This is a genomic window from Pedobacter sp. KBW01 (assembly GCF_003852395.1).
Taxonomy (GTDB): domain Bacteria; phylum Bacteroidota; class Bacteroidia; order Sphingobacteriales; family Sphingobacteriaceae; genus Pedobacter.
Genome location: NZ_QAJQ01000034.1, coordinates 57,672 through 115,342, shown reverse-complemented (window position 1 = coordinate 115,342; position 57,671 = coordinate 57,672). Strand labels below are relative to the sequence as shown.

Genomic DNA, 57,671 nt, shown 5'->3' with positions numbered 1-57,671 from the left:
TGATTTAAATGATGATCCTAACAGCAACATTTATTTTTTATGAGAGATACAAATGAAAGCATTGAAAATAGGGCAATAACCATTAGCCTGAGAATGGCATGGACAGTGGTAGTCAGCTTGGCAATTGGTAGTGTGTCAGTAGCTGGGGTTTACTTCGGAGTGATCATAAAATTCAAAGATGTCACAACTGAGATCAATACCAACAAAACCTTTCAGGACGGAAAGAACCAGCTTTACGATCTGCAACTGGAAAACATAAAATTAAACGCTCAGAAGCAGGAAATTGACCTGAAGGAATACAAAAGACAATTGGATTTAAAAAAAGATAAACAATGAAAGCGACCACTATTAAATTTTTCAAGGAATATGCAGCATTGTTTGCAGCATTGATGTTGTTCCTGGCATCTCCTTACATCATCAGGATCTTTTACCCAACAGCTGGGGCGTATGATCCGGGGGTGCTACAGCTACAAGCTATTACAATTTTTACTTATGCAGTTTATCAGGCTATAACCTGGAGCATCACTAAAGGTATATGGCCTGCAATAGGCCGATATATGAAATCAGGATTTAATAATGACTTCTTAAACTTAGAACCATGGCAAAAAATAAAAGTTTCCTTATTTGTATTCTTCTCCATTTTGGCTTTGCTTGTTTTGCTCAGCAAGGGATTAATGCCCCCTCAATAAGAGAGAAGATTCGTGCAACATATTATAGTCAGATAGGTGTTAGAGAACTGACAGGCCGGAATGACGGGATTCAGGTTGAGGCTTATTTAAAGTATGTCTGGCTTAAAAAAGGTGATCCGTGGTGTGCCGCAAATGTTTCCTGGTGTTTTGGTCAAAACGGATTTAGTAAACCCAGATCAGGTGGATGTGTTCAACTCATGGAGCAGGGCGAAACTATTTATCTGAAGGGGAAAGTAAAGGAAATCCCACAAATGGCAGATGTATTCTATATCTGGTTTGAAAATAAGGGAAGGGTTGCTCATACGGGATTTATTGATAACTGGTCTAACACCTGGGTAACCACTGTGGAAGGGAATACCAATGCTGCAGGAAGCCGAGAAGGTGATGGTGTTTACAAAAAGTATCGAATGAAAGGGCAAATCTATGCCGTAGTAAAATACATAAAATGAAAAAACGTATTAACATCTGGACTGCGTTCCTGATTGGATTGCTGTTCTTTTCCTTCATTTCTGGTTGTAATCTCATCCATAAATTAACAACAAAAAGCAAGGTCACGAATGACAGTGCTATTATTCAGGATATTAAAAGCACTACAAAATCGGCCGATAGCATTGCTGTTTTAAAGATTGACACTTCAAAATCTACCATAAAAACAAAGGAAAAATCATCATCGAAAAAGGTGACTGAAGTAACCATTGAACTGGATAGCAATATTAATCAGGATGTCGATACCACCGGCAATAGTCCTATGGATAAATTGATCAATGCCGCTTTAAAGCGGGCCAAAAGCATAAGGATGAGGGTTGAAGAGGAACAGCACAAAGAAAGTCAAAAGGAGGAATCTATAAATAACCATAAGTCGGAATCCACTTACAGTGGTAAAAAGGAAGAATCCAATTTAAACAGTTCGACCAATAACCGGCAAAAATCTACCTCTAAGGATGTTCAGCGTGATGTAAAGAAAGATAGTACGATAAAAGCGAACCTTAATGGCTGGTGGTTTCTGATAATTATTCCTGTACTGATTATTGGTTTTTTGATATATAAAAGATTTAAATGAATACTATAAGCATCGCTGGACAATCCTTTAAAGCGCCTTCATCATGGGAGGAATTGACTTACAAACAACTGTTGATGTGGGTTAAGATCATATCTAAGGATATAACCCTGGATGAAGCGTTTTCAGTGGCAGTGGTAGTATTTTATGGGATTCCGAAAAAACTGTTTTTCAGCCTGAACCCTGTACAAAAGTTTGAGCTAAAAGAAACCCTTACTTTTCTATACGGAGAAAATAAACTGGTAACCTGGTTAGTGCCATTCTTTCAGATCAGGTTTAGAAAATATACGGGGCCGGAAAACAGGCTATCAAATTCTACCATTAAAGAATTCAGGCATACAGAAATGTATTACAATGCCTACAATAGAAACAAAAACCCCAAATTTCTGGATTTACTGATTGCTACACTTTACCGACCTAAAGCCAAAGTTTTGCAGGGCAATGATCTCAGGGAACCATTTAGTGAGATACGTATCAGATCCAAAGCTTCAAGCATGCGAAATTTGAGTAATCCCCTGCGCAGTGCAATCCTTTTTAATTATGAGGGGTGCAGGAACTTCATTTTTAAAAAGTACCCCATGATATTCAAGCCAGGGGCTAAAAAATCGGATGCAATTCCAGACATGGAAGATTTAATTAAAACTGTTGCCGGGGCAAAATTTGGGAACTTCAATGAAACCGAAACAACTGGCATCTATCTCTTTTTGGATGATCTTAAAGATAAAATTGAAGAATATGAAAGGAACCAGAAATAATGTTTGATGAGGAACTTTATGTAAGCTATTTTGAAAACCTTGCTATTGACAGTAAGGATATCAACCATACTGAATCGGGTAAATCTTTCTTTTACATCGATGAGCCTGACGATACTGAAGAATTTGATAACGCTTTAAGAGATTCCGCTACTTCACCGGTTTTCCTGCTTACTGCTGATCAGGGTGAATTTGCAGATGCCCAGAGTAACAATCACACACAGGAGATCAGCGGCCAATTTTATGTACTGGCCAGAACCGGTGATTTATTGAGCCGTAAGCAAGCCCGGAAGTTGTGCCTTCCGATCATCATACAGTTTCTTGCTAAAATGAAAAAGGATGCCGGTAGAAAAGCAATTCTACCGGGTAAAAATGTAACGTTTACAATTGATAAAGTTCCATACCAAAAAGTAGGGCCAATGAATACACAATGGTACGGATATACGGTTTGGTACACGTTTACGTGTCCTTTAGCTTTTACCGTTTCTTCCTCATCTTGGCGTACAATTACCTAATGATATATGTCTGTAGTCTTAACAACTCCACCACCGGTTTTAGCCCTTAGCGCAGATAAGATTACTGCAAAATTCACCTGTACCGGCATTTATGATCAGGTAGGTGTAAAAGCAATTAATTCTGTAGCTGTACCTGATGTTGCCCCTGGCGTGCAGATCGTATTACAATACGGATCTCAAACGGTTACCATGACTGCTGCAATAACTCCTGATGATAGCGGTTACCAGTTTCATGGCTCAACCGGAGGGCTAATTATCCCAATATGGGCACAAATAGAATGCTTCAAAGCGAATTATATATTAAGCAGAGATTTCGATATAAGCTTATCACCTGGTGGTTTGTCTCCAATTCTTTTGACCGCAAAAAAAACAGGCCTAGGTTTTAATATTACCGGATATAATACCACGCCTGGTGTAACTGAAATTATTAAATCGAACTATGGAATACTGTTTAATCTTTACCTGGAAAATGCAGATAACACGGGTTTCGATTTAGTTTATGAAGCAACTTTAACAGCTGTTATAGGTACTTCAATAATCGCTGAAGCTATAATTGATGATAAGCTACACGATAATATTACAGCTGAAATCTTTAATAATTTACCGGATGTTCCAGAAGATAGCCCCTTGCTTTGTAAAAAAAGCTGTAGACGTTATTATTTTGAATATGCTGAATGTTATGGTGAACCATTGCAGATCAGAAAACGCAATACCTCCGGCATATTTACGGTAATTCATGGTGGTATGTCCTATATTGGTCAGGGCACGAAAACAATATCCAATGTATTATTTCCGCCATCTGCCAGACATCGGTTTATAAAACAAGGAGAAAACATTTCTTTTACACGGTCTAATCAGCCTCAATACCTATATTATTACAATCCGGGGATAACATTTGCTGCTAAATTAAAATGTCGTTTGAGGTTTACTGATGGCAGTAAGGCTCAGGTAGATCTTCATTCTTTCTCACTGTTGGAAAAACGTAAGTATGCATTCAATGTTACCTACGCTGAAGTTTATACGCCGTTGGATCACGGAAATAAAATACTGTTAGGTTATGAGATATGGCTGTCAACCGATCAAGGTGAACGTATCACAGAAACCCAAACATACCTGATGGATTACCGGCCATTGCAATATATCAGATACTTTTTAAATTGGAGCAGCTGGGGTTCTTTTGATAGCCGGATGTTCTATGGTAAAGGCAGTACAGAATTTGATGTTGTGCAATCTGAAGCTACTAAACCTGAAACAGCACCTTCCGATCTGCGAAAAGGAACTTCTTTGGTTTTTGATGTTAAAATCAGCAGCAAGCTTTCTGTAACAACTGGTTTCATAAAGAACAGATCTATTCTGATATTTATGAGGGATTTCTTTTTGTCTCCATTAAAGTATCGAATTGCCGGAAACCAACTACTTCCGCTTAAAGTCACCACGAAAACGATTACTGAAATAGAAGATGGTAACAACCTTTTAGCTCAAAAATTCGAATATCAATACCTGTATGATGATCATGCATTTACCGAGGGTGATGTACAGGAACCCGGCATTATTTACATCGATGAAAACACCGGCTTTGCCAATATTTATCTAACTGACAAGGAATATAAATTCCTGGCTACATCCATTAACCACGATTTAATAACCATTTAAAATGAGTGACGAATTATTACCTACCCCGCCCCCAGGAGAATTATCCCCAATTGATGAAATCCCAAATGCTAGTTCATTGATGAATGCCAAAATTTTAGGGATTAATAATGATGGTACCACCAAACTTTTCAAGATCTCCGATATTAAGGGAGACTATAAGGGTCAGGCAGTAATTGAAACCAATCCCGGCAGTCCGGTATTGGCTCAGTTTTATTCAGCCAAACCAGGTGTATATACCCATTTTAAAGATGCAGACAATTTATCTTTAGTAATTCCTGCAAAAGTTGGTGATGATTTTGTGTTAACCGCTGTTTTAACTTTTGACGGAGAACATTGGAGCGCAATGTATTCTCCAATTGAGATTTCATTAGAAGGCTATGCTGACAGAAAAGCGATTGATGATAATTTTAACGGAACTCAGGAAATCGTTTCAAAAGGAAAATCATTTAATACAACCCTTTTCCCCCCATCATTTTATTTCAATGGAGACGTTTTTTCGGGGGCTGGATCTCCATTAGGTAATCCAGCGATAAAATTCAATATTGTAAAGTTCACGATTAAAGCACAGAGTACAATTATCACCAAAGTCCATGTTCGAATTACCAAAAATAATAGATTCGGTGATGTATTAGGATTTAAGCAACTTAATGGATTAAGTCTGGCAGCAAATACTGAACACCTGATTACGGTGGTTTTTGATACAGTAATAGATAATACAGCTGGATATCAGTTATACTTCGAATATGCAGCTGATCAGAGAACCGATACCTTCGGGGTTGGCCAAAGTGATCATAACCCATTTCCTCAATCTGACTTTGCCATTTCTTCTTATAATATGAATGGTTCTATGGTGTTCCCGTTAGAACAAGATACATCTACCGGCCCTGATCTTGGAACCGGTGTTTTGGTTGAGTTCTTTAACGATGAGATGGTATACACACCCAATACGAAATTATTAACAGAAGTAAATAATGAAATTGTAACAGCACATCCAGCATTACCTTCACTGCAAGAAACTACTGATTTACTTAATAAAACGTCAGAGCTCATAGACGTTTTTGAATCTGCGGAAGAACCATTATTAAAAGCTGTTTCAAGTTACCAGGATACCAGCTCAACATTCTCTGGCTGGTTAGCTCCAATTGGCAGCCCTCAAAACTTTAGCGGAATTAACTTTAATGTTAGAGCAAGGGGAACGGAAGTTACCGCCATCTATTGGCAAATATGCAAAGCCAGTGATTTTTCAATATTGGCTTCGGGAACAAAAGTTGTGAGTGTTCCTCCCGCCACTTCAAAAGATATTCCGATTGGGTTCACACAAATTGTTAATGCAGGTAATGATGAGTTGCTTTTTGGCTATAAAGCAAATCAGTTTATTGATGCATTTGGAGTAGATACAAATGAGGAATCGATATTTCCTAATCCCCCATTTACAATCGCCCATTATGTTGTTAATGGTAATTTAGAGGCCAGCTTCAATCCAATATCGTCCGGACAGAGAAACTTATGGGTTCAAATTGGGGCGTTTGTAACCAAGGCTAAGCCTACGGAAGGCTTTATGGAACGAATACAGAGTGAAATCGATTTTCCCCCACCAAGTGGGATGTTTGTCCCTTACGTTAATATTATCCTTAATTCTAAAATTTACGCACTAGTTGGAAAGCAAACCAATATATATTTTAAAAACATTCTGGATACCAATATTGCATTTGACCTTTTAGATATTGATGTTGTGTGCCTCGTTGGTACTCAATATGAGAAATTTTTGAGATTTGATCCTGTAGCCTCTGGAAACTTTGACGTATCAATTAAAGTGAGGTACCAAAATGTTTTATTGGCAGCTTACAATGGGAAAATTAATATCTCAGATACAGCAAATGGTACGGGTGAAGCACTCCATATAAATCTTTTTGGAGATAGCACAAATGCAGCTGGTCAGCCTCAGCAAATTATAATAGATGAGCAGGTCACTGATCCGTTAGATATTATCTTCCAGGGATCACTAGGCACTGCACCTAACTTATTTGAAGGTCGTGGGGGTTGGACTATAGGCGATTATGCCGGAGCAGGAAGAACATTCTATAAAATACCAGTTACGGGTCTAACAACAACGCCTGCGCCTGGTGCTATCTATACAAACAACAGCTCTACATTTGGGGTAAGAGAGATAAATGTTTCCTCTGGAACCGGCTATATTTCTATTGAAAAGATTTCGGGGCCAAATGATCCACTAACAGACGGAACCCTGATTAAAGATTCCGGTACTGGCGATGCTAATATTCCTTATACCGGTATGTCTGTTGTTTCCGGCAATCCCCTCTGGAATCCAGGGACATCTGCTATTGACTACAGCTACTATTTAACAAATAGGGGCCTGACAATGATATCAGGCGATATTTTCGGTATTCATTTAGGCATCAATGATCTTTATGGCTCTCTTGATGATGAATCAATGCAGTATAACATTGATGCAATGATCACACTTTTGAAATCTATTTTAACCAAGGTTCACACTGCAGTACCTGGTATTAATTGTGCGATTATGTCACCTATAATGCCATCAATTAGCCAGGATGCCTTTGGTGAAAATGGAGGAACTTATCAAAACAGGGCCAGGTACGTTAGAAATATACAATCCTACCAGAAAAGGTTGATTTTAGAATTTGACAATATCGATGCTGAGACTGATAAAAATTTCTTAATACCCTGGAATGCAATAATTGATACTGAAAATAATTTCCCTAAGCAGCTAGTAGATGCGAATTCAAGAAACACGGATCAAATAGTACGGTACATCAATGCGGTACATCCTGTTACCCCTGGATATAATCAAATGGGAGATCAATTAAAGGCGTTCGCTAAAAGTATAGTATAAAGGTTATGCTTAAAATCCTAAACGATTCCGGTAAAGCCCTTGAATTAAATTACGATACTACTATTCCGGTAGAACGAAACAATTCATTATTTAACGATCCTGACAAATTTGTACAGGATATTACTTATTCCGGAAAGGCTAAACTTACCCCAAACAACAAGATATTCATACAATACGGTCACCTGGTAGAAGCAGACCGAAAAGTTTATGAATTACCGGTACGGGTTCTTTATTCGGGTGTGACCTTCTTTGTAGGGATTTTCTCTTATAAAATAGTAAGTAATGAAATAGAATTCATTTTAAAGGTAAATTATGGAGCTGTTGCTAAAAAGTTAAAACATGCTGGAGTAAGAGAAATTTATACGTTTGATCCAGATTATAGCCATCCAACTCAGGCAAACTTTCAGGCCCACATGAAGAATACCTGTGTTAACCCACTAAATTATAATTGCGTGTTTTTTCCTGTATTCAATGACAAATGGGATGACAGTGGGCTTGATATAGCATATAAGATGATTAATTATTGGGATCATGAAGCCCAACAGTTTAAAGTTGATAAAGGCAGGCCCAACACCATTGAAGCACCTTTTTTTAGACTTTCTTATTTAATCAAAAAGATGCTGGAATACTTAAATTTTAAAGTTGAAGGCGGATATTTCACTGATCCTGATGAGCTGAACATATATGTATTTACAAGGCGGGCAATGCTAGGATATGGGATTCTTCCAAGTTTAGGATATTTGCCTGACATTAAAATGAGCGAATGTTTAAAACAGGCGGCTCAAAGAAGGAGAATAAGTATTGATTTTGATGCGCCCACAAATACAATTTCAGTCGAGACCCCTAAATCGGTTTTAATCAATAAGGAATACATTGATATTTCACAGTATATAGAAAGTATTCAGTCTATTGCGGCTCCTGAACAAAAAGGTTACAGCGTAAAGCTAAAATTGGACGAAAGCGATCCGGCATGGAACACAGGCATTGGAGATGCGCCAGTTTATAAGGCTCCATACATTTTAAAGGTCGGTCAGGGTGAAAATGAAATTGAAATGGAAATCGGGACTCTTCGACTAAAGGAAGATGAAACAGCTAATTATCCCCAAAATCAGCAAACCTTCAGTATTTATCAGACTGAAGACATAAATACGTGGCCAATCTCACTATTGCATTACAGTGGAATGAAAAATGTTGCTGGGGGAAAAGTTTTCCCACAGGCTAAGCCTTTGGATTTAAATGTTGATGATGCATTGTGGTGGCGTTTTTTGAATGCAAGTAAGCCATTAATCATAACAGCCAATATTCCCCCTTCCATCGTGGAAAGAATGAAACCAAGAATTAAACTAGGATGTAAATCTGAACAGGGACATTTCTTCCTGGTACTCCCTAAGAAAATATCTTATGCCTTTCAAAACAAAAAAACGGATCTGATGAGGGTTAAAATAGAGGCTCATACAATGGATGTTGGAAATGATACAACTGTTTTCATTGACACAATTGATCCAGAAGAAATTGTGTCCCGTTCGATATCCAGGTATAAAGCATATTGGGACCCGAAGGTTCATGGCTTTAATGAACTGAGAATTGAACGTATCCCATTATCCGGATCAACAGCAACATATGGATTTACACCGATTACCCTGCCTACTGATGATGGCGGTGCTGGTGGCGATGTTGGTACTGCATATCGTATACAAGGCCCGAGGGATTCTCCTAATGAAACCAGGTTATATTGCAATACGCCACCTAAATATTATGTGGCTGTAGGTGTAAAAGGATCCTTTGTGGCACACTCAGGTTATTATACGTTTGCACCTTTACCAATTGGTGCTGGTGTCCCAGATAATACGAAACCAATATGGATTGTATTTTAAGATGAAGGACATACATGAATTATTAGACATCCGTGGGAAACTCGATCAATGGGCACAAATTACCATCGCTAAGTTTCAAAAGGAACTCCGAAGACAAAAAATCGGGGTAACGGATGAGTTGTACAATTCCTTTGTTTCACAGGTTCAACAGGAGCATGACGAACTTTTAGGAGTAGTATTAAAATTTAAGTTTTATGGCCGTCTGAGAGATATGGGCGTGGGTCGTGGATTAATTGCTCATGCACGTAGTTTGAACCGGGCAGACCGTGCCGGGGCCGCTGTAGGGGCAAATGTTTCCTATACAAACAGAAGGCCGAAAAAATGGTATAACAAAACCAAAATGAGCCAGGTATACAGGCTTCAGGAAATTTTAGGTTCAGACATGGGCCGGGATGCCTCGGCATTTGTAACCGATGCATTTAATCAAATGGGTATTCAAAACATCAAATTATAATGGCAAACAGGAGAACAGATACCGAGGCGGTAATTAATTTGGTCATCAATGGCAAACAGGCCATGACTTCATTAGGTCAGTTAATGGTAGCACAGCGCTCATTAACTTCAGAGTTCAGGCACATGAATGAACTTGATCCGCAATATCCAAAACGCTTACGGGAACTTCAGGCCATAAACCAGGCGGTAAGGCAGCAGCGTGCTTTAATGCAGGGTGTAAATGATGAATCGGAAACGCTTAAGGAACATTGGCTTGAGATTACCGCAGGCGTTGCCGCTGGTAATTTGCTGTCTGGATTTTTGGAAAGTTCAATGAGTGCAATCCAGACTTTTATAGCCGGATCTCAGGCCGCATTTTCTGAATCTGAACAGGGACAGGCACAACTGCAGGCTGTTATAAAATCCACTGGTGGCGTTGCTGGTCAAACCAAAACCCATTTGGATGAAATGGCACAATCGATCATGAATTTAACCGGTGTAGATGATGATGTGATTACTAAATCTGAAAGCCTGCTGTTAACCTTCACCAATATCAGAGGGGAAATCTTTGATCAGACTTTACCGGCCATTGTTGATATGACTGCTGCCCTGAACAATGGTAATGTTTCAATGGAAACAATACAGGCCACGACTATGCAGGTCGGAAAGGCTCTAAATGACCCGATTAAGGGTATGACTGCTTTAAGGAAAGTAGGTGTATCATTTACAGAAGATCAGGTTAAAACGGTAAAAAGCATGGTTGCGACAAATGATGCAGCTGGTGCCCAAAAGATCATTTTAGCGGAGTTAGCAAAAGAATTTGGCGGTGTTGGAAAATCTCTGGCTGAAACCGATACCGGATCAATGCAAAAGCTGCAAACCAGGTTAGGGAATATTCAGGAATCTCTGGGTGGCTTAATTGTACAATCAAAAGCCAGCATGTCCCAGGTTTTTGCCCCACTAGTTGGATGGCTGGAACGTGCCACAGAAACCCGGCTTTCTGAAACGCTGGATAAAGACAGGATTTCCCTGGCCGCAAACATGATCCAGCTTCAGGCTAGTAACACATCACATGAAACACGTGTTGGCATCATCAAAAGTCTGAAAGAACAATATCCCGCCTATCTGGGGCAGATTAATGCGGAAAAAGTGTCTAACAGCAATTTGCTACCGATATTAAATGAGATAAATAATGCATTGGTTATGAGAATAGCTTTTCAGAAGAAAAGTGAAGATTTAAATCATGCGATACAGGATGAAGCTGACGCATTTTTGAGGTTAGATAAAGCCAGTACACAGCTATCACAGACAATGGCCACCATAATGGATCGGGCCAAAGACAAAGGTTTAAATATCATCCTTCCAAAAAACCTTTCTGATTTAGCACAGGCCGACTTCCTAGTAAGAAAATTGAATGAAGCAAAACGGGACGGTACTGGTATTAACATCAAGATGGATGTTAATGATATCAAAGTTGCACAACAAAACTTAATGCAGTTACAACGGGGTTATAGTGATGCTGGAGAGGAAAGGGCCAAGCTCTTAAATGCACAAACCGGCTTTGCCAATAAATACAAATTAAATGGCAACGGGGAAACAACGAAAATGGCCCAAAATAATGCACCAACTGTATCAGTTCCTATAATTAGCAGTTCTGGGGCTAATAGCAAGGAACTTGAAGCTGAAGCAAAGAAAAACCTTGCTATCTATAAAAAGCTTGATGAAGATTACAAGAATTTAGGAATACAGCGGCTCGAAGATCAACTAAGTAAAAATCAAAAAGAAGTAGATCAGGAAAGCCGTAAGTATGATGATCTGATCGAACGGCAACGGAACTTCTTAAATCTTAAGAAGATAACGGCTGATCAGAGAAATACAATTGAGGCTCAAATTTCCCAATTAACTGCGGAAAAGGACACTGCTTTGTCAAACCTTAGGGTAAGGCAGGAAACCGAAACAAACGGAAAAATTATCGAATTAAGAACTAAATTAACTAATGCACATGAAAATGAGCTGCAAAAGGAAAAGGATCTTATAAATAAGTTTTATGATGGATTAGAAAAAGACAACATTGGAAATCAGTCTGCCTTAGATAACCTCAAACTAGAGCGTACAAAGGAATTAAGCAGTGCCGAATTGCGTGAAAAAAAACGTCTGGAAGAGGAAAAGCGCAAGATTGAAACTGAATTTGGAATACAAGATGGTACTGCCAGAGAGCAAAAACTGGCAAAGATTAAAAAGCAATATGATGATGAAATCATTGCTCTGAAAGAAAAATTCGGGAAGGAAATTCAAGAAACACAAGCTTTTAAGGACACAATAGACGCTATTGAAAAAAAACGATCAGAAGCGAACGCATCTGTTGATACTGATACCGATGATGATGAGGATAAAAAGAAAAAGGATGCTTTAATTCAGGGCGCTCAAAGTGTTTCAGATGCATATTTCTCCATTGCTGCAAATAATCGCCAACGTGAAACTGACATGGCATTGCGGGAACTGGATCGGCAAAGACAGGGTGAGCTGGCGAATAAAAACCTTACTGAGAAGCAAAAAGAAGTCATAAATGCAAAATATGATGCAAAAGTTAGAGCAGAAAAACTTAAAGCGTGGCAGGCTGACCGAAACGCAGCCTTAAGCCAGGCAATTATAAATGGTGCTTTGGCAGTTGTTAAAGCACTTCCAAACGTTTTTGCATCTGTCGCAGCTGGGATTGCTGCTGCCGCTCAAATTGCAGTAATTGCAGCCCAAAAACCGCCAGAATTTGGAGTTGGAGTAAGTAATTTTGAAGGTGGTAAAGCTATCGTTGGTGAAAAAGGGCCAGAATTAATTAACGAGAATGGCAAATTGTGGCTGGCAGATAAGGCCACTTTAGCCGATCTCCCAGCTGGAACAGATGTTTATACAGCTGAACAGACTGCAAGCATGATGAAAGGCCAATCACTAGGTGAAAAAATGTACCAGCAAGTAAACTATAGCATCGATACAGCTTCTGCTAACAAAGCTGAGAGAAATTACCGCTCAAATGGGTTACAAAGCTATACATCTACCAGTACAGGAACATCTGGGTATGCTACCAGCTCAACGGGTAAAAGCGATACAGCTGCATTATTAGAAAAAATGGATTCATTAATTGAGGCTCAAAAAGCTGCCCAAGATAAAAAAGTGAATTTTGTTTATGCCGACTTTGAAAAGTATCAGGAGGACGTGATTGCTACTAGAAACGTGCAAAGTGGGTAATTTTTTATACTTTTAAAAAAACTACAAAGACATGAAAAATATCTATTACGCTATCGCTTTTACAATGTGCCTATCCAGCTGTTCCCTATTAAGAAGGCCAGCCACGTTAACTTCAAACACACTTGATTATAGTATTTACCACAACAAAGGTTTTTTTCTTACGGAATCAAACAGTGTCAGTTTTGCCTACGATCCAATAGCATCCGTATCAGCAGTAAACATGGCTGGGTATAAAGTGTCTGATAAACCTGGGAAATCCTTTACTGATGATATTTATGGAACTTCGGTACAACAATCTCCTGGAACTACAAATGAATACATCCAGGCAAAAAGGGAAATTGTCTTAGAGGAACTTTACAAGAAAGCTATAGCATCAGGTGCGAATGGAATTATTAACCTTCAAATAAAATTTATATCAATTACACGTGATAAAGGTGTAACTGATTGGGGATATGAAGCTACTGGAATGGCTATCAAGAAATAGCGCACAACATTATCGGACTAATCTTAAAAAACCTGTGTTTTTTAAGAACGAATCATTCATTAAATCCATTCCTGTTTTTTTGTCATTCTCATTTACATGGACGTAGATCATTGTAGTGGTTATTTTTGAATGGCCCATTATTTTCTGTAGTGTCACTACATCTTTAGTCTGGCGGTAATAGTGGGTACCAAACGTATGCCTGGCAACGTGAAAAGTAAGATTTTTATTTATTTTCACACTGTCATCGTTGGCAATGTCTTTTAAACACCTGTTCATTTCCTGATCAGTGGGTAAAACAAAGAATTTACCCACTTTTCGGGCAATAAATTTCTTTGCAATTGTTGACAAGGGAATTATTACCTCCCTTTTAAACCTTCGGTTTTTGTATGGAATAAATTGTAATTCATTATTCAAAGTAACCCAGCCCCATTCGGCCAACTGGATATCCGAGATCCTTAGGGATGAAAAACACGAAAATAGAAATGCCCTGAGTACATTTTGTCTAACATCGTCAAGCCGATTTGAATTGTAAAGGGATAGCAGTTTATTAATTTCATTTTCTTCTAAATACGTTATCGATGGTAAAGGGGGTGTATTCACAAAATTTTCAAAATCAGGGTTAACTGTAAGACCATCTTCAATGGCTAAGTGAAGATATGTTTTTACATCTTTTATTCTGCCCCAGATTGTGCCGGCATCGTTATCATAATCCTTTATCAATTTTGCTTTAAACCGTTGCAATAATTGTCTATCTGTTGAATACAAAGGAATAACTGATTTTAATTTTTTCAATCGCCTTAGCGTACCAGTATGTGCCGTTTTCGTTTTAAAGGATATTTCCTTGTATTTATACCGTTCACTAATTTTATGTTCCATGTAAGGTATAAAGTCACGCCTTCGGTCAATATTCTGAAGATCATCTTTGAATAACTCCATTGTAAGGTTTCGATCTTGAATCCTATAGATTTTAAAAATCTCATTTACCTTACTAAGCTCTGTATCTATTATTAATTGGTAGTCGCTGTAATCCGGATCTCTTTTGGTCCTGGGATATAACATTCCCTCTTTATTATTAACCAGGTCAGCCGGCCATTTTAGATTTAACGGTACATAGTATGTTTCTCTGTTGATAGTAACACGAAGGTACAACGATGCCTGACCATCCTTCTGGATGCGCAGTTTATTACAAATAAGTTTTACAGAATAACTGACCATAATATTGGTATAAAAGCGTTTTTTTAATGTTTAAACAATGTTGAAACAAAAACCAATAAATACCAATATTTTAATGAGTGAAAAACGGCCTTAGCGCATTGCTAAGGCCGTTTTTAATTTTTACCCTCTTAGTGTGTTAAGAGGGGCGTACCCAGCGCCGGAGTCGAACCGGCACGGTTTCCCACAGGTGTTTGAGACCAGCGCGTCTACCAATTCCGCCAGCTGGGCATTCGTCTTGGACGGGGTTGCAAATGTAGATAATGAAACTTAAAATGCAAAAAATATTTTAAAATAACCTGCAACTGGCTTACAGTATGCGGTTTGCATTTTCAGGTCGTTCATCTTTCAGCTTCTTATCCACAATAAAGGGGGCAAAAGGCAATAGAGAAGCGACAAAAATAAGGGTTGCTTTACCAAATTTCCACTTTTGTTCTTGCCAGGCCAGCACAAGTGTAGCTGCATAAAGCACAAATAACAAACCATGTGCCCATCCGGTATATTTTACATATAACGGCATATTTGCGAAATATTTTAATGGCATCGCCGCGAACAATAAAAGCAGGTACGAAATCCCTTCGGCAACGGCTACCTTACGAAAAATAGAAAGTGAACTGTTCATATATCTGATTGTTTGCTCCGAAAGTAAAACAAAGCATTTGCCTATCAAAAACTAAAAAATGATTTTACAATCTGGTGTTTTAAAGGGGAAGGCAGAGGGCTTAGGGTACAGGCGACCGTCATTCTGAACTTGATTCAGAATCTTTCCAATAGCGATCAACTAATTTTAGCCACAGAGGTTACTAAATCTTCGAACTTCCAACCTCCGACTTTTGAACCTCACTCCATCATCCATTTTCCATCCTACATCACCAGTCGTTCCCTAATCCTGTCAATATATTTCTGGCGGTAAAAATTATCCTTTATGGAAGCAAATAAAACTTCCGATGCGGTAGCTGGATTGCTGTCGAAGTGGTTCATCAGATCCTGCAGCTCCGTTTTAAGTTCTTTTTCAACAGAGGTAATATTACTGTTCACCTCAGCCAGCTTTTCGGCATCTGGTTCAAACTGCAAATCCATTAAGGCCTCGTTGATATCCATCATTTCCATTAAAAAAGATTGAGGCAACTGATAGCCCTCATCCGTTTCTACTACCCCCTTCAGCTCCAAAACATATTTCAAACGTTTTTTTGCATTGCTTAAAGTTTGGTAAGCTTTATTATTGAGTGTAGATAGGGCTAAAACTTCCTCCTGCTTTTCTTCGCTCTCATTGGCATAAAAATCGGGGTGATACTGCTTGCTGAAAGCATAAAATTTTGCTTTCACTTCTTGCTGATCGGGATTAAACTGTATAGGTAGCCCATAAAATTCAAAATAATCGGGCTGTTGCTGTTGTTCGCTCATGCTGGGTATTCAATTAAAAAGCCACAGATATGCTTCCGTAAGGAGCTGCACATCTGTGGCAATATTATAAATTTGGTTTTACTTACCGAATGATTTTAGAATATCATTACCAAAAGCAAACACCATTAAACAAATCAGGATTACAAAGCCTACAATCTGGGCCCGTTCAAGCACTTTTTCGCTCACAGGCTTACGTTGTACCATTTCAATCAATAAGAACACTACATGGCCTCCATCTAAGCCCGGAATAGGCAATAAATTCATAAAAGCCAGTGCCATTGAAATCAATCCGGTTAAAGTCCAGAATTTAACCCAGTCAAACGTACTGCCATAAACTTTGGCAATACCAATAGGGCTGCTGATGTTACGCGCGCTTAGCTTACCGGTAATCATTTTGCCAATACCTTTTGCATTATCTACAAAAGTACTCCAGGCCATATTGGCACCTACAGGCAACGATTCAATAAAACCAAAATCGACATGCGCGGTTTCAGGCATTTTAAAATTAGGTCCAACCCCAATTGTTCCGTCTTTAGCTACTTTCAAATTAAATTCAATTGCTTTTCCATTACGCAAAGCCTGAATTGAAATCTGTTTGTTTTTATTGCCGGAAACTTCTTCTTTAAACTGATCGAAGAAAGTAACCGCTTTGCCGTTCACTGATAAGATGCTATCACCAGGTTTTATTCCTGCTGCATAGGCCGGATATACCGGTTTTTCGAATTTCCTTTTGAAAAGCTTATCAAAAAAAGAAGGCTGATCTGCTTTTTCATCGGGTGCCAAAACCGTAGCCACACTGCCCATGCGGTAACGTGGGGTAATAAAATTCTCTTTATCGTTTTTAGAAAGTTTGTTCAAAATCGTATCTGGAACAGATACATATAAAGTTTGATTTCCCCTTAACACGGTTAACTGCGCACCATCAAACAACACTTTGCTCGAAATGGCATCTTCAAAACGGATTAACTTATTTCCGTTGATGGCCAAAATGCGGTCGCCATTTTTAAGGCCAATTTCTTTGCCTAGCGTACCAACCGAAATACCATCATTCAGCTTACCATTAACAGTATAGCTTTGTCCGTATTTAAAGGTAAGCATCCAGAAAATGATTACCCCAACAATTACATTTACAATAATACCACCCAGCATTACAATTAAACGTTGCCAGGCTGGTTTAGAACGAAATTCCCAGGGTTGTGCCGGTTGGGCCATTTGCTCGGTATCCATGCTTTCATCAATCATGCCGGCAATTTTCACATAACCGCCCAATGGCAACCATCCCACTCCATATTCAACATCTCCTTTTTTGAAGCTGAAAAGCTTAAAACCCCAGGCATCAAAAAACAAATAAAATTTCTCTACCTTAATACCAAATGCCCTGGCTGCCAGAAAATGTCCTAATTCGTGTAAAATAACCAATAAAGACAATCCGAGCAACAACTGCCCCGCCATAATCAATCCATTCATATTTTCTTTTAAAATTTTTAGGTTAGATGTTAAACTATACTTTTTGTTACTAATTCTCCGGCTAAGATACGGCTATGTTTATCAGTTTCTAAATAATCACTCAATTGCGGTTTTTCAATGAAACCAATCTCCTCCATGCACTGCTCAATTACATCACTCATCTCCAGAAAACCAATTTTATCTTCCAAAAATGCCGCTACCACAATTTCGTTAGCTGCATTTAAAATACATGGCATGTTACCGCCCTTTCTTAACGATTGATAGGCCAAACCTAAATTCCTGAAGGTTTCTATATCTGGCTGCTGAAAGCTAAAGTTTGGATAATCCAGAAAATTAAAACGTTTAAAATTGTTTTTTAGCCTGTCGGGATAATTTATAGCGTACTGAATGGGCAATTTCATATCGGGCAGTCCCATTTGGGCTTTCATCGATCCATCGGTAAATTGCACCAGTGAGTGGATAATAGATTGCGGGTGTACAATTACATCAACCTGATCAGCCTCGAGGTTAAATAACCATTTGGCTTCGATTACTTCAAGGCCCTTGTTCATTAGCGAAGCAGAATCGATCGTAATTTTAGCCCCCATAACCCAGTTGGGGTGTTTAAGTGCCTGTTCTTTTTTTACTGTCGATAAGAAATCTCTTATTTTGCCTAAAAACGGACCTCCAGATGCGGTAAGGTAAATTTTTTCGATTTCATTATGCTCCTCACCTACCAGACATTGAAATATGGCAGAGTGCTCAGAATCTACAGGTAAAATTTTAATCTGATGCTCAGTAGCCAGTTGGGTAATTAATTCGCCCGCTACCACTAAAGTTTCTTTATTGGCAAGTGCAATGTTTTTCCCAGCTTTTATAGCAGCAATGGTAGGTTTCAAGCCGACCGATCCCATTAACGCAGTAAGTACAATATCGCTATCGCCGTAAGCAGCAACTTCGGCCAGAGCTGCTTCACCTGCCAAAACTTTTATATGTGTAGCAGATAAGGCATTTTTAACTTCGTTGTACTTGCTTTCATCGCAAATTACCACAACAGCAGGCTTAAATTCAAGCGCTTGCTGAATAAGTAATGTAGCATTCTTTAGTGCCGATAACACAGTAACTTTAAAAGCTGCAGGATGATCTCTTACAACTTCTAATGCTTGTGTACCTATGCTTCCTGTAGAACCTAGTATGGTTATTCTTTTCAAATCTTTTAATCTCGTAGCGCCTAAATTTAATTAAGCTTTTATCAATTTTTTATAGCTGTTCTTCCAAACGGCATTCAGAAGAACGATCGTCATCTCTACTGAAGCGCAGCAAATGGAGAGATCTGTATAGATCTCTCGACTACGCTTGAAATGACGGATCTATCTATTAAACTATATACTTCTCCAACCCCTCCGCCAGTCTCCTGTCGTTACTCAACCTTGGTACTTTATTCTGCCCACCCAGTTTCCCTTCGCTTTTCATATAACTTACAAAAGCATCTTTCTGCAAAGATCGGATAATTAAAGGTTGCAAAATATTGCCTTCAATCAGGTCAAAGTAATAAATATTTTTCTTTTGCAAAGCCTCATCTACCTTTTTACTAAAAGCAGCCATATCTTTTGGTGCTGTCGAAAACTCTACAAACCACTCATGGTAAGGCAGTTCTCCAGCTTTTGGGTTAACCTGTGGTGCAACCGTAAATTCGGTTATTTCTACCTTTTCTTCGTTGGCAACACTTAACAAGGCGTACTCTACTTCTTCTCCAATTACATGCTCGCCAAAAGCCGAAATAAAATGTTTAATACGACCAGTAACTACAATTTTATAAGGATTTTTAGACACAAACTTAATGGTATCACCAATGCTATAGCCCCATAAACCCGCGTTGGTATTTAAAATCAGTGCATAATTGGTATCCAGTTCAACTTCTGCAAGCGATAAGCGTGTAGGCTGATCGTTATGGTATTCATCAGCCGGGATAAACTCGTAAAAAATCCCTGCATCAGCCAATAATAACAAGCCTTTATCTTTTTGCGAATCCTGGTAGGCAATAAATCCTTCTGAAGCCGGATAAGTTTCAATGGCATCTATTTTTTTGCCGATACTCTGCTCAATTTTAGCCCTGTAAGGTTCGAAATTTACGCCACCATAAATAAAAAGGCTAAAGTTTTTGAAAATCTCTGCAATTTTTTTGCCACCCGTTTTCTCCGAAAGTTTATCGAAATACATCTGTACCCACGGCGGAATACCCGAAATCAAGGTCATGTCTTGGTTGATGGTTTCCTCCACAATAGCATCAACCTTTTGTTCCCAATCTTCAATAATATTGGTTTGGTAGGATGGCAACCTGTTTTTTTGCAAATAAGCCGGCACATGATGCGCCACAATACCCGATAAACGCCCCACATTTATACCATGTTTCACGCTCAACACCGGACTCCCCTGTAAAAAGATCATTTTACCGTTTACAAAGTCAGTCTTTCCTGTTTCGTTAATATAAGTTAAAATGGCATTACGGGCAGCTTTAATGTGCTCTGGCATCGACTCTTTTGAAAGTGGAATGTACTTTACCCCCGAAGTGGTACCCGATGTTTTAGCAAAATAAAGTGGTTTACCTTTCCAAAGCACATCAGTTTCGCCGGCCACAACACGGTCAACATAAGGCTTTAGTCCTTCATAATCCTGAACAGGAACATGCCTTTTAAAATCTGCGTAGCTTTTGATCTCCGCAAAGTGATGGTCCTTACCAAATGCGGTATATTTAGCCTCTTCAACAAGCTTTTTAAGGATGTTATTTTGGGTATTTACGGCATTATACTTCCATTTGTTAATTTGCCAAACTGCAAACGCTGCAAAGGGTTTACTTAATGCTGCTTTTAATCCCATTTTTAATGATTGAATTACGGAATGATTAAATGATTGAAGGGCGAATATTTACCTAAACGATATTATGCAAAATATCCGGGTGTTCATCGCCTTTATATTCGCTAGAAATTTTGCGGTAGGCAACCGTTAAGGCCACACTCGATAGCGGAACAATAATAAACGAACTTAATATATTTACAATAAACGCCACTAAAGGCCATTGCAGATAGTTTAACAACAGATAAATTAAATAGCCACCGCCCAAAACCACGAGTAACAATAAAATTTTAGTAAAATTCCCTTTGGTAGTTGCCAGACTCAGTTTAATAGAATCGAACGGAGTTGCTCCTTTATCGATAATGAAAAACGGGAAGAAAGAAATCCTCAACCAGGTGATAAAAATGGCAATAATACCTACAGAAATAGCCACATTTTTAACAATAGTTACATTAATACCGGTATAAATAAAAGGAAAGGCAACCAGGATAACCACCAGGTAAACGCCAAAAATACAGCCTACAAAATAAAGGGTAGCCACCAAAAATCGAATAATCTGCTGACGAGTTGGTAATGTATCTACAATTTTAACATCGCTTTCTTCATCATCCATTAAATGGAAAATATATTTGAACAGCGAAAGGTTGATGGTAAAGTACAGCAGCACAAAAATGATAACCATGATGATGCTCAGCGCCTTACTTACATCCTTTATAAAAAAGGCCATTAAGCTCGATGCACTGGCAGTAATGAACATCAAAAAGCACAGCGTTGCAATCGAGAAATAATGTTTCTTGGTTATGCTCCAGGCTTTTTGGATTACATCATTAACGGCAAATGTGCTTTCTTTTAAATAGTTTATCATTGTTGTTTAAGTACCACACGTTTAAATAAATCCTGTATAAATCCTAAACCATAAGCAGTTAATTGGATAAAGGAAGATATAATGCTCAAAAATGCAACTTTTAACGATTTATTTACAGACCATGAATGAAAAAATATCAACATAAAGTAAATCAATAACAAGAAGTTACAAACATATGCTAATGGAGGATATATAAAGTTACACAAAATAGTGAAACCAAAACCCAATGTAAATAACGCCGGAAAAAAGTGTACCAGTTTTAATTCATTAGGAAAATGTTTATAGATATTTATCCGGGCCCTGCCGAAAAAATGCAGTTGTTTATAAAACTGGCTAAAACTGGTGCGGCGTTTATGGTAAACTTTGGCATCAGGAATCAACCCAATTTTAAAGCCATTTTCGTGAATACGGATGCTGTATTCAATATCTTCGCCCAAACGGGTTAAAATAAATCCACCAACCTTTTCCCAGGCCTGGCGCGAAACACCCATATTAAAACTGCGTGGGTGAAACTGCCCCACGTGCTTTTTGTTACCGCGAATACCACCAGTAGTAAAAGGCGAGGTCATGGCGTAACTAATGGCTTTCTGCACTGGAGTAAAGCTATCATGGGCTGCATCCGGACCACCATAAGCATCTAAATGGTGCTCGTATAGGTAGTTTTTAACAATCTCGAGGTAATTAGCCGGAACCAAGATATCGGAATCAAAAATAACAAAGTAATCGCCTTTAGCCCTTTCGAAACCAAAATTGCGTGCAAAGCCCTGTCCGGCATTTTCTTTGAAATAATATTTGATATCGAGCTTATCTGCATAAGAATCGACAATGGCCTTTGCGTCGTTTTTCGAACCATCTTCGATTACCAAAACCTCAAACTGTAAATAAGTTTGTTGGGTAAGGGTATTCAACAGTTCGTCTATCTCTTGCGGACGATTGTAAAGTGGGATGATGATGGAGAAAAACATTTTGTGAAGGTTGAAGGTGAAAGGTTTAAAGGTTGAGGGTGTTAGGCGGACAAACCTTCCGCCTTCACGCTTTCTACCTTAATTCCTTTTCTATCAAATACTGGTTTCTTTCTGGTGCGTTACGCGATAAAAGTTCGGCAATGAAGCCTGCCAAAAACATTTGAGAACCTACAACAATGGCAACCAACGATAAATAAAACAAAGGTTGGTCGGTTACATCGCGGTAAGCCAATCCCTGCCAGATTAAATATTTCTTTTCAAACAGGATATACAGGGCCATGACAATACCGATAAAAAAGCTCAATACGCCCAGCGAACCAAAAAAGTGCATGGGGCGTTTGCCAAATTTACCCACAAAAAATATGGACAGTAAATCTAAAAAGCCGTTTATAAACCTGCTGAAACCGAATTTCGTAGTGCCATATTTACGTGCACGGTGCTCTACAACCTGCTCCGAAATTTTATTAAAACCTGCCCATTTCGCAATAACCGGAATGTAACGGTGCATTTCGCCGTATACTTCGATGGTTTTAATTACATCGTTGCGATAAGCTTTTAAACCACAGTTAAAATCGTTTAGCTCGATGCCGCTCATTTTACGGGTAGCAGCATTGAATAGTTTTGTTGGGATGGTTTTCGTAATCGGATCGTAACGTTTCTTTTTCCAGCCAGAAATGAGATCGAGTTTCTCTTCTTTAATGCGGCGGTACAACTCCGGAATTTCGTCGGGGCTATCCTGTAAATCGGCATCCATGGTAATTACCACATCGCCCTGAGTAGCTTCGAAGCCTACATTTAAAGCTGCCGATTTGCCATAGTTACGCCTAAATTTAATACCTTTTATGGCCTGGTTTTGCAATCTTAAATCTTCAATTACCGACCAGGATTTATCGGTACTACCATCATCAACGAGTACAATTTCATAGCTGAAATTATTTTCGATCATCACTTTATCAATCCATGCCGTTAATTCGGGCAGCGATTCGTCTTCATTAAATAAGGGTACTACAACTGATATATCCATTTTTTAAGCGTAAACCTTGCAGGTTTTAAAAATCAGCAAGGTTTGTTTAAATTAAAACGTGCAAATTTCATCAAATTAAATGATAAAACCTGCACGTTCAAAATTTTATAAAAGAAATTAGCCCTCGTTAGGAAACGAATTAAAGATAACCGGCTCTTTTTTCTTTAATATAGCCGATAAAATTAATGACAATACACCATACAAGGCTAACGAAACACCAAAACTGGTAAAGATATTTTTAAAAGTTGGCTCAAGTTTTTCCTGCATATTACCTGCTTTAGCCATAGCTTCATCAATTTGTTCGCTGGCCATTCCAAATTTCTCCATCATAGCTCTCTGTGCAGTTTCAATTGCAGCAGCAGCTTTGGCAGGAAGATCTGGATCGATAATTTTCATCAGCACCGCATTATATAGTGTTGCGGTTAATGCCAGAATTAGTGAAACAATTAAAAAAGCTTTAAAAGCTTCTCCAAATGTCCAAAAACCACCAATTTCTTTACGGATGTTAATACCTACTACGACCAATAAAGCAATGAATAAAACAAATATGCCTATCTGAGCTGCAAAACTGGTGTAAATTAATACGGGATCAATAAAATGCAGGGTTAACGATAAAATTACCGAAACCGCAGCCAGCATTAATCCATTTTTTAAAGCTAATTTGGAAATAAGAGCACTCTTGTCCATTTTTTTAAATTTTAGTTAGTTATTGATTGTTGTGATCAATGTATAAGATGCTGCATCGAAAGCTTTGTTACTGCTAAACTGAATTAATTCTTTTTCAGTTTCTTTACTGCCTTCTACATCAAGGAAGAAAACCATAAACGGCACAAACAGTTCCTGCATCTCTTCGCTGATGTTTAACTTACCTGCTGCTTTGCAAATATCTTCCACACTGCTTTCTGCCAACTGCTGATTGCTAATCAGTTCTTCATAAATTTCAAACTCATCCTGAAACTCATCATCTTCAACCAATAAAAATTCTTTCAGGAAATCGCCTAATTCTGGATCTAAGTCTTCGTCTTTACATTCTTTGATATACAGTAAGAGATTTAGCAACTCTGTCCCACGCTCAATGGTTTCTTCTTCGATATTAGCCCACTCATCGCTCTCCAAATAATCATCTTCGAGTTTTTGAACATCGTTGCTAAAGAAATTCACCATCAATAAATCGAAAAATACTTCGCGTAATTCTTCAAATTTCGGATGTGAATCAAAAACAGCATCAAAAGCAGTTACCTTATCCAGGAAATTTACATCCAGCCCGAAAGCTGCCAATAATTCTATTTCAAAACCCGCTACATTGGTTGCCGAAACTTCAGCGTATTTATTAATTGAAGCGCTTAGCGCCTTTTTCACTCTATTGTCCATACTTAGTTCTTTTATGTCATTTTCAGGATTTTTCAGATATAATATTCTATTGCTCTTCCTCTATCCTTATTACATTTAACGCTTTTGGTACTTCAGCTAAATTTTAACTTTCCCAGTATTGATTGTTATTATAAACCAGTTTTACTTTTCCTGTAAGTTCGGTGCCCAATAACGGACTGTTTGCCGACCTTGAATAATTGCTTTCAGAATTGTACAGCCATTTTTCGCCAGTATTAAGCACTGTAAAGTTTGCTTCCGCCCCTTCTTCAATTACCGGAACAGATAAATTTAACAATTTACGTGGATTAATGGCTAACTTCTCTGTAATAAGACCAATATCCAACCCCGCCTTTAGCAATAACGGCACAACTGTTTGCAGGGCTATAATGCCATAGTGCGCAATTTCGAACTCTACATTTTTAAATTCGATTTCTTCGGGGCGGTGCTGCGAAGTAATGGCATCAATTGTTCCGTCTTTTAAGCCAGCAATTAGCGCTTTAACATCAGCTTTGCTGCGTAATGGAGGTTTAACTTTATAATTGCTATCAAAATCGCCCAGTAATTCTTCGGTAAAAACCAGGTGGTGTGCCGTTACATCGCAAGAAACACGAATACCATCTTTTTTTGCTTTGCGAATCAATGCTACCGAACCAGCGGTAGAAATATTGCTGATGTGGATTTTAGTTTCGTTATAACCTGCTAAAAAAAGATCGCGGGCAATGTGCATTTCTTCAGCTAGTGCAGGCAAGCCTTTCATACCCAACAGCACTGAGTTTTTACTTTCGTTGATCTGTGATTTTCCGGCAATAGATTTGTTTTCGGGATATACCATCAACAAAGCATCGAACCCCTTGGCATATTGCAGGGCACGGCTCATGAAACCATCATCCTGTAAAGCTTTATCTCCATCTGAGAAAGCCACAGCCCCTGCCTGTTGCATATCAAACAGCTCAGCCAGTTCTTTGGCTTCGCGGTTCTGACTAATGGCACCTACAGGCAATACATCTACCAGGTTGTTTTTAGCTTTATTTACAATGTATTCTACCTGCGATTTCGACTGTACTACCGGACTGGTTTGCGGTAATAACGCCAATCCCGTAAAACCACCTGCCTGTGCAGCAGCGATAAGCGTTTGTATATCTTCTTTGGTTTCGAAACCCGGATCACCTGCAGCGCAGTTTAAGTCGAAAAAGCCAGGGCTTAAAAAAGCTCCATGTGCTTCGAAAACCGTTTCGGTTTTTTCAGTCGTTAATTTACCTATGTTCTTAATTTTGCCATCTTCTACCCTGATATCGCATTGCTGGTTATTAAATTTACTCTGCGGATCGGCAATGGTTACATTTTTAACTAGGAGATTCATATTGTTTTTTTTGTGTTATTAAAAAATCGGATGAGCAGGATTTCAGCTGCAATAAAAACCAGCGACAAAATTAGACAAAGTTTCCATAAAGTCTGTCCGATTTTATTGGCCCCGGCAATTAATTTAATCGCATCTTTATCGGTATCGAATACTTTTACATTGTTTTTTCCTGTGAGTTCATTAAGCGCAGCTTTATCCAGGTAATGCATATCAGATTCTGACCGACCATTGTTGAAACTATAAACGGCTAAAACCGAATCAGCCAGTTTAAGGTTATAAAAACCTGCACGTTTTATCTGATCGGCAACGTAAATCCATGTTTTGCCATTGGCCTGCCTCAGTTCGGGCGTTACCTCAAAATTATTTGTGGTAATGCTCAGGGTCTGGTTTTTGCCCAAAGTTATTTTTTTGCTGGCCAATGCATTATCGTTACCCAAATTGTAATATAAAGGCACCTCATTGCCACCGCTTAAAGCCAGGCGGTACATCAGTGGCACAAAAACCGGGTGACGCGCCAGGTCTCCGTCGGTTGGATTTAAGCCACTGGCCGATAAATACACCGAACCACTACTAACGCCATATTTAGCAAAAAACATTTTGCCGCCGGGAAGCAATAAAATATTTTCCTTATTGGCCGAGGCAGTTTCAGCAAAAGAAAAATAGCGGTTCACTGTAGGAAGGTCCAGGTTTTTGGGTATTTCTTCGAAAACTGTTTTAAAAACAGGATGTTGTAATTCGATTTTATCGATTTTCGTTTCGCCGGTATTTAAAGTCTGAATAGCCGGCAGTGATAAAGCATTTAGGAAAGTATTATAAGTGTTAATATCGACATCCAGATCGGGAAAGAGTACGATGGTTCCACCAGCGTTTAAATAATTTTTCAGCTGCTGAGCCAAGCCACTCGATGGATTTTTTAAACCGTTTAAGACAATAAGTCCGTAATTGGTAAAACCGCTATAATTCACATTGTTTTCCGAATTTTCGCTCAGTTTGTAATAGGTATCGGCCGCGAAAAGCGCTTTGATATAATTTCCGGCAGTAGGGCCGTTAATGCTCAATACCGGAAAACTTTCTTCTACTTTAAAGCTAAACGAAAGGGTATCATCGAAAGTTACCGGAAAATCTTTAATGCTGATTACGCCTTTTTGCCAACCAGCTTTTAAACCCGAAAAATTTAAGGTATCGCGGATAATCTTTTCAGCCGGAATGGTTACCGAACCAAGTCCTTTCTGCTGATTGTTGATGCTTAGCTTTAAAGGAATGTTTTTTGCTTCTTCTGCTGAATAGTTTTTTAACTGCACTACCAAACGTTCATTAGCTCCGGGCTGGTGGTTGGGAGAAAGTACCCAAACGCTATCAACCGCTATATTGGGCAGCGGAGTGGCATTTAATTTTAAAAACGAATATTGAATATCGGGTTTAGTTTCAGCTTTTTTACCAACCGAAATATTTTGCTGAAAATCGGAAATCAGAAAGCTATACTTATTTTCAGGTCCGGTTAATATATTGCCCTGCCTGTTTAAAATTTGCTGCAGGTTGCGGTTAACCGCCGAAATTTTCACTTCATCCAGCGCTTTTAAAAATTCTTCGGCATTAAGTAAACGTTGGTGCTTACCTTCAAAATCGTTGGTGAGCAACTGAAAACGATCGTTAATACCAAAACCTTTAATCAGTTCTTTCGCCCTGCGTTTGGCTTCATCCAACAGGTTACCATCTTTGTTAATGGCCTCCATGCTGTACGAGTTATCGATATAAATGCTGGCAATATTTCCAACCGCCGTGGTTTTGGTTTTATCAGCCGGAATGTAGGGCTGTGCAAAAGCAAGTACTAAAAAAATTAAAGCTAAAATCCGCGAGAAAAGGATTAACAGGTTTTTAAGTTTCTCTTTTGAAGAATTTTGCTGTTCTACTTCCTTTAAAAGCTGAACATTAGAGAAATAAACTTTTTTAAACTTACGGAAATTGAATAAATGAATAATAACCGGAATAGCAACCGATATTAGTGCGAAAAGAAAGCCCGGATACAGGAAATTCATTAAAAACCAAAGATAGAAAAAATATGGAAAGTGGCGAATCGGGATTGTAATAAACTTAAAGGATTAGCTCCGTCGTCTACTCTTATGCAATCAGGACCTGATCAATTGCTTCACCCGTCAATTTTTGCCGGATGAAACAATTGATTGAGATGCCGGCCAGGCAACCAGGCAGTTTAGCAAAACAAAAGAAACTATATCTGACTTTCTCTTATGCGGTCCCTGATTTCGGCCAGCGATTGATCGATCAACAATTTTCCATCCCTGAATACTTCTTTTAGTTCGCCTTTCCTTTCTTCCTCCCAGGTGCATTGATCTTTTAGCTGATATTCGTCGTTTGCATCTTTAAAAATCTGTAACAAACCTTTGGCCGATTTTTTGGTGCCATCATCGGTAACAGGGTCTTTAAAAATCTCGCGACCTTCGCCTTTTACTTCTCCATAAGTTGCTTTCATGGCAAAACCAAAGGTATCACGGGTGTTGTACTGATAAGTAAAGGAACCAATACCCAATACCACATTGGTAGAAGAAAAACCTTTTGCTTTTAACCTTTGGCAAATCTGGCTGGCTCTTTCTAAATTAATGCTATCGCCATAGATGGCACCAATCTGTGGAACAAGTTCTTTAAAACCTTTTGCATTTACTGTTCCTCCAAAAACGTCCCAAAGCAGCTCAATTACGCCTTTCCGCTCGTTTTCATCCTTACCGTTTGCGTTACCGCAGATAATGTCAACAGGATCACCAGAATCGGGGCGAATTACCACTTTTCCTTCCCGATTAACTATTTCATTTTTTAGCTGAGGAAGGTATTCAGTTAAAACCTTCCATAAATCCCAGGTATCGGAAACAATAGAAACAATCCCATTGGGATAAACTTCCTGGATCAACCTTTTGAAGGTTTCGAGTTCGCCGGTATTTGTTCCCATGCACATTACCGAATGTTCTGTTGCGGCAACTGAACCGCCGATCAGTTCCTCATCCGAATTGGCATTGTAATATTCTTCCAGAAAATCAATTGCCGGGATAGTGTCAGTTCCGGTAAAACTCAATAAATGGCCAGCTGCCGAAGTAACCGCAGCTTCTATGCCACCCATACCGCGCATAGAGAAATCGTGTCCCTGCCAGTTTACAAATTCGGGCACTGACGAAGTTTCTGCAGCAGCCCTTTCCAAAATGCCGCGGTATTGAAGCGCCAACGTTGCAGAATTACAAGGCAACCAAATCACTGCCGACAGCAATGTTTCGAAATAATTAGTCAGCCAAAAAAACTCAGGTAACGTATTGTACATGGTAAACATCGGAATACGCAAGGGCACTTTCGATCCTTCTGGTAAAGATTTAAATACCATCGGAATGTAACCCAGATCGTGTAAGGCACCAATATGGGCAGTACCTACCTGGTTTTCGCCCAGGTAATTGTTAATGCGGCGGGCATATTTTTTTAAAACTTCCTCTTTAGGCTGACTGAAAAAGTTTTTATCAAACTCTTCGATAATATATTTTTTGATAAAGTATTGTAAGCCAAATAAAACCACATGATTGATTTCTTCGTATCGGGTTTTTCTTGGTGTCCAGTTAGAGTAGACTAATGTGGTCTGTTCAGGATATTGTCGTCTGTGGTCAACTTTGTAACCATCTGTTAATAATAATGGGTTCATGGTTCTATCTTTTAAAAATCGTAAACTGTTGTATTAATATCTTTCTTCGAAATTGTTTCTTTAATAATTGGCTCAATTATTCCCCATTCTCCTCCTGCTAAACCACATCCTATTCTTGGCATGTGGACCGAGGCATTAAGGTCACCTGCAAAATCTGCAACCTTTCTTAAGCCTTCTTCTACGGCATCATATCTTATGGGAGCATTGCCATTCTCATCTTTAATTATTTTATGCTGACCAATTAAATTGGCTATCCATAAATCTTGTTCCACCTGTACAAACTGAACTTCACCAAGATTGAAATTATCTTTCGATAGATACCAGGCTCTGTAACTATTTTCTGGAGCCTTCCATCTTTTTGAAATCGCTAATACGAATCCCTTTCCCCACCCGCCAATGTTGTTACATATATGAACGATTATCTTATTTCCGTTATCTGAGGGATTTGTTGCGTCACCTTTCTTATATTCAATATTTTTCATCTTTAATTTCTTCCTTTTTCGTTTGGATACAGGCTTTGTAAAGTATCACTCTGCCAAAATTGTTTCGTTTCGATATCCAAACAGGTTAATTTTCCTGTAAATGCCGCTCCTGTATCCATGTTCCAAACATTACAACCGTTCATTGGAACTTCTACATTATAATAGAGCGTTGGGGTATGGCCTATATAAATTTCGTTAAAAAGTAAAAGCCGCTTAGGATATAACGCAGAGTCTTTTTCAATCCGATTATCCATCGTGAGCGCCACTTCCCACAAGGTCCTGTCCCACGAATAATTGGAAACATAACGCTCTTTAGCCGGCCCATGCATAGACGAAAACCCGGCATGGATGAATAGGTTATTTTGCTCGTCTACGTGATAATCTTCCATCTGCTCAAAAAAAGTCAGGTGTTTTTTCTGCTCATCAATATCAATACCGGCATAACTTTCTATAGTTTCTTTACCACCATGCTGATACCAGATTTCATCTACAACAGCACTCCTTAACCAATCTTCACACCACACATCATGATTTCCTCTGATAAAAACACACTCATGACCATCTTTCAGTTGCAAAAGATAATGGATTACCTGTGCTGATTCGCTCCAGCCATCTACATAATCGCCTAAAAAAATGAGTCTGTCCTGTTTAGTTACCGAAGCCCTTTCCAACAACTGGATCAGGGCTTTTAAACCTCCGTGGATATCGCCTATTACCAGTGTTCTTTTCATATTTTAAAATGTTATGTATTCAGCAGGTACAAAATCTGTCAGCCACACGTTGTTCTCTGATAAATAAAATTTGTATCCTGCCCGGTACATTGCCCCACTATCAATGGTTAGTACAACAGGTTTTCCTCTCCTACCACCTACTTTGGTTGCAGTTTCCTTATCAGCGCTTAAATGTACATGCTGCCTGCTCATTTTCTGGAGGCCCAACGCTTTAATGTCTGACAGGAATTCTTCAACCGTACCATGATACAGGTATTCCAAGGGTTCGGTTTCATTTAAATTTAACTCAACCGGAATTGAATGCCCTTGATTTGCCCTGATTTTCGTTTTATCTGCGTTAAACGCAAATCTTTGTTTATCGTTATTTTCTACAATGTATTCTAGTTGTTCAATATCTATTCTTCTATCATAAAGGTCGAATTTAGCAATAAGCTCATTCACATCTGCCCAGCCATTTTCATCGAGCTTTAAGCCTATTGTTTCAGGCGAATGCCTCAAAATATAACTTAGTAGTTTGCTTATGCCTTTTGTTATTTTATTGTCCATAATACTACCCTTTAATTTTCTCTTCATAAAGCAGGTAATTCTCATCGTCGAAACACACGAAAATTACTTTTTCTATCTTTTCCTTTTCAGCGAAATTATTTACCGATGCAATGGCAATATCTACTGCTTTATCTTTTGGGAAATGATAAATCCCTGTGCTAATGTTTGGGAAAGCAATAACTTTAATGCCATTTTCTACTGCAAGGGTTAAACTATTTTGATAGCAATTGGCGAGCAAAATATTCTTTTTTTCACTTTCTCCGTTCCAAACCGGCCCAACGGTATGGATCACATATTTTGCTGGTAAATTGCCTGCCGTTGTGATCACAGCCTCTCCGGTTTTACATCCACCCTTGTTATTTCTGATGACCATACAAGCTTCTAAGATTGCTTTGCCGCCTTTTCTGTGGATTGCACCATCCACTCCGCCTCCACCTAGCAGCGAACTATTTGCGGCATTAACAATTGCGTCGGCTTTAATTGTTGTTATATCGGCTTTGATGACTTCTAAAATCATTTTTTGAATTTTTACTGGTAAACTTTTTTTCAGGAGATCTTATCCCTTACTTCCATCAAGGCAAAACCCAATAAATTTAAACCTTTCCAGTTTTTGGGGATTAAAGCATTGGCATTATCCTCCGCTAATCCAATTCCCCAAATTGTATCAACCGGGCTGGCTTCAACCAGAATTTCACTTTTGATCTGTAAGAGGAACAATTTCAGTGCCTCATTTTGAGAAAACTTAAGCAGGTTGCCCTGTTTTACGATATCAAATTTATGCGCATCCCAGACTTCTGCATTAAAATTTTGGATCTGCCTGCCCAGATCTTTTACATCTTTCGGGGACTCTTTTGTTAATATTTTTTCAAAAACCTGTTGATCGTTAAACAACAAAGCTTTTTTTGCCATCATATAATGCTCTGCTGTTTGATAAGTGATATGATTTTCAATAAATGGAGATGCCCACCATTGGCTCATACAAGTTTTAATAACCGATCCATCTTTGCTTCTTTGGTGTCCCCAGAACATTAAAAAGTCAGGATTGCTTCCACTCATAATATCGAGTAACCAATTTATATCGTATTTCATATCAATTTGTTTTAAATTTAATAAATCACCCTACGTACACTTTGCAAGCTTTTTAAGCTTAGCAATTACAGCAGCACTAAGTTCATCGTGCGTATTATACTGATCAATACCTTTTCTTTTACAAACGATATCAACATTGCCTTTTCTCCAAAACCCATCTTCACAACAAACCATTAACTTACCGGAATCGGCAAATAAACCTAGCTCCATCATCGAAATAGGTGATTTGGAATTGCCTTCCAGAAATAACAAAATCACATCTGCATTTTCCATCGCATCCAGTTCCCAGTTAACCTGTTCGCTAAATTGGGCATTTTCAATCGACTGCGTCCAGCTGTGATCCCAAGATGCCCTGCGCGGATTGAAAACGATTACATGATCCAATGTTTCCTCCGCACTTGCATGATCAATAAATTTCTGCTGCCAATTATCAGCATTACCCATATCAATGGTACCGGCAAGGAATACCGAAACATCGGATGCAGAAATAACCTGAGGAGGATTAACTGTTTTCATATTTCTTTTATAAAATATCTGTTAATTTTAGTTGTGTTACAACAACATGGTCAATTTCTTTGATCGAATCGGTGGTAAAAACCTGATCAAAATATTTACCTAATTCATTAAAACCCTTACTAAAAATCCCGTGACTAATGGCCAGATACAAATGCCCTGCATTTTTATTTTTGAGTTCTTCAGCGAGACCTATAAAGGTTCCCCCACCATCACATATATCATCCACGATTAAACAATCTGCCCCTTTTAAATCGTCAGCATAAACTTTAAAACCCGATAATTTGCCGGTTTTAACATCCCTGCTCTTCGAGCACTCTACTACCTCTGCACCGCCGAGAAATTCAGAAACTTTATAAATTTTCTTCAAGGCACCGCCATCAGGAGAAATCAGTTTTACCTCTCCGCCAATTTGCGCAACAACTTTCTGAATAAAAACGTGGTTTGGAGTTACTGTGCAGTTATTTAACAAAGCAGGGGTAACTTCCGAATGCGGATCGAAAACAGTTACGTTATCAAGACCAAGTGCATTAATGATATCGGCATAAACTTTAACCGTTAAAGGTTCGCCCGGTATCATTACCCGGTCTTGTCTTGCAGCCGGAAAATAAGGAACAAACAACTTAATCGCCTTAACCCCCATCCGCTTCAATGCATCAACAGTAGTACAGATTAAACCCAGATCGTTGAAAGAATTGATGCGGTGTGTAATCTGCACAACCGATGCGGGATCGAAACTACCACTTATTTTAATGTGCGGTTCGCCACCGGCAAATACGAAAGACTGAAACTGAACAGCATTTTCTATGCCTAGCGGGCTGAAATTTTCATCTAAGTTGATCATATATTTGCGTATTAATTACACAAATATAAAAACACTTTTCAATAGTCAAAATATTATTTGCGTTATTTTTACGCAAACTTAATTTCAAACTGAAAATCTTCTTGTAACAACTGGTCGTATTTGGCTTTATCAAACTTAAATAACTTGCCTGGCCGGCCACTGGAGCTCGTTTTAACAACTTTATCAGTTTCTTTTATGATACCAAAACTTAGAATTTTTTTTCTGAAATTTCTTCTGTCAATATCGCGTTCAAGAATGGAACAATACAAATTTTCAAGATCGGAGAAAAGGAATTCGTCATCTAACAAATCGAAACCGATCGGCTGATAAGTTAGTTTAGCTTTTAATCTTTGGTGTGCCAGCCTTACCATTTCATTATGATCGTAGCCCAGCACCGGAATCACATTAACCGGAAACCACCGCGCATCTTTTGCGTCGGTATCGGCTTTAAGCATAAAATTTTGTGGATTAACCAGGGCAAAATAAGCGACAGATATTACACGTCCGCGGGAATCGCGATTTACCTCATCGCCAAATGTGCTTAGTTGCTCTAAATAATTTACACCGATACCTGCCTCTTCCTGCAATTCCCGTTTAACTGCATCAATTAGTGATTCATCATCTTTGATAAAACCGCCGGGCAAAACCCACCTATCTTTAAACACCCCGTATTTTTGTTGAACGGCCAAAACGTAAAGCACGTTTTTCTCGTAGCCAAAAACAATAGCGTCGACAGCGATTTTAATATTCTGATTGATCATAAAGATTTGTGTAAAAGAAACACAAATCTAAAAAAGATATCTGTTAAGCAGAAACGATGGATTATTTAATACGCAAAACCCGGAAACTCGATATTTACAATCTTCCAGCTTCCATTTTGAAGTGCAAAATACAACTTAAAAGGACCACTGATAATTTTCGATTCGTTTTTTAATACCGCTCTGAAACCGGCAACGCCCTCTACAAATCCAATCCCTTTTTCTTCACCCATCAACTCGAAATTTACATCGATGATATCATATCGTCCACCAACGTATTCATCTGACTGGCCAAAAATCCCTTTCAACCGGGCAACAATAACCTCTTTACCGATTACTTTACTTCCTGGAAGGATAAAAAAATCGCTCAGCTCTGCAGTGATCGTTTTAGATTGCTTAAACCACGAGTTGATAAAACGGATGGCACTGTTTACCAAATCGGCCTGGTGGTTAAAGGTTGGATTTTCTAGCATTTTGCAAAATAAAGCTTTCTTATCGATACTTTTTCATGGCAGCCCAAAGTTTTTCATCCATGCCGTAAACGTCTGGCCGGTATTCTATTTTATCGTTCTGTGCCCAGGCCGTAATGTAGGTAATAATTAAAGGTACAGATTTTTTAGGCGCAAACCAGGCCGGTTTCAGCTGAAAGGCCTTAAGTGTATCTGCTTTTTGAGCCATGCGTTTTTTATACCATTTCACATGTGTACTATCAATTGGAGGCAAATCTACTTCTGCTCTTAGCTTATCGTAAGTGTATGAATCCTGAACCAACAATTCTGCAAACTCCAAAGGTTTTTCGATACGCACACAACCATGGCTAATGGCTCGGTTACTTAGGTTAAAACCATTTTTATTATTGGTATCATGCAGGTAAATGCTCGAGCTGTTATCGAAAATGAATTTGAACTTGCCAAGGGCATTACCACCTCCCGATCCCTGCTTAAATTTAAATGGCAATTTATCTCTCGAATAGCGGTTCCAGTTAATGGTATCGGGCTCCCCTATCAGCTTATCTTTATAGTAAACTCTAATGTTGCTGTTCGATAAATAAAAAGGATCTTTCCGGGCCATCCAATAGATTTCGCTTTGGGCAATACTTACCGGAATATTCCAAATCGGATTAGCCTGTATCGAATTAATTTTACTAAACAATAATGGCGTTTCGTGGTTCTTCGGTTTATCGTCTAAATTGCCTGATATTGCAAAGGCTTTTAGCTTGTCTTCGTAACCATTTTCGCGTTTCCCGCCAACACAAACTTTCATAGAAATTACGGTATCCAGATTATCCAACCAGGTCAACCTAAAGTCAGGAATATTTACCTGCACATAGTTATCTCCTGTGGCCGGAATTTGCCATCTGAAGCGCTCCATATTTAGCAATAAAATTCGCTTTTCTGCATCAGAATTTGCATTAAGATATGCAGATTGCAAAGCCTTATATTGTGATGATTTTGGTTGTGCAGATTTCAGATTATCAACCAAATTTTTTCCGTCTAAAAGTTGCAACATTCCTGCACTATCCGGGCGCCCAACTTTGATGTAATAACGAGAGAAAATATTACGCGGATTTACCACTCCAAACTTCAAATAATTGGTATAATTTAAGTAGGCATTGGCCGATAAAAGTTCGAGCTTTGCAATTACCGGATAGCTCTCTTCTACTTTCTTAAATTTATTAGCTGTTAACACCTCCAATAAGTCTGTTATCTCATCGCCTTTAAATATTTTGGGATTGAAACCATGCGCCTCACTTTCATTTAAATAAGCTAAAAGCGAATCGAGCTCACCATTAATGTAAAAACGGGTTACCAGCTTAGGTTCGTTATAGTTATTGTTATAAAATGCTTTAATGGTTTTTGGATTAACGAATTTGCCCGAAAGACTATCCATTGTTTTAACAAAAATGCTGTCGTAAGCTACAGTGTCAAAATCTTTGTACATTTTGTTCTTAAAATGTTCAGATAGTACTTTCCCAATCTCGGGTGGGCTTTTAAACCATCCACAAGCAGAAATGAACAGTACAAAGGGTAAAATCAGAAAGCGAAACTTTTTCAATTTGTTAAAAATTTAATACAAAATAAGGGTTATTGGCAATAAAAACAGCATAATGGCAAATTAAGTGCCATTATTTTTTGTTTTACCATTTCAAACACTATATTTGCCATCGCTAATCAGCTAAAGCATTGATATTGGCAGAAATAAATTTATGAACTTAACTTTGAACCATCACTTACATCTACACCATCGCCGATAGGCGATGATATATGTTTGTTTTGTACTTCAAAACGTTTTTTCCGTAAAATAATTTCTTGTTCACTCTATATTCAATACTTTGAAAACACTTAAAATTGCTATCCAGAAATCGGGTAGGTTAAACGAAAAATCTGTAGAAATCCTTAAAAACTGTGGTTTAGCATTCGAAAACTACAAAAGTTCACTCATTTCAACAGTTACCAATTTCCCTTTAGAAATTCTTTTCCTCCGCGATGACGATATTCCAGAATACGTACAGGATGGTATTGCCGATCTGGGCATTGTTGGCGAAAACGTAATCGTAGAAACCAAAGCCGAGGTTGACTATCTTCAGAAACTGGGTTTTGGAAAATGCACCTTAAAAATTGCTGTTCAGGCCACCAGCACCATTCAAAATTTAGAAGAGTTAAATGGTAAAGCTGTAGCAACTTCTTACCCGGTAATTCTCGAAAAATTCTTAACAGAAAAAGGCATTAAATCTGATATCAGAACCATCTCCGGCTCTGTAGAAATTGGTCCGGGTTTAGGTCTAAGTGATGCGATTTTTGATATCGTTTCTACCGGCGGAACATTAAAGAGCAACGGACTAAAACCATTCGCAGATGTAATGCAATCGGAAGCGGTTTTAATCGGAAACAAATCGATAGCCGACAATCCTGAAGTGGCAGAATTACTGCAAAGGATCCGCTCGGTACTCAGTGCAAAATCGAACAAATATGTAGTACTGAATGTATCAAAAGATAACCTTCAAAAAGTAGTCGATTTACTTCCAGGTGTTAAAAGCCCAACGGTAGTTCCGCTCTTCGAACCGAACTGGGTAGCCGTACATTCGGTAATTGCTGAAGCCGATTTCTGGGATAAAATAAACAACTTAAAAGCAGCCGGCGCAGAAGGTATTTTAGTAATGCCAATTGAGAAAATAATCAAATAAAATCGTTTAAATTCATATTAACTATTAGTTAATATTAAAATATAAAACATTGAAAATCTACAATTATAAGGATTTATCTAAATCAAAAATTGAAGGACTTTGTTCCAGACAGATTGAAGACGATAAACTGGTTGAAAACCGTGTTACCGACATCATAAAATCGGTAAAAGAGGATGGAGACAAAGCCCTTTTTAATTTTGCAAAAACCTTTGATAAGGTTGAACTGGAAAAGCTTTTTCTGGATGCCGCAGAATTAAAAACCATCGCAGCTGGCATCCCGGCCGAAGCAAAAAAAGCTATCGACGTGGCCTACCAGAACATCAAAAACTTTCACCTTTCGCAATTAAAAACAGAGGAGAAAGTAGAGACTATGCCTGGTGTAGTTTGCTGGCGCGAAGCAAGGGCAATTGAAAAGGTTGGACTTTATATTCCGGGTGGGACCGCAGTTTTACCGAGCACCTTTTTAATGCTGGCTACACCAGCACTTCTTGCGGGCTGTAAAGAAATAATTGTATGCTCGCCACCACAGCAGGATGGCAAAACAAATTGCTACCTGGCTTATTGCGCTGTGCTGCTTGGTATCGAAAAAATATTCATGATTGGTGGTGCACAAGCCGTAGCTGCAATGGCTTTCGGAACCGAAACAGTGCCACAGGTATATAAGATATTTGGCCCCGGCAACCGCTATGTAACCACTGCGAAAACCATGGTACAAAACAAAGTGGCTATCGACATGCCCGCTGGCCCATCGGAAGTACTGGTAGTAGCCGATGAGACTGCCATTCCGTCATTTGTTGCTGCAGATCTGCTTGCGCAAGCCGAACATGGAACTGATAGTCAGGCCATACTGGTTTCTACTTCAAATCAAATCATAGCCAAAACGCTTAAAGAAGTTGAAAAACAGCTTGCTATTCTACCCAGAAAGGAAATAGCTACCAAAGCAATTGATAATTCTTACGCTGTTTTAACTGATAATATTGAACTTGCCATACAGTTTTCAAACGAATATGCGCCCGAACACCTGATATTGGCAACTGAGCAGTACCAAAAGCTTATTCCGTTGATTACCAATGCAGGATCGGTATTTTTAGGTAACCTAACACCCGAAAGTGCAGGCGATTATGCCTCTGGCACGAACCATACTTTACCTACCAGCGGCTTCGCAAAAGCATATTCGGGCGTTTCTGTCGATGCTTTTATTAAGAAAATTACTTTTCAGCACCTGTCAACCGAAGGTTTAAACAACATTGGTACAACTGTTGAAACACTTGCTGCTGCAGAAGGATTGGAGGCACATAAGAATGCAGTGAGTATCAGATTGGGTTTTGAGTCGGGAACCTGAAGTCCGGAGTCAGAAAATATTAAGTAAAAAACAAAACTATCGGTGTAATCAAGCAATCTGTGTAATCAAACCGAAGGAAAATAAACCACCAAAATGGACATCAACGATTTAGTAAGAGAAAATATAAAAAACCTTCGCCCCTACTCTACTGCAAGGGACGAATTTAAAGGCCAGGCATCGATTTTTTTAGATGCCAACGAGAACAGTTATGGCTCGCCTTTACCCGCCAATTACAACCGTTATCCGGATCCGTTACAACTGGATCTGAAAGATGCAATAAGCAAAATAAAAGGCGTTCCCATAGAGAATACTTTTTTAGGAAACGGCAGCGACGAAGCCATCGATTTATTGTTTCGTGCTTTCTGTAATCCGGGCAAAGACAACGTAATTATTTTGCCGCCAACTTACGGCATGTACGAAGTTTCGGCGAATATAAATGATGTAGAAATCCGCAAAGTTAGTCTGCTTCCGAACTTCCAGTTAGACATGGAAAAGATTGCAGAAACAATTGATAAAAACACGAAATTAATTTTCATTTGTTCGCCAAATAATCCTACCGGAAATTCGATAAACCGTGAAGATATTGAAACCATTTTAGCCAACTTTAATGGCATCGTAGTGGTAGATGAAGCTTACATCAATTACGCCCGCCAAAAAACATTTATACAAGAGTTAACTGAATATGGTAACCTGGTAATTTTGCAAACTTTTTCGAAAGCCTGGGGACTTGCCGCTTTACGTTTAGGCATGGCCTTTTCATCAACAAAAGTGATCGATGTTTTAAACAAAATTAAGCCACCTTATAACATCAATCAGGCCACTCAGGATTTAGCTTTTGAGGCGCTAAAAAACATTGCTCAAGTTAACGAATGGATTAAAGAATCTGTTGCCGAAAGACAGCGTTTATCTATCGCTTTAAATGAGCTCAAAATCGTAACCAAAGTTTATCCATCTGATGCGAATTTTGTGCTGGCAGAAGTAACCGATGCAGTTAAAATTTATGATGATCTGGTAGAAGAAGGAATCATTGTGCGCGACCGTTCAAAAGTGACACTTTGCGAAGGTTGTTTACGCATAACCGTAGGCACAAAAGAGGAGAATGATAAACTCTTAACCGTATTAAAAAACCTATAACTGAAAAAACAGATTATACAAATGAAAAAAGTATTATTTATCGATCGCGATGGTACGTTAAACATCGAACCAGATGACGAACAGGTAGACAGTTTTGCCAAACTAAAGTTTTATCCACGCTCGTTATATTACCTATCGAAAATTGCCAGCGAAATGGATTACGAACTGGTAATGGTAACCAATCAGGATGGACTGGGAACTCCCTCAAACCCGGAAGAAAATTTCTGGCCGATCCACAATTTCATGTTAGATACTTTCGCTGGAGAAGGTGTTAATTTCAGCGAAATTGTAATCGATCGCACTTTTGCAAAAGACAATGCCCCTACCCGTAAACCTGGCACTGCCTTGCTTACTAAATATTTAAACGGCGATTACGATTTAAAAAACTCATACGTAATTGGCGACCGCTTAAATGACGTGGTTTTGGCGAAAAATTTAGGTGCCAAAGCAATTTTCCTCCGTCAGAATGATGCACTTGGTTCTACCGAAGCATTGGATAAACACGAAACTTTGGTGGATGTGATTATTCTGGAAACCAAGAAATGGGAAGATATCTATAACCTTTTGAAAGCAGGAAGCCGAAAAATTAGCCAGATCCGCAAAACCAACGAAACCGACATCACCATTAACCTGGATTTAGACGGTACCGGAAAAGCAAAAATTGAAACAGGACTGAACTTTTTCGACCACATGCTTGATCAGATTGCCAGGCACGGAAGCGTAGATTTGGAGGTAATTACCAAAGGCGATTTGCATATTGACGAGCACCACACCATCGAGGACACCGGAATTGCACTGGGCGAGGCTTTTGCTAAAGGTTTAGGCAATAAATTAGGAATTGAACGTTATGGTTTTTGCTTACCAATGGATGATTGCCTGGCACAGGTTGCTATCGATTTTGGTGGAAGAAACTGGATTGTTTGGGATGCAGAGTTTAAGCGCGAAAAAGTGGGCGATATGCCAACTGAAATGTTTTATCATTTCTTTAAGTCGTTTAGCGATGCCGCAAAATGTAACCTGAACATTAAAGCCGAAGGTGATAATGAACACCACAAGATTGAGGCGATTTTTAAAGCATTTGCCAAAGCCATTAAAATGGCGGTAAAGCGCGATGCCGAAAAAATGGTGTTACCAAGCACAAAGGGCCTTTTATAGGTAAAAACTGAAGGTCGGAAGCTCGAAGGTGGAGGGCTTTGACACACTGACTTTGTTAAATAAACCCGATAGAGCGGAATAGCGCATAGCGCAGCGAGGACTATAAGCGATAGCGGGACTTACAGCATCCTTGAAAAACTGGCTTTCATTTTCAAATTTTATAAAGATTAAAGATATAAAAGGCAATTTAACAGTTCAGATTTGATAGACATTTTGTCTTGATACCTGACACCAAACATTTGACACTAAACACTTGATACTAAACATGATCGGAATAGTAAATTACGGGGCTGGTAATATTTTCTCGCTAACTGCAGCTTTAGATCGCTTAAACCTGCAATATGGCATGGTTGATACAGAAGCTGACCTGGAAAAATATAGCCACATCATCATCCCGGGTGTAGGCCATGCAGGTGCTGCCATGGAAAAACTAAAAGGCACTGGGCTGGTTGAAGCGATTAAAAAGCTTAGCAAACCGGTGTTGGGCATTTGTGTGGGCATGCAGCTGATTACCGAACATTCGGAAGAAGGCGATGCAGCACTCTTAGATATTGTACCGGTAAAGACCAAAAAATTTGATAAAGCGCTGAATATCAAAATCCCACATATGGGATGGAATGCGGTGAGCCCTAAAAACAATTCGCTATTTGAAGGTGTTGAAGATAATACACAATTTTACTTTGTGCATTCGTACTTTATTGAATATAACCCTACTTTTGACATTGCATCTGCTGATTATGGTTTAAAGTTTTCGGCAGCAGTACAAAAAGATAATTTTTACGGCGTTCAGTTCCACCCGGAGAAATCGGGAAAAGCCGGTGAATTAATATTAAAGAATTTTTCAAACTTAAGCTTATAAAATGTATATAATACCTGCTATTGATATTTTGGACGGAAAGGTTGTTCGTTTGCGTGAAGGTGATTACAACCAAAAAACGGAATATGATGTTTCCATTGCCGAGATGATTGAAAAATACCGTTCGAACGGTACAGATTTCATTCATATCATCGACTTGAATGGTGCAAAAGGTGATTTCAGCAACCAGAAGTCACTTTTCGAGATCATTAAGAAAACAGAAATGAGGGTGCAGTATGGCGGCGGAATCCGTACCATTGAGCAGGTTACCAATTTGCTTGATGCAGGTATTCACCGGGTAATTGTGGGTACTCAGGCCATTACCAATCCTGATTTCCTTCCTTCATTAAGCGAAGCTTTCGCCAAAAAAGATGATTACGCAAACCGTATTGTTATTGCAATCGATGTGCTTGACGAAGTGATCAAATACTCGGGCTGGATGGAAAGCTCGCCTATTAAACTAATGGATTATGTAGATAAATGCCTATCGCTGGGCTTCTTCCGTTTCCTGTGTACCGATATCAGCAAAGATGGAAAATTAGGTGGTGCAGCTATCGATTTATATGAAAAACTACTGGAACACTCGCCAATGATTAAATTAATTGCTTCTGGTGGTGTAAGTTCAATGGATGATATTTACGAATTGGCTAAATACCCAATCAGGAGTGTCGTGGTTGGAAAAGCGATTTACGAAAACCGCATCACCATCGAAGAGATTAAAGAATGGAATTTGAAGGCGTTGAGTTCAATCTAAGCGGGCAATGAAATCAAAAAACATGCTAATTGCTAGTTTATTATTACTATTAGCCAGTTTTTGCATGTTTATTTGGGGAATACATATGTTTACTTACAAAGGTGACTATACAAAATTCATGAGCATAACTGGATTTTATAGTTTTATCTTATGCATTCCAACCTTCATTTTAGCTATAATATTAATAGTCATTGCAGATCGCAAAGTAGATAAAACTTAATTCTTTATCTATAACATGTACAATGACGAAACCAAACAAACACATGCTTTCAAAAAGAATAATCCCTTGTTTAGACGTTAAAGATGGCCGCACGGTAAAGGGTGTAAACTTTGTTGATTTACGCGATGCAGGCGACCCTGTGGAGCTGGCGGCACAATATGCACAACAAGGTGCCGACGAACTGGTTTTCCTGGATATTACCGCTACACACGAGCGTCGCAAAACGATGATCGAAATGGTTAAATCGGTTGCCAGGCAATTAAACATCCCTTTTACCATTGGTGGTGGAATAACCGAAATTGCCGACGCAGAAGCTCTTTTAAACGCCGGTGCCGATAAAATCAGTATCAATTCGGCTGCTGTTCGCAACCCTAAACTGATTAAAGAACTGGCCAAAGCATTTGGCGTTCAATTTGTAGTTTTAGCCGTTGACACCAAACATGTAGATGGGAAGAACATGGTGCACCTGAATGGTGGAAGGCTAATTACTGAACTGGAAACCGAAAACTGGATTAAACAAGCCGAAGATTTAGGTGCAGGAGAAATCCTGTTAACCTCTATGGATCATGATGGTACTAAGGCAGGTTTTGATTGCGGATTGCTGAGTAAGGTAAACCAAATGATTAATATTCCGATTATCGCCTCGGGCGGTGCTGGTAACATGGATCATTTTACCGAAGTTTTCCAAAAAGCAAACGTAGATGCTGCTTTGGCCGCCTCGGTATTTCACTACGGCGAAATTTTGATACCCGATTTAAAACACGAGTTAAGCAGAAACCAGATTCCGGTAAGAATATAAATTAGTCCGGAGTTAGCAGTCCATAGTCATGAGTCTGTTTTTCCGAAATAAAGAAATAAAATGAACATCGATACATCATCTCTTGATTGGGATAAAACTGCAGGTTTATTGCCTGTAATCATTCAGGATTATAAAACCTTAGAGGTTTTAATGCTGGGCTACATGAACGCTGAGGCCTTGGAAAAAACCCAGGCCGAAGGCAAAGTAACCTTCTTTTCACGCTCAAAAAACCGCCTCTGGACGAAAGGAGAAACCAGCAATAACTTTTTGTATGTAAAGGAGCTTTTTGTTGATTGCGACAATGATACCATTCTGATTAAAGCTGATGCCGTTGGCCCTACCTGCCATACTGGTAGCCGCAGCTGCTTTAAAACAGATTTCAATCAGAATTTCATTTTTGAATTGGAAAATATCATCAACGACAGATATGAAAATCCTGTAGAAGGTTCGTACATCAACAAAATGCGCAGTAAAGGTTTGAACAAAATTGCGCAGAAAGTTGGCGAAGAAGGCGTTGAAACCGTAATTGCTGCACTTGCCGAAAGTGAAGAAGAATTTATTGGCGAAGCATCAGACCTGCTTTTCCACCTGATGTTCTTGCTAAAAGAAAAAGGCTTATCAATTCAGGATATTGCTAAGAATTTAGAGAAAAGACATAAATAAGGTAGAAGGTAGGGAGCTTGAAGGTAACTATCCCTCAAGCTTCCCGCCCTCTAGCCTTCCAGCCAAATCCGCATGCTCAAACACATACAAACCCTTCCAGGCCACCAAAACCCGGTATATGCACTCGCACATTCCGATCAGGATGATATATTTTTTAGTGCCGGTAACGATAAAGGCATTGTAGAATGGTCTTTAGCTCAGCTGGCTTTTGTTAGGGTTAAAATGCCTGTGCAAAGCTCTGTTTATTACCTGCACTATTACAACAACCAGTTATTTGTTGGCGAAAGAAGTGGTGCTTTTAGTATTTACGATTTAACCAAACAGGAAGTTGTTGTGCGTGTGAATGCACATCTGAAACCGATTTTCAACATTAAAACTGTTCAATCCAAAAATGAACTCATTACCACAGGCGAAGATGGAACAGTTGCGGTTTGGTCCTTAACCGATTTTAAAGAGATTTACCGCTTCCAGGCGGCTTATGATACCGTAAGAACCATTGCACTCTCTCCGGATGAAACGGAGATTGCCTTTGGCTGTAAAGACCATCTGATTAAAATCTATAACCTGAGCGATTACAGCCTGAAACAAAACCTCGAAGGACATAAACTTCCGGTAACAGCTTTGGCTTATCATCCCGAAAACAGGTATCTAATTTCGGGAAGCCGCGATGCACAGCTTAAAATATGGAGTTTGCCCAATTACGAATTGCTGCAAACCATCCCGGCGCACATGTTCACGGTTTACGATATTGCCTTTCACCCTACACTGCCTTATTTTGCAACTAGCAGCCAGGATAAGAGTATTAAACTATGGGATGCCGAAAATTTCAAATTGTATAAAATTTTAAGTCTCGAAAAAGCAGGAATTGGCCATACCCACTCCATCAATAAAATTGTTTGGAGCAATGATGGCAAATACCTCATCTCAACCGGTGATGATAAACAGGTGATGATTTGGGAGATGGAATAATTTACATTTATTCAGAGTCCTTGTCACCCTGAATTCATTTCAGGGCCTCTGATTAGAGATGCTGAAACAAATTCAGCATGACGATTTTTCAGCGCGATTAAGGCAAAAAATGATCTTTTCTATAAGATACATTTCATGCCACTATTCCACAAACCGTTTAATAATTCTGAGTTTATGTGAATATTTGCCTAGCTCTTTATTAAAAATCCCTTGGTCATCAATCGGATCTATTTTGACTTTCGCCGAGGCATGGATAATTTCGTTCGGGCTTAACATAATCCCCACGTGCGTAATTTTGCCTTCATCGTTATCAAAAAAAGCAACATCGCCTGGTTTACATTCGGCCAAAAATCCCACCAGTTCACCCTGTTCGGCCTGTTGCGAAGCATCGCGGTTTAATTTGATGCCCAGCAGTTTAAACACCAATTGCGTAAAACCCGAACAGTCTAAACCAAATAAATTTCGTCCACCCCACAGATACGGGATATTCTGGAAAAATTTGGCTGTAGCTGTAACATCAGCCTTAAAATCTGTTTTATGATTATCGTGCACATCAAAGCCGATTTTATATCGCTCAGAGCCAACGTAGCAAAATTCGTTCTTTAAAAACGGAAGGTTACTACCCGGGCACAAGTGGTATAAACTACCATCCTCGGCGGTAAGGGTATTGTTAAAGCTTAAAGGCGCCAGCAAATGGCAATCGTGCATTTCTGCAAATTCGTTCTGGCTAACGGGTGCTAGTTGCCTGAAATCCATCCAACCTTCATAACCATCGTATCCATTTTGAACCAGCCACCAACGTTCTTCCTTTTGAAGAATTTCGACGTGGTCGCCAAATAAAAGTTGTGATACAATTTCCGATCGATCTGATGCATCTGCCCGCAAAGGTGCTACTGCAACCCTGCAAATACCGTATTGGTTTTCCATTTAATGTACCTGTAAATTAGTAGAGTAAAACTAATAAAATACATCCATTGCCTAACATTTTGCCTGCAAATTTGTTATTTTTATGATGATAACCTTTTAAATACACACGCTATGAATTTTAAAAAAATATTAATTGCCGTTGATAATAGCACCTGCTCAGAAAAAGCGGCAAAAGCCGGTTACGACATGGCAGAAAAATTTGGAGCAGAAGTAGCATTGGTTAATATTATCGAACCTATCCCAGCCAACGTAAATCCTGATTTAACATTGGCACCTGTGTTTTTAGAAACCTACGACAATAGCGAAGAGAACAGTCATGTTTTGCTCAAGGAAATGGAAGCAAAATATAGCAAGGAAATTAAAACAACTTATTTAAGCATTGTAGATACCGCAGCACACGGCATTATCCAGCAGTCAGACGAGTGGGGGTCTGACCTGATTGTAATTGGAACCTATGGCCGAACCGGATTGTACCATTTTTTGATGGGCAGTGTAGCCGAACACGTGGCCAGGAAATCAGCTTGTCCGGTTTTGATTATCCCTAATAAATGTGAGGTGGATTAAATAACCAATATTCAAATCACAATAATCAAACACTATGCTCGTCTAAACCTGGTGTTTTATACAGTTTGAAAATTGATTTATTGGTAATTGGTTATTTTAAGAACCGGCACAAAAAAAGTCTCGATTAATAACCGAGACTTTTTAAATTAATATCTTTTAATTATTAACCTTCCTGGTGTAACCAGGCTTTCTTAGCCAATAATTCTTCTTCTGTTTCGCGGATATCTTCGTCGTCTACGCAACAATCAACCGGACATACTGCCGCACATTGAGGCTCATCATGAAAACCTTTACATTCAGTACATTTATCAGATACGATATAATATACTTCGTCTGAAACTGCTTCTTGAGTTGCATCAGCTTCGATTTGTTGATTACCAAAATCAATGATACCGTTTAAATTGGTACCATCAGAAAAACGCCATGCAGTTCCGGCATCGTAAATTGCGTTATTTGGACATTCTGGTTCACATGCCCCACAATTTATACACTCATCTGTTATTTTAATTGCCATGTTTTCGTCTAATTCTTTTGCTTAGTTTACCTTTGCGCTGCAAATATAAGATATAATCAATTAATAATAATTCTAAATATGTCAGCATTAACTCAAGAAAAAGCAATAATCGCGTTTGGTGAACTAGGCAAAAAGCTTACAAACCCTACTGACATACTAGGAAATGCACTTTATAGTGCCGAAAGTGCCAATGCATGGTTCACTCAAGAAAATATAAAAAAATCTGTTTTATCTTTTGCAGCTATGCTGAATGAGGCCGATTTAGCTCTTTGGTTCGAATCGGCAAGGTTTAGTACATCGCCTAAAAAGGTGGGCTTAATCCTTGCCGGCAATATCCCTTTGGTGGGTTTACATGATGTTTTAAGCGTTTTAGCTACCGGAAACATTGCACTCATTAAACTTTCTTCATCTGACGATAAACTGATTAAAACCGTACTGGCAGAGTTGGTTAAGATTGAGCCTGCGTTTGCTGACAATATTGAATATGTAGAGCGTTTAAAATATTTTGATGCAGTTATTGCCACAGGAAGTAATAATTCATCACGATATTTTGATTACTATTTTAGCAAAGTACCCAACATTATCCGCAAAAACAGAAACAGCGTTGCTGTTTTGGATGGAACCGAAAGCAGGGAAGATATCCAAAACTTAGGAGCCGATATTTTCGACTATTTTGGATTAGGGTGCAGGAATGTTTCGAAAGTATATTTCCCTAAAGGTTATGATATTGCCCATTTATACGAAGGTATTGAAAGCAATAACCAAATTATTAACCACTTTAAATACCAAAACAATTACGATTACAATAAATCTATTTATCTGGTAAATGCTGCAAAACATTTCGATAATGGCTTTTTATTGTTAAAAGAAGATGAAAGCCTGGCTTCGCCTTTAGCAGTGCTTTATTACGAAGAATACGAAAACCTGCAAGATGTAGAAGATAAACTGAAAGATAAAGCAGCAGATATTCAATGCGTGGTTACCAAATCTCCAATAAATGTAGCCAGTTTTGATTTCGGCCAAAGCCAACACCCAAAACTTTGGGATTATGCAGATAATGTAAATACAATTGAGTTTTTGAATAGATTTTAAACTTATTTGCATTAATTTTAATTTATGAAAAATTTACTGCTCATCGCCTTTTTTATTTTTACGTTTTCAATTGTAAAAGCTCAAGGCCCTCCAGCCATGGCAGAGCCTACAAATTCTAACAAGCTTCTAATAGATGAACTAATGGAAGTTAGTAGTTATAAAGTGCTGTTCGAAAGTTCCTGTATTTCTCAAATTGATAATATTTCTAAAAAAAATAAATGGACTAACGATAAACTTGAGAAAACAAAGGCAAAATTAAATTTTCAGGATTTTAAAAATTTCACCGTCTATAATGCATTTTCATCCTTAACTACAGAAGAGCTAAAACATTTTATAGCGGCTTACAAATCACTAAAAAAGCGAAAGGTAGAGACAAAATTCTTCCTGTTTAATCCTATTATATCAAATAACATCTCAAACTATCTAACCAATTTTATTATAGACAAATAGCTGATAAACTGGTCAAAAAGCTAGTTAATATTTAAATTGAATTATAGTTTTTTATTTAGATATTCGCTAATTGACCTGAGCCAGTAGATGTATTGTTTCATAAAAGCGCTATCCTTTCTTTGCATTTTCCTATTTGCAAATTTTGCTAAGGCACAGGTATGTACAGGTACTTTTGGTCAACCTTTAATTAACCAGACCTTTGGACAGGGTAATAATACCGATAACTGGTATGGTCCTTTAGCCCAATATGCACCTGGTGCAACTACATTTACCACTTTCATGGGACCTCCGGGGCCAAATTCAAGAGCTTTAGCGCCAAATCAATCAGGCTTGGTTAAAACACCAGCTACTCCGGGCAACCCCTACCCTATTTACTGGCAACCTCACGCAGACCATACCGGCGATAGCAATGGTTTAATGCTTTTAATTGATGGTGTAGCTACCAAAACGGTATTTTTTGAGCAAAAAATGGATGATCTCTGCCCTAATACACTTTTAAGGTTATCAATCTGGGTACTCAATGCCAACTCGGCCGCAGCAAATGCGCAACCACCCAATATGATTTTAAAGGTAATTGACCCCAATAGCAATCTTTTGGACAGTACATCAACCGGGAATGTAATAGCTGATGGAAGATGGCACCAATATTCACTTGATTTTAGCAACGGCAACAATTCTACTGTAACGCTGCAACTGATAAACGACACGCAGACTAATAGCGGTAATGATTTTGCACTCGACGATATTACCGTACAGGCTTGCGGCCCCGGTATCACTCCTTTTTTTAATCTCAATAATGCATCATTAAGTATGTGTGAGGGGACTACCAGTAGCTTTACCGTAAATGCCAATATCTCGCCAGAATATACCAATCCGGTTTATCAGTGGCAGGAAAACAAGGGCACTGGCTGGGTTGATATTCCTGCTTCAACTACAAAACAAGCGACAATTAACTTTTTAAATCAGCCAGCAGGCACTTATCAATACCGCTTAATTACGGCAATAAACGGCAATATAGATAAAGTGAACTGTCGGGCGGTATCAGCTCCAATAACCGTAACCGTAAATCCACTGCCCATTGCCAAAGCCGAAAAATTTGGCCCTTTCTGTCTTGGAAACACCATTCAACTAAATGCATCAGGCGGTACTAGCTACAGCTGGACCGGGCCAAACGGTTTTACATCAACAGCACAAAGCCCCTTACTCATTAATGCAACTAAAGCCATGGAAGGCGAATATACGGTAACTGTTTCTGCAAATGGTTGTTCAGCAAACGCATCAACCAATGTGCTGATTTACGATCCTGTACAGATTATCACCAACATACAAGCAGCTACTATTTGCGAGGGTAAATCAATCCAGTTAGCAGCATCTGGTGGCACCGAATATCTTTGGCAGCCGGCAAACGGTCTTTCAGATCCCAAAAGCGCTAGCCCTGTTGCCTCACCAACCGAAACCACAACCTATACTGTAAAAGTTACCAATGGCGCATGCTCTGAAACGGCGCAAATAACCATTAATGTAAATAAAAATGCTATGGCAGATGCCGGAGTGGATCAAAAAATCGTTAACGGGCAAAAAATAACACTAAATGGGAAGGTTTCTGGGGATGTTACCTATTTATGGACACCGGCCGATTATCTTGATGATCCAACTAAACTGACCCCCGTTGCTACACCACCGCGCGATATCACCTACACTTTACACGCTACTTCAAATTCAGGCTGCAGCAGCAGTAGCGACCAAGTTAACATAACTGTTTATCCCAAAGTAGTTATTCCCAATACTTTTTCTCCGAATGGCGATAATGTAAATGACACCTGGAATATACCCGCAGCAGCGTCATTCCCTAATCCGGTTATCAGAATTATCAATCGTTTTGGGAACCTGGTTTACCAAAGTACAGGGCCATTTAAGCCCTGGGATGGTAAAATGAACGGAAAAGAACTTCCACCTGCAGTGTATTATTATTCAGTTTATTTAAACGAAGATTTTCAAACCTATACGGGTTGGCTCATGTTGGTCAGATAAAAAGGGCTTCATACTTTCGCTTATCATTTGGAAATGCTATTTTTGAGCACAATGTATATCGTTAAAGTTAAAGGCATAGCCAAAATTCCGGATTACGTACAGCTAAGAGATGACAAGTTTACGCTTTTAGCTTATTTTAGGGTCGACAGACCCGATAAATCGCTGGAAAAACTGGGCTTGGGCGACAAACAAGAATACATTATGGAAATGGTTAAAGACCTGCCTTTTGGGCAGATTGCAAAATTAGAAATATAACATGACAGGTAACGCAGTAATTCATTTAAGCAATGTTGATGTTTTTCAACAGAAACATCTGGTACTCTCAAACGTAAATTTACACATCGAAAAAGACGAATTTATATTCTTAATCGGTCAAACCGGTTCGGGCAAGAGTAGTTTGCTTAAAATATTATATGGCGATTTACATATTGGCAGTGGTGAGGGCAACATTGCAGGTTTCGATCTTAAAAACCTGAAAGAAAGCCAAGTGCCTTTCTTACGTCGTAAACTGGGTGTAGTTTTTCAGGATTTTCAGCTACTTACCGACAGGACGATTGAAAAAAACCTCGAATTTGTACTCAAAGCCACTGGTTGGAAAGACGAAAAGCTAATTAACGAGCGTATAAAAGATGTTTTAGACAAAGTAGGTTTACGCTCGAAGATCAAAAAGATGCCACACGAAATTTCGGGTGGTGAACAGCAACGTATTGTAATTGCAAGGGCATTGTTAAACGATCCGGAAATTATACTGGCCGATGAACCGACAGGTAACTTAGATCCCGAAACTTCGGAAGAAATTGTAACCTTATTAAAGCAAATCAGTCAGGCCGGAACAGCTGTTTTAATGGCCACACACGATTACCACATCATCCGTACTTTCCCATCGCGTATTATCAAATGCGAAAATGGCATTGTTCACGAAGATGCACAAATAGCATAAAAAATTCTGACATCCGTCAGCTAATCAGCCAAACTGTTCAGATAAATACAAATAAATCTGACAGCTTGGCTGATTTCCGTTTGTGGCAAAATAGTTGAGATTAACACAAAAAAATTCAGCCTGGTATTATGTTTAATAAGAAGAAAAATAACGATAAAGAAGAAAATATAATGAATACTGAAAATACATCAGAAAATACTACCGAAAATGTAGAAAATACTGATGCCGCTGCAAATGTAACTGAGCAGGCTCCGGAACTAACTGCTGAAGAAAAATTACAAGCAGAAGTTCAACAACTTAACGATAAATATCTACGTTTATATGCTGAGTTTGACAATTACAAACGCCGTACACAAAAAGAACGCGTAGAGTTATTACAAACCGCTGGTAAAGATGTAATAGTTTCGCTTTTACCAGTTTTAGATGATTTTGACCGTGCATTAAAAGCCATGGAAAGCGCTAGTGAGGTTGCTCCGGTTAAAGAAGGCGTTTTATTGGTTAGCACCAAATTGAAAAACACTTTGGCACAAAAAGGTTTAAAAGATGTGGAAAGCATCAGCCAGCCTTTTAATACAGATTTCCACGAAGCCATTACCAATATCCCTGCCCCTACCGAAGAATTAAAGGGTAAAGTTATTGACGAGGTTGAAAAAGGTTATACTTTAAATGATAATGTGATCCGCTTTGCTAAAGTAGTAGTTGGAGCTTAGAAGAATTGAAAAATTGGAAGGTTAAAGGTTGGAATGTTGTAAACAGCAATTTCAGCAACTGGTTCCAAGCTATGAAATAATGAAGAGAATGTTTGTTTGGTACGTTAAACGTTTCAACCTTCAAACATTTTAACGTTTATAAAGAAAATGAGTAAAAGAGATTATTACGACGTATTAGGCGTAACCAAAAGCGCAGCTGCTGACGAGATAAAGAAAGCTTACCGTAAGATGGCGATCAAATATCACCCAGATAAAAATCCGGGAGATAAAGCCGCTGAGGATAAATTTAAAGAAGCTGCAGAAGCATACGAAGTTTTAAGCAGCCCGGAGAAAAAACAGCGTTACGATCAGTTTGGCCATGCCGGTGTAGGCAGTAGTGCCTCTGGTGGTTACGGTGGTGGCAATATGAACATGGATGATATCTTCAGTAATTTCGGAGATATTTTTGGTGGTCATAATCCATTCGAAAGCTTTTTTGGTGGCGGCGGTGGTGGTCAGCAACGTGGCGGCCGACGTGTAGCCAAAGGCTCAAACCTGCGCATTAAGGTTAAATTAACACTTGAAGAGATTGCGCACGGTGCTGAAAAGAAAATTAAGGTTAATAAACTGATTGTATGTAAAACCTGCGATGGTTCTGGTGCAAAAGATAAATCATCGGTAAGTACCTGTGGTACATGCGGTGGTAGCGGCCAGGTACGCAGGGTAACCAATACTATTTTAGGCCAGATGCAAACTGCATCGACCTGCCCTACCTGTAATGGAAGCGGTCAGCAAATTACTGCTAAATGTAATGTTTGCCATGGCGACGGTGTGGTACGTGGCGAAGAAACCATTACCATTAACATTCCTGCTGGTGTAAGCGAAGGCATGCAACTGAGCATGAGTGGCAAAGGAAATGCAGCGCCAAACGGCGGTATTCCGGGCGATCTGATTATCTTAATTGAAGAAACTCCACACGAGACCTTAAAACGTGAAGGCAACAATATTGTTTACGATTTACATTTAAGTTTTGTAGATGCTGCTTTAGGAATGAGCATAGAAGTACCTACAATTGATGGTAAAGCCAAAATTAAAATTGATCCGGGTACCCAAAGCGGAAAGCTATTGCGTTTAAAAGGCAAAGGTTTACCAGAAGTGAACTCTTACCACAGAGGTGATGAGATTATCCACATCAACATCTGGACACCTAAAGCGCTAAGTAGCGATGAACGCAGTGCTTTAGAGAAATTACGCGAATCTCCAAACTTTAAGCCACAGCCTGGCAAAAACGATAAGAGCTTCTTCGAAAGAATGAAAGAATATTTTGAGTAATTAATTCCACATAAATTTAAAAACCGGTGTCACAAGCATCGGTTTTTTTGTTTGTTTTCAAGACGTAATTTCGATTCGAAAGGACGAGTAATAATTATTCACTTTATGTAATCTGCCACTATTTTCGTTTCTAATAAACCTTTCTGCCACATAACCTGTTCTCTGTAAATGAAGTGGAGAATTGGTTGTTCTGGTTTTTATTACCGCGAGTGGAAAGAAGTTTTCTATCCGAAAGGTTTGGCGCAAAAAGATTGGTTTAAGTATTATTGTGAGCATTTTAATACAATAGAAATCAATTCTACCTTTTATAAAATGCCAACTCAAAAATCATTCGACAAATGGTACCATGAAAGTCCTGATGACTTTGTATTTACCATTAAGACTCCACGTTTAATTACACATTACAAACAGCTTAATGATTGTAAAACGCTCATTAACGATTTTTATGCAGCTGTTCAATCAGGCCTAAAAGAAAAAATAGGCTGTATATTATTCCAGTTCCCACCCAAATTTGAATACACTTCCGGTCGGTTGGCCAATCTGACCGAAAATCTAAATTCCGATTTTCAGAATGTGGTAGAGTTTCGTCACCTGAGCTGGTTTAACGAGGAAATTTATCAGGAACTTTCTCAAAGTCATATCATTTTTAGCGGTCAAAGTTATCCCGCTGTCCTACCCGATACGGTAATCCAAAACATGGATAAGGTGTATTATCGCTTTCATGGTAAACCCGTACTTTACAAATCGGAATATGATAAAGCATTGATTGATACTTTCCCTAGGCAAATTAAAGCAAACTTTAAGGAGGTTTTTGTTTATTTTAACAATACCTGGGGCACAGCTGCACTGCATAATGCCAAACAATTGCAGCTGGCTGTAAAATAAACATTCAGTCTATGTTATATAATTAAGCGCAAAACTGAAATAAAATAAACCTGTTGATCATGATATTTTGTTATACGAACCTTAATTTAGCACCAACAATAACAAAATTTAACGGATGGCAGGCCTTGCAGCACTGAAGGTCTTTTGCTTTTGTTTTCACAAACCTAATATTATGCGCATTGCTGTAATCGATCTGGGCACCAACACCTTCCACCTGCTTATTGCAGAAGTAAATGCAACTGCATTTGAAATTCTGTACAAAACCAATGTACCTGTTAAGCTGGGCGAAGGGAGGATTAATGATAACGTTATTATCCCAGCTGCATTTGAAAGAGGCATAAACTGCCTTAAAACCTTTCAAAATACTATTGCTGATTATAATGTCGATCGAGTAAGGGCAACTGCAACTTCGGCAGTTAGAAGCGCTGAAAATGGAAACGATTTTGTGGAAGCCGTTAAAATGACAACAAGTATCAGCATCGAAACAATTAGCGGCGATGAAGAGGCAGAATTAATTTACCAGGGCGTAAAATTGAGTGGAGCCATACAAGAGTTATCGTTAATTATGGATATTGGTGGTGGCAGCGTAGAGTTTATTCTCTGCAACGAGGAACAATTGATCTGGAAAAAAAGCTATAACATTGGGGCAGCACGCCTGATGCAACAGTTCTTTAAATCTGATCCCCTTTCTGACGAAGATAAACAAGCCATACTTTTTCACATTCAGGAACAATTGACAGATCTTTTCGAAATCTGTGAAAAATATAAACCACAAATTTTAATTGGTTCGGCTGGTGCATTCGAAACTTTTGCGGAACTGGTTACCCGAAAACATAACCAGGCTATAGATATTGCTCAAATCAAGACCTTTCTGTTTAACTATGACGATTACATAGAAACATCTATAAAACTAATCAATTCTACTCACCAGCAAAGAGCAGAAATGCCGGGAATTATTCCGCTACGGGTAGATATGATTGTAATTGCCACCTTAATTACGAATTATGTTTTAGGGCGTTGTAAAATAAACCGGCTTACGCTTTCTACCTATGATCTAAAAATGGGCGTTTTGGCTAGCCAGATATAAAAAAATGATCCGTACAAAGTGTACAGATCATTGAGAGAATGAAAGCGTAATTTATATTTAGTATTTTTTAATAAGTGGGCTATTTATAGGAAACATTAATCTTCCCCATAATTGCGTATTCTGCTTTATATGGATAATAATCTTGCTGCTTAACAGTTTTATTATCTAATTTAAATGCGACCAGATATTCGCTACCTTCAGCTATTAACTCATTATATTTCCAGTATAAACTGTCGTCTATTTTAAATTCATAACGTCCGTTTTTATCGGTAACTGCGGTATGGTTGGTGCCTTTTAGCCTGAGTTTTAAACCAACCATTGGAACATTGTTGTTGTTATTGTTCAAAAACATATAACCATAAAATGTTCTCAAAATTACAGGCTCATCAGGTTTATTTAATTGATGATCGTTTTTTGGCTTAACAAGCTCAACAGATTCCTTTCTTGGTGTTGCATGTGAACTTTGTGTTAAAATACTTGCTCCAATGGCCAATACGCCCAGGTATTTCATCCAGTTTCTATTCGTCGTTGGAACGATTTTTAAATAGTAGTTGAGTTGATTTAACTGGGTTTTACTTAAGCGGCCGCATACAGATGAACTGGCATTGGCTAATGTTTGAATGATTTGGGCATTGGTATACCCTGAGAAATCGATTACGTTTTTACTACAGGCAGTACAGAAATTAAAGCCTGCGCCTTTTTCCATTTCATCCCAATTTTGGGTACAAGGTTCCGCTATGGTTATTTCTGAATTCATCATTTTTCTAAATTTAAAGAATGATGAACCATTATTCCGATTTCCATAAGACTATGGAAATTTATTTCCTCAGGTGCGAATATTTATAAATTTCTTCATCAGTAGTTAACACCTTTACTATACTTGGATTTTTGGATGAATATAAGATGGGAAGCTCCTGATCTAAGTAAAATTGTTTGAATTCATATTTGCTCATGAATACATCCTCGGTTGTATTATTACCGTTATCCAATTTAAACATCACCCTTATTTTGGTCATATCAATACTCCTTGTAGAAAACGAATCACCACCTACTACCTTGGCTACCACAAATACACCATTTCGTTCAAGTTCTTCATTTACAAGGCTCACATCCCGAGAAAGAAATGTAATAACTCCTCCCACCAGGCAGCTTAAAAAAACGCCAATAATTAAAATACTACCAATAATATCTCTTTTATTACTCGTTTTCCCATTATTTACTGCAGTAACTAAGCCTAAAGTAAAGATAGCTGCAGAAATCGCAATACTTATTCCACCTGTAAATGCAATAAAAGAAGTAAAAGACTGATATAGGGTAATGGGAATTAAATAATAGAACAGGACACATAAAAAGGCCGTT

General features: G+C 38.7%; 59 protein-coding genes and 1 tRNA gene (2 of these 60 cut by a window edge). 31 read left to right on the top strand and 29 right to left on the bottom strand.

Features of this window, described 5'->3' with window-relative positions; all coding sequences use genetic code 11:
- The 12 genes from DBR40_RS24325 to DBR40_RS24270 all read left to right on the top strand — a co-directional run.
- A protein-coding gene (locus DBR40_RS24325; RefSeq protein WP_124562326.1) for a DUF6712 family protein crosses the window boundary here: on the top strand, positions 1-43 show its 3' end. Its footprint begins 929 nt before the window's first position; only the last 43 of its 972 coding nucleotides appear in the window; the start codon falls outside the window, past its left edge; the stop codon is at positions 41-43.
- Positions 40-336 carry a hypothetical protein gene (locus DBR40_RS24320; protein WP_124562325.1) on the top strand — a complete coding sequence of 99 codons (297 nt, stop codon included), beginning with the start codon at positions 40-42 and terminating at the stop codon, positions 334-336. The genes DBR40_RS24325 and DBR40_RS24320 overlap by 4 nt, the downstream gene beginning before the upstream one ends.
- Positions 337-598: 262 nt before the next feature.
- Positions 599-1,138 (top strand): peptidoglycan-binding protein, encoded by a 540-nt coding sequence (locus DBR40_RS24315; RefSeq protein WP_233603978.1) that lies wholly within the window; start codon positions 599-601, stop codon positions 1,136-1,138.
- Positions 1,135-1,749 (top strand): hypothetical protein, encoded by a 615-nt coding sequence (locus tag DBR40_RS24310; RefSeq protein ID WP_124562324.1) that lies wholly within the window; start codon positions 1,135-1,137, stop codon positions 1,747-1,749. Before DBR40_RS24315 ends, DBR40_RS24310 begins: the two co-directional genes overlap by 4 nt.
- Positions 1,746-2,501, top strand: a complete 756-nt coding sequence (locus tag DBR40_RS24305) for a hypothetical protein (protein WP_124562323.1) — start codon at positions 1,746-1,748, stop codon at positions 2,499-2,501. Before DBR40_RS24310 ends, DBR40_RS24305 begins: the two co-directional genes overlap by 4 nt.
- Positions 2,501-3,013 (top strand): hypothetical protein, encoded by a 513-nt coding sequence (locus tag DBR40_RS24300; protein WP_124562322.1) that lies wholly within the window; start codon positions 2,501-2,503, stop codon positions 3,011-3,013. The genes DBR40_RS24305 and DBR40_RS24300 overlap by 1 nt, the downstream gene beginning before the upstream one ends.
- Before the next feature lie 6 nt (positions 3,014-3,019).
- On the top strand, positions 3,020-4,666 hold the full coding sequence (locus DBR40_RS24295; protein ID WP_124562321.1) for a hypothetical protein: 1,647 nt from the start codon (positions 3,020-3,022) through the stop codon (positions 4,664-4,666).
- 1 nt (position 4,667) lies between these two features.
- On the top strand, positions 4,668-7,541 hold the full coding sequence (locus DBR40_RS24290) for a hypothetical protein (protein WP_124562320.1): 2,874 nt from the start codon (positions 4,668-4,670) through the stop codon (positions 7,539-7,541).
- A 5-nt stretch (positions 7,542-7,546) separates the two neighbouring features.
- The gene (locus DBR40_RS24285; RefSeq protein ID WP_124562319.1) at positions 7,547-9,415 is read left to right on the top strand and encodes a hypothetical protein; all 1,869 of its coding nucleotides are present in this window, start codon (positions 7,547-7,549) and stop codon (positions 9,413-9,415) included.
- Between the two features lies 1 nt (position 9,416).
- Positions 9,417-9,869, top strand: a complete 453-nt coding sequence (locus DBR40_RS24280) for a hypothetical protein (RefSeq protein ID WP_124562318.1) — start codon at positions 9,417-9,419, stop codon at positions 9,867-9,869.
- Entirely contained in the window at positions 9,869-13,087 is a 3,219-nt protein-coding gene (locus DBR40_RS24275) for a hypothetical protein (RefSeq protein ID WP_124562317.1), read from the top strand. The genes DBR40_RS24280 and DBR40_RS24275 overlap by 1 nt, the downstream gene beginning before the upstream one ends.
- A gap of 31 nt (positions 13,088-13,118) precedes the next feature.
- The gene (locus DBR40_RS24270) at positions 13,119-13,571 is read left to right on the top strand and encodes a hypothetical protein (RefSeq protein WP_124562316.1); all 453 of its coding nucleotides are present in this window, start codon (positions 13,119-13,121) and stop codon (positions 13,569-13,571) included.
- 9 nt (positions 13,572-13,580) lie between these two features.
- On the opposite strand, the gene DBR40_RS24265 is transcribed toward DBR40_RS24270, so the two are convergent.
- From DBR40_RS24265 to DBR40_RS24145, 25 genes are all read right to left on the bottom strand, one after another.
- The gene (locus DBR40_RS24265; RefSeq protein WP_124562315.1) at positions 13,581-14,786 is read right to left on the bottom strand and encodes a site-specific integrase; all 1,206 of its coding nucleotides are present in this window, start codon (positions 14,784-14,786) and stop codon (positions 13,581-13,583) included.
- Between the two features lie 148 nt (positions 14,787-14,934).
- Positions 14,935-15,014 (bottom strand) — tRNA-Leu (locus DBR40_RS24260).
- 79 nt (positions 15,015-15,093) lie between these two features.
- Positions 15,094-15,405 carry a DUF3817 domain-containing protein gene (locus DBR40_RS24255; protein ID WP_124562314.1) on the bottom strand — a complete coding sequence of 104 codons (312 nt, stop codon included), beginning with the start codon at positions 15,403-15,405 and terminating at the stop codon, positions 15,094-15,096.
- Positions 15,406-15,647: 242 nt separating this feature from the next.
- The gene (hscB, locus tag DBR40_RS24250; protein ID WP_124562313.1) at positions 15,648-16,187 is read right to left on the bottom strand and encodes a Fe-S protein assembly co-chaperone HscB; all 540 of its coding nucleotides are present in this window, start codon (positions 16,185-16,187) and stop codon (positions 15,648-15,650) included.
- Between the two features lie 78 nt (positions 16,188-16,265).
- The gene (gene rseP / locus DBR40_RS24245) at positions 16,266-17,654 is read right to left on the bottom strand and encodes an RIP metalloprotease RseP (protein WP_124562312.1); all 1,389 of its coding nucleotides are present in this window, start codon (positions 17,652-17,654) and stop codon (positions 16,266-16,268) included.
- 29 nt (positions 17,655-17,683) lie between these two features.
- Entirely contained in the window at positions 17,684-18,844 is a 1,161-nt protein-coding gene (locus tag DBR40_RS24240; protein WP_124562311.1) for a 1-deoxy-D-xylulose-5-phosphate reductoisomerase, read from the bottom strand.
- Between the two features lie 166 nt (positions 18,845-19,010).
- Positions 19,011-20,510, bottom strand: a complete 1,500-nt coding sequence (locus tag DBR40_RS24235; RefSeq protein WP_124562310.1) for a GH3 auxin-responsive promoter family protein — start codon at positions 20,508-20,510, stop codon at positions 19,011-19,013.
- 52 nt (positions 20,511-20,562) lie between these two features.
- The gene (locus tag DBR40_RS24230) at positions 20,563-21,351 is read right to left on the bottom strand and encodes a hypothetical protein (protein ID WP_124562309.1); all 789 of its coding nucleotides are present in this window, start codon (positions 21,349-21,351) and stop codon (positions 20,563-20,565) included.
- Positions 21,348-22,316 (bottom strand): glycosyltransferase, encoded by a 969-nt coding sequence (locus DBR40_RS24225; protein WP_124562308.1) that lies wholly within the window; start codon positions 22,314-22,316, stop codon positions 21,348-21,350. The genes DBR40_RS24230 and DBR40_RS24225 overlap by 4 nt, the downstream gene beginning before the upstream one ends.
- 73 nt (positions 22,317-22,389) lie before the next feature.
- Positions 22,390-23,340 (bottom strand): glycosyltransferase family 2 protein, encoded by a 951-nt coding sequence (locus DBR40_RS24220; RefSeq protein ID WP_124562307.1) that lies wholly within the window; start codon positions 23,338-23,340, stop codon positions 22,390-22,392.
- A 117-nt stretch (positions 23,341-23,457) separates the two neighbouring features.
- Positions 23,458-24,027, bottom strand: a complete 570-nt coding sequence (locus DBR40_RS24215; RefSeq protein ID WP_124562306.1) for a DUF4199 domain-containing protein — start codon at positions 24,025-24,027, stop codon at positions 23,458-23,460.
- A gap of 15 nt (positions 24,028-24,042) precedes the next feature.
- Positions 24,043-24,711 carry a hypothetical protein gene (locus DBR40_RS24210; protein ID WP_124562305.1) on the bottom strand — a complete coding sequence of 223 codons (669 nt, stop codon included), beginning with the start codon at positions 24,709-24,711 and terminating at the stop codon, positions 24,043-24,045.
- A 103-nt stretch (positions 24,712-24,814) separates the two neighbouring features.
- Positions 24,815-26,071 carry a dihydroorotase gene (locus DBR40_RS24205; protein ID WP_124562304.1) on the bottom strand — a complete coding sequence of 419 codons (1,257 nt, stop codon included), beginning with the start codon at positions 26,069-26,071 and terminating at the stop codon, positions 24,815-24,817.
- On the bottom strand, positions 26,068-28,107 hold the full coding sequence (locus tag DBR40_RS24200; protein ID WP_124562303.1) for a BatA domain-containing protein: 2,040 nt from the start codon (positions 28,105-28,107) through the stop codon (positions 26,068-26,070). Before DBR40_RS24200 ends, DBR40_RS24205 begins: the two co-directional genes overlap by 4 nt.
- Positions 28,108-28,298: 191 nt before the next feature.
- Entirely contained in the window at positions 28,299-29,762 is a 1,464-nt protein-coding gene (locus DBR40_RS24195) for a nicotinate phosphoribosyltransferase (RefSeq protein ID WP_124562302.1), read from the bottom strand.
- An 11-nt stretch (positions 29,763-29,773) separates the two neighbouring features.
- Positions 29,774-30,244, bottom strand: coding sequence for a macro domain-containing protein (locus tag DBR40_RS24190; RefSeq protein WP_124562301.1), 471 nt, complete (start codon positions 30,242-30,244; stop codon positions 29,774-29,776).
- A 2-nt stretch (positions 30,245-30,246) separates the two neighbouring features.
- The gene (locus tag DBR40_RS24185; RefSeq protein WP_124562300.1) at positions 30,247-30,975 is read right to left on the bottom strand and encodes a metallophosphoesterase family protein; all 729 of its coding nucleotides are present in this window, start codon (positions 30,973-30,975) and stop codon (positions 30,247-30,249) included.
- A 3-nt stretch (positions 30,976-30,978) separates the two neighbouring features.
- Complete coding sequence (locus DBR40_RS24180) at positions 30,979-31,548, bottom strand: RNA 2'-phosphotransferase (protein ID WP_233603977.1); 570 nt, start codon at positions 31,546-31,548, stop codon at positions 30,979-30,981.
- Positions 31,526-32,038 carry an O-acetyl-ADP-ribose deacetylase gene (locus tag DBR40_RS24175; RefSeq protein ID WP_124562299.1) on the bottom strand — a complete coding sequence of 171 codons (513 nt, stop codon included), beginning with the start codon at positions 32,036-32,038 and terminating at the stop codon, positions 31,526-31,528. Before DBR40_RS24175 ends, DBR40_RS24180 begins: the two co-directional genes overlap by 23 nt.
- Before the next feature lie 29 nt (positions 32,039-32,067).
- On the bottom strand, positions 32,068-32,610 hold the full coding sequence (locus DBR40_RS24170; protein ID WP_124562298.1) for an NADAR family protein: 543 nt from the start codon (positions 32,608-32,610) through the stop codon (positions 32,068-32,070).
- Between the two features lie 30 nt (positions 32,611-32,640).
- Positions 32,641-33,126, bottom strand: coding sequence for a nucleoside 2-deoxyribosyltransferase domain-containing protein (locus DBR40_RS24165; protein ID WP_124562297.1), 486 nt, complete (start codon positions 33,124-33,126; stop codon positions 32,641-32,643).
- Positions 33,127-33,133: 7 nt separating this feature from the next.
- Entirely contained in the window at positions 33,134-33,967 is an 834-nt protein-coding gene (gene prs / locus DBR40_RS24160; protein ID WP_124562296.1) for a ribose-phosphate diphosphokinase, read from the bottom strand.
- Positions 33,968-34,035: 68 nt separating this feature from the next.
- Complete coding sequence (locus DBR40_RS24155; protein WP_124562295.1) at positions 34,036-34,728, bottom strand: NUDIX hydrolase; 693 nt, start codon at positions 34,726-34,728, stop codon at positions 34,036-34,038.
- Between the two features lie 65 nt (positions 34,729-34,793).
- The gene (locus tag DBR40_RS24150; RefSeq protein ID WP_124562294.1) at positions 34,794-35,198 is read right to left on the bottom strand and encodes a hypothetical protein; all 405 of its coding nucleotides are present in this window, start codon (positions 35,196-35,198) and stop codon (positions 34,794-34,796) included.
- Between the two features lie 19 nt (positions 35,199-35,217).
- Positions 35,218-36,780 carry a L,D-transpeptidase family protein gene (locus tag DBR40_RS24145; protein ID WP_124562293.1) on the bottom strand — a complete coding sequence of 521 codons (1,563 nt, stop codon included), beginning with the start codon at positions 36,778-36,780 and terminating at the stop codon, positions 35,218-35,220.
- A 277-nt stretch (positions 36,781-37,057) separates the two neighbouring features.
- On the opposite strand from DBR40_RS24145, the gene hisG reads away from it, so the two are divergent.
- The 9 genes from hisG (at position 37,058) to DBR40_RS24100 (ending at position 45,801) form a co-directional block, all read left to right on the top strand.
- Positions 37,058-37,909 carry an ATP phosphoribosyltransferase gene (hisG, locus tag DBR40_RS24140; protein WP_039476772.1) on the top strand — a complete coding sequence of 284 codons (852 nt, stop codon included), beginning with the start codon at positions 37,058-37,060 and terminating at the stop codon, positions 37,907-37,909.
- Between the two features lie 49 nt (positions 37,910-37,958).
- Complete coding sequence (gene hisD / locus DBR40_RS24135; protein WP_124562292.1) at positions 37,959-39,251, top strand: histidinol dehydrogenase; 1,293 nt, start codon at positions 37,959-37,961, stop codon at positions 39,249-39,251.
- Positions 39,252-39,344: 93 nt separating this feature from the next.
- A complete protein-coding gene (gene hisC, locus DBR40_RS24130) occupies positions 39,345-40,385 on the top strand; it encodes a histidinol-phosphate transaminase (RefSeq protein WP_124562291.1) in 1,041 nt (346 codons plus the stop codon).
- A gap of 21 nt (positions 40,386-40,406) precedes the next feature.
- Positions 40,407-41,540 carry a bifunctional histidinol-phosphatase/imidazoleglycerol-phosphate dehydratase HisB gene (hisB, locus tag DBR40_RS24125; RefSeq protein ID WP_124562290.1) on the top strand — a complete coding sequence of 378 codons (1,134 nt, stop codon included), beginning with the start codon at positions 40,407-40,409 and terminating at the stop codon, positions 41,538-41,540.
- A 265-nt stretch (positions 41,541-41,805) separates the two neighbouring features.
- The gene (gene hisH / locus DBR40_RS24120) at positions 41,806-42,399 is read left to right on the top strand and encodes an imidazole glycerol phosphate synthase subunit HisH (RefSeq protein ID WP_124562289.1); all 594 of its coding nucleotides are present in this window, start codon (positions 41,806-41,808) and stop codon (positions 42,397-42,399) included.
- A gap of 1 nt (position 42,400) precedes the next feature.
- Positions 42,401-43,150, top strand: a complete 750-nt coding sequence (gene hisA, locus DBR40_RS24115; RefSeq protein ID WP_124562288.1) for a 1-(5-phosphoribosyl)-5-[(5-phosphoribosylamino)methylideneamino]imidazole-4-carboxamide isomerase — start codon at positions 42,401-42,403, stop codon at positions 43,148-43,150.
- Between the two features lie 263 nt (positions 43,151-43,413).
- Positions 43,414-44,169: an imidazole glycerol phosphate synthase subunit HisF gene (gene hisF / locus DBR40_RS24110; protein ID WP_124562357.1), complete on the top strand. Its 756-nt coding sequence runs from the start codon at positions 43,414-43,416 to the stop codon at positions 44,167-44,169.
- A 60-nt stretch (positions 44,170-44,229) separates the two neighbouring features.
- Positions 44,230-44,832 (top strand): bifunctional phosphoribosyl-AMP cyclohydrolase/phosphoribosyl-ATP diphosphatase HisIE, encoded by a 603-nt coding sequence (hisIE, locus tag DBR40_RS24105; protein ID WP_124562287.1) that lies wholly within the window; start codon positions 44,230-44,232, stop codon positions 44,830-44,832.
- Positions 44,833-44,904: 72 nt separating this feature from the next.
- Positions 44,905-45,801, top strand: coding sequence for a WD40 repeat domain-containing protein (locus DBR40_RS24100; RefSeq protein WP_124562286.1), 897 nt, complete (start codon positions 44,905-44,907; stop codon positions 45,799-45,801).
- 141 nt (positions 45,802-45,942) lie between these two features.
- Here DBR40_RS24100 and DBR40_RS24095 read toward each other — a convergent pair whose 3' ends face one another.
- Complete coding sequence (locus tag DBR40_RS24095; protein ID WP_124562285.1) at positions 45,943-46,728, bottom strand: C40 family peptidase; 786 nt, start codon at positions 46,726-46,728, stop codon at positions 45,943-45,945.
- 111 nt (positions 46,729-46,839) lie between these two features.
- Here DBR40_RS24095 and DBR40_RS24090 point away from each other — a divergent pair, with 111 nt between their 5' ends.
- Positions 46,840-47,292: a universal stress protein gene (locus DBR40_RS24090; protein ID WP_124562284.1), complete on the top strand. Its 453-nt coding sequence runs from the start codon at positions 46,840-46,842 to the stop codon at positions 47,290-47,292.
- Between the two features lie 163 nt (positions 47,293-47,455).
- Here DBR40_RS24090 and DBR40_RS24085 read toward each other — a convergent pair whose 3' ends face one another.
- Entirely contained in the window at positions 47,456-47,806 is a 351-nt protein-coding gene (locus DBR40_RS24085; RefSeq protein WP_090770007.1) for a 4Fe-4S dicluster domain-containing protein, read from the bottom strand.
- 78 nt (positions 47,807-47,884) lie between these two features.
- On the opposite strand from DBR40_RS24085, the gene DBR40_RS24080 reads away from it, so the two are divergent.
- From DBR40_RS24080 to DBR40_RS24040, 9 genes are all read left to right on the top strand, one after another.
- A complete protein-coding gene (locus tag DBR40_RS24080; protein WP_124562283.1) occupies positions 47,885-48,898 on the top strand; it encodes an acyl-CoA reductase in 1,014 nt (337 codons plus the stop codon).
- Positions 48,899-48,922: 24 nt separating this feature from the next.
- A complete protein-coding gene (locus DBR40_RS24075) occupies positions 48,923-49,348 on the top strand; it encodes a hypothetical protein (RefSeq protein ID WP_124562282.1) in 426 nt (141 codons plus the stop codon).
- An 87-nt stretch (positions 49,349-49,435) separates the two neighbouring features.
- Entirely contained in the window at positions 49,436-51,379 is a 1,944-nt protein-coding gene (locus DBR40_RS24070; protein ID WP_124562281.1) for a gliding motility-associated C-terminal domain-containing protein, read from the top strand.
- A 51-nt stretch (positions 51,380-51,430) separates the two neighbouring features.
- A complete protein-coding gene (locus DBR40_RS24065) occupies positions 51,431-51,634 on the top strand; it encodes a hypothetical protein (protein ID WP_057932355.1) in 204 nt (67 codons plus the stop codon).
- 1 nt (position 51,635) lies between these two features.
- A complete protein-coding gene (locus DBR40_RS24060; protein WP_124562280.1) occupies positions 51,636-52,319 on the top strand; it encodes a cell division ATP-binding protein FtsE in 684 nt (227 codons plus the stop codon).
- A gap of 128 nt (positions 52,320-52,447) precedes the next feature.
- A complete protein-coding gene (locus tag DBR40_RS24055; RefSeq protein WP_124562279.1) occupies positions 52,448-53,029 on the top strand; it encodes a nucleotide exchange factor GrpE in 582 nt (193 codons plus the stop codon).
- A gap of 147 nt (positions 53,030-53,176) precedes the next feature.
- Complete coding sequence (gene dnaJ / locus DBR40_RS24050; protein WP_124562278.1) at positions 53,177-54,340, top strand: molecular chaperone DnaJ; 1,164 nt, start codon at positions 53,177-53,179, stop codon at positions 54,338-54,340.
- 168 nt (positions 54,341-54,508) lie between these two features.
- Positions 54,509-55,225 carry a DUF72 domain-containing protein gene (locus tag DBR40_RS24045; protein WP_124562277.1) on the top strand — a complete coding sequence of 239 codons (717 nt, stop codon included), beginning with the start codon at positions 54,509-54,511 and terminating at the stop codon, positions 55,223-55,225.
- A 172-nt stretch (positions 55,226-55,397) separates the two neighbouring features.
- A complete protein-coding gene (locus DBR40_RS24040) occupies positions 55,398-56,312 on the top strand; it encodes an exopolyphosphatase (protein ID WP_124562276.1) in 915 nt (304 codons plus the stop codon).
- Positions 56,313-56,391: 79 nt separating this feature from the next.
- Here the strand turns inward: DBR40_RS24040 and DBR40_RS24035 are convergent, their stop codons facing one another.
- Positions 56,392-57,072 (bottom strand): hypothetical protein, encoded by a 681-nt coding sequence (locus tag DBR40_RS24035; RefSeq protein ID WP_124562275.1) that lies wholly within the window; start codon positions 57,070-57,072, stop codon positions 56,392-56,394.
- A 58-nt stretch (positions 57,073-57,130) separates the two neighbouring features.
- On the bottom strand, positions 57,131-57,671 hold the 3' portion of the coding sequence (locus DBR40_RS24030; RefSeq protein ID WP_124562274.1) for a hypothetical protein. It continues 32 nt past the right edge of the window; 541 of the gene's 573 nt are visible here — the last part of the coding sequence; its start codon lies off the right edge, out of view; it ends in the stop codon at positions 57,131-57,133.

Coding starts and splice junctions, on each gene's coding strand:
- DBR40_RS24315 (WP_233603978.1), top strand. CDS start 599: ATGGCAAAAAATAAAAGTTTCCTTATTTGTATTCTTCTCCATTTTGGC.
- DBR40_RS24270 (WP_124562316.1), top strand. CDS start 13,119: ATGAAAAATATCTATTACGCTATCGCTTTTACAATGTGCCTATCCAGC.
- DBR40_RS24300 (WP_124562322.1), top strand. CDS start 2,501: ATGTTTGATGAGGAACTTTATGTAAGCTATTTTGAAAACCTTGCTATT.
- dnaJ (WP_124562278.1), top strand. CDS start 53,177: ATGAGTAAAAGAGATTATTACGACGTATTAGGCGTAACCAAAAGCGCA.
- DBR40_RS24150 (WP_124562294.1), bottom strand. CDS start 35,198: ATGCTAGAAAATCCAACCTTTAACCACCAGGCCGATTTGGTAAACAGT.
- DBR40_RS24225 (WP_124562308.1), bottom strand. CDS start 22,316: ATGTTTTTCTCCATCATCATCCCACTTTACAATCGTCCGCAAGAGATA.
- DBR40_RS24080 (WP_124562283.1), top strand. CDS start 47,885: ATGTCAGCATTAACTCAAGAAAAAGCAATAATCGCGTTTGGTGAACTA.
- DBR40_RS24215 (WP_124562306.1), bottom strand. CDS start 24,027: ATGGACAAGAGTGCTCTTATTTCCAAATTAGCTTTAAAAAATGGATTA.
- hscB (WP_124562313.1), bottom strand. CDS start 16,187: ATGAGCGAACAACAGCAACAGCCCGATTATTTTGAATTTTATGGGCTA.
- DBR40_RS24220 (WP_124562307.1), bottom strand. CDS start 23,340: ATGGATATATCAGTTGTAGTACCCTTATTTAATGAAGACGAATCGCTG.
- DBR40_RS24305 (WP_124562323.1), top strand. CDS start 1,746: ATGAATACTATAAGCATCGCTGGACAATCCTTTAAAGCGCCTTCATCA.
- hisH (WP_124562289.1), top strand. CDS start 41,806: ATGATCGGAATAGTAAATTACGGGGCTGGTAATATTTTCTCGCTAACT.
- DBR40_RS24205 (WP_124562304.1), bottom strand. CDS start 26,071: ATGAATCTCCTAGTTAAAAATGTAACCATTGCCGATCCGCAGAGTAAA.
- DBR40_RS24200 (WP_124562303.1), bottom strand. CDS start 28,107: ATGAATTTCCTGTATCCGGGCTTTCTTTTCGCACTAATATCGGTTGCT.
- DBR40_RS24210 (WP_124562305.1), bottom strand. CDS start 24,711: ATGGACAATAGAGTGAAAAAGGCGCTAAGCGCTTCAATTAATAAATAC.
- hisIE (WP_124562287.1), top strand. CDS start 44,230: ATGAACATCGATACATCATCTCTTGATTGGGATAAAACTGCAGGTTTA.
- DBR40_RS24090 (WP_124562284.1), top strand. CDS start 46,840: ATGAATTTTAAAAAAATATTAATTGCCGTTGATAATAGCACCTGCTCA.
- DBR40_RS24035 (WP_124562275.1), bottom strand. CDS start 57,072: ATGATGAATTCAGAAATAACCATAGCGGAACCTTGTACCCAAAATTGG.
- DBR40_RS24100 (WP_124562286.1), top strand. CDS start 44,905: ATGCTCAAACACATACAAACCCTTCCAGGCCACCAAAACCCGGTATAT.
- DBR40_RS24075 (WP_124562282.1), top strand. CDS start 48,923: ATGAAAAATTTACTGCTCATCGCCTTTTTTATTTTTACGTTTTCAATT.
- DBR40_RS24065 (WP_057932355.1), top strand. CDS start 51,431: ATGTATATCGTTAAAGTTAAAGGCATAGCCAAAATTCCGGATTACGTA.
- DBR40_RS24265 (WP_124562315.1), bottom strand. CDS start 14,786: ATGGTCAGTTATTCTGTAAAACTTATTTGTAATAAACTGCGCATCCAG.
- hisA (WP_124562288.1), top strand. CDS start 42,401: ATGTATATAATACCTGCTATTGATATTTTGGACGGAAAGGTTGTTCGT.
- DBR40_RS24190 (WP_124562301.1), bottom strand. CDS start 30,244: ATGAAAAATATTGAATATAAGAAAGGTGACGCAACAAATCCCTCAGAT.
- DBR40_RS24255 (WP_124562314.1), bottom strand. CDS start 15,405: ATGAACAGTTCACTTTCTATTTTTCGTAAGGTAGCCGTTGCCGAAGGG.
- hisC (WP_124562291.1), top strand. CDS start 39,345: ATGGACATCAACGATTTAGTAAGAGAAAATATAAAAAACCTTCGCCCC.
- DBR40_RS24095 (WP_124562285.1), bottom strand. CDS start 46,728: ATGGAAAACCAATACGGTATTTGCAGGGTTGCAGTAGCACCTTTGCGG.
- DBR40_RS24280 (WP_124562318.1), top strand. CDS start 9,417: ATGAAGGACATACATGAATTATTAGACATCCGTGGGAAACTCGATCAA.
- DBR40_RS24285 (WP_124562319.1), top strand. CDS start 7,547: ATGCTTAAAATCCTAAACGATTCCGGTAAAGCCCTTGAATTAAATTAC.
- DBR40_RS24275 (WP_124562317.1), top strand. CDS start 9,869: ATGGCAAACAGGAGAACAGATACCGAGGCGGTAATTAATTTGGTCATC.
- DBR40_RS24070 (WP_124562281.1), top strand. CDS start 49,436: ATGTATTGTTTCATAAAAGCGCTATCCTTTCTTTGCATTTTCCTATTT.
- DBR40_RS24290 (WP_124562320.1), top strand. CDS start 4,668: ATGAGTGACGAATTATTACCTACCCCGCCCCCAGGAGAATTATCCCCA.
- DBR40_RS24045 (WP_124562277.1), top strand. CDS start 54,509: ATGAAGTGGAGAATTGGTTGTTCTGGTTTTTATTACCGCGAGTGGAAA.
- DBR40_RS24180 (WP_233603977.1), bottom strand. CDS start 31,548: ATGAAGAGAAAATTAAAGGGTAGTATTATGGACAATAAAATAACAAAA.
- DBR40_RS24170 (WP_124562298.1), bottom strand. CDS start 32,610: ATGAAATACGATATAAATTGGTTACTCGATATTATGAGTGGAAGCAAT.
- hisB (WP_124562290.1), top strand. CDS start 40,407: ATGAAAAAAGTATTATTTATCGATCGCGATGGTACGTTAAACATCGAA.
- DBR40_RS24185 (WP_124562300.1), bottom strand. CDS start 30,975: ATGAAAAGAACACTGGTAATAGGCGATATCCACGGAGGTTTAAAAGCC.
- DBR40_RS24060 (WP_124562280.1), top strand. CDS start 51,636: ATGACAGGTAACGCAGTAATTCATTTAAGCAATGTTGATGTTTTTCAA.
- DBR40_RS24230 (WP_124562309.1), bottom strand. CDS start 21,351: ATGATAAACTATTTAAAAGAAAGCACATTTGCCGTTAATGATGTAATC.
- DBR40_RS24320 (WP_124562325.1), top strand. CDS start 40: ATGAGAGATACAAATGAAAGCATTGAAAATAGGGCAATAACCATTAGC.
- DBR40_RS24155 (WP_124562295.1), bottom strand. CDS start 34,728: ATGATCAATCAGAATATTAAAATCGCTGTCGACGCTATTGTTTTTGGC.
- DBR40_RS24195 (WP_124562302.1), bottom strand. CDS start 29,762: ATGAACCCATTATTATTAACAGATGGTTACAAAGTTGACCACAGACGA.
- DBR40_RS24085 (WP_090770007.1), bottom strand. CDS start 47,806: ATGGCAATTAAAATAACAGATGAGTGTATAAATTGTGGGGCATGTGAA.
- DBR40_RS24055 (WP_124562279.1), top strand. CDS start 52,448: ATGTTTAATAAGAAGAAAAATAACGATAAAGAAGAAAATATAATGAAT.
- DBR40_RS24235 (WP_124562310.1), bottom strand. CDS start 20,510: ATGGGATTAAAAGCAGCATTAAGTAAACCCTTTGCAGCGTTTGCAGTT.
- DBR40_RS24165 (WP_124562297.1), bottom strand. CDS start 33,126: ATGAAAACAGTTAATCCTCCTCAGGTTATTTCTGCATCCGATGTTTCG.
- DBR40_RS24295 (WP_124562321.1), top strand. CDS start 3,020: ATGTCTGTAGTCTTAACAACTCCACCACCGGTTTTAGCCCTTAGCGCA.
- prs (WP_124562296.1), bottom strand. CDS start 33,967: ATGATCAACTTAGATGAAAATTTCAGCCCGCTAGGCATAGAAAATGCT.
- DBR40_RS24310 (WP_124562324.1), top strand. CDS start 1,135: ATGAAAAAACGTATTAACATCTGGACTGCGTTCCTGATTGGATTGCTG.
- hisF (WP_124562357.1), top strand. CDS start 43,414: ATGCTTTCAAAAAGAATAATCCCTTGTTTAGACGTTAAAGATGGCCGC.
- rseP (WP_124562312.1), bottom strand. CDS start 17,654: ATGAATGGATTGATTATGGCGGGGCAGTTGTTGCTCGGATTGTCTTTA.
- DBR40_RS24175 (WP_124562299.1), bottom strand. CDS start 32,038: ATGATTTTAGAAGTCATCAAAGCCGATATAACAACAATTAAAGCCGAC.
- DBR40_RS24040 (WP_124562276.1), top strand. CDS start 55,398: ATGCGCATTGCTGTAATCGATCTGGGCACCAACACCTTCCACCTGCTT.